Annotated in this window: 52 protein-coding genes and 2 pseudogenes (1 of these 54 only partly in view); 29 read left to right on the forward strand and 25 right to left on the reverse strand. The window is 58.9% G+C overall.

The window, feature by feature from the left end; all coding sequences use genetic code 11:
• Positions 1-10 precede the first annotated feature (10 nt).
• Positions 11-535, forward strand: coding sequence for a DUF6586 family protein (locus tag AACY42_RS04310; RefSeq protein ID WP_339476855.1), 525 nt, complete (start codon positions 11-13; stop codon positions 533-535).
• A gap of 106 nt (positions 536-641) precedes the next feature.
• Positions 642-875 carry a hypothetical protein gene (locus AACY42_RS04315; RefSeq protein ID WP_003183419.1) on the forward strand — a complete coding sequence of 78 codons (234 nt, stop codon included), beginning with the start codon at positions 642-644 and terminating at the stop codon, positions 873-875.
• Between the two features lie 70 nt (positions 876-945).
• Here AACY42_RS04315 and sulA read toward each other — a convergent pair whose 3' ends face one another.
• A complete protein-coding gene (gene sulA, locus AACY42_RS04320) occupies positions 946-1419 on the reverse strand; it encodes an SOS-induced cell division inhibitor SulA (protein WP_339476857.1) in 474 nt (157 codons plus the stop codon).
• A 10-nt stretch (positions 1420-1429) separates the two neighbouring features.
• Entirely contained in the window at positions 1430-2038 is a 609-nt protein-coding gene (lexA, locus tag AACY42_RS04325; RefSeq protein WP_003199651.1) for a transcriptional repressor LexA, read from the reverse strand.
• A gap of 241 nt (positions 2039-2279) precedes the next feature.
• Here lexA and AACY42_RS04330 point away from each other — a divergent pair, with 241 nt between their 5' ends.
• From AACY42_RS04330 to AACY42_RS04340, 3 genes are all read left to right on the forward strand, one after another.
• The gene (locus AACY42_RS04330; protein WP_013692622.1) at positions 2280-2987 is read left to right on the forward strand and encodes a TetR/AcrR family transcriptional regulator; all 708 of its coding nucleotides are present in this window, start codon (positions 2280-2282) and stop codon (positions 2985-2987) included.
• Positions 2988-3158: 171 nt separating this feature from the next.
• The gene (nagZ, locus tag AACY42_RS04335; RefSeq protein ID WP_339476861.1) at positions 3159-4169 is read left to right on the forward strand and encodes a beta-N-acetylhexosaminidase; all 1011 of its coding nucleotides are present in this window, start codon (positions 3159-3161) and stop codon (positions 4167-4169) included.
• Positions 4170-4210: 41 nt separating this feature from the next.
• Positions 4211-7501, forward strand: coding sequence for a DEAD/DEAH box helicase (locus tag AACY42_RS04340; RefSeq protein WP_339476863.1), 3291 nt, complete (start codon positions 4211-4213; stop codon positions 7499-7501).
• A gap of 154 nt (positions 7502-7655) precedes the next feature.
• Here AACY42_RS04340 and AACY42_RS04345 read toward each other — a convergent pair whose 3' ends face one another.
• The 3 genes from AACY42_RS04345 to mfd are packed head-to-tail and all read right to left on the reverse strand — an operon-like array spanning position 7656 to position 14387.
• On the reverse strand, positions 7656-10349 hold the full coding sequence (locus AACY42_RS04345) for a DEAD/DEAH box helicase (protein ID WP_339476865.1): 2694 nt from the start codon (positions 10347-10349) through the stop codon (positions 7656-7658).
• An 11-nt stretch (positions 10350-10360) separates the two neighbouring features.
• Complete coding sequence (locus AACY42_RS04350) at positions 10361-10927, reverse strand: CsiV family protein (RefSeq protein WP_339476867.1); 567 nt, start codon at positions 10925-10927, stop codon at positions 10361-10363.
• A 10-nt stretch (positions 10928-10937) separates the two neighbouring features.
• Entirely contained in the window at positions 10938-14387 is a 3450-nt protein-coding gene (mfd, locus tag AACY42_RS04355) for a transcription-repair coupling factor (protein WP_339476870.1), read from the reverse strand.
• Between the two features lie 168 nt (positions 14388-14555).
• Here mfd and AACY42_RS04360 point away from each other — a divergent pair, with 168 nt between their 5' ends.
• On the forward strand, positions 14556-16019 hold the full coding sequence (locus AACY42_RS04360; RefSeq protein ID WP_339476872.1) for a glyceraldehyde-3-phosphate dehydrogenase: 1464 nt from the start codon (positions 14556-14558) through the stop codon (positions 16017-16019).
• A gap of 170 nt (positions 16020-16189) precedes the next feature.
• Here AACY42_RS04360 and AACY42_RS04365 read toward each other — a convergent pair whose 3' ends face one another.
• On the reverse strand, positions 16190-17488 hold the full coding sequence (locus AACY42_RS04365; protein WP_339476874.1) for an MFS transporter: 1299 nt from the start codon (positions 17486-17488) through the stop codon (positions 16190-16192).
• Between the two features lie 186 nt (positions 17489-17674).
• Between AACY42_RS04365 and AACY42_RS04370 the strand changes: the two genes are divergently transcribed.
• Together AACY42_RS04370 and sthA are read left to right on the forward strand one after the other, a co-directional pair.
• Positions 17675-18664: an FAD:protein FMN transferase gene (locus AACY42_RS04370; protein ID WP_339476877.1), complete on the forward strand. Its 990-nt coding sequence runs from the start codon at positions 17675-17677 to the stop codon at positions 18662-18664.
• Positions 18665-19136: 472 nt separating this feature from the next.
• Positions 19137-20531, forward strand: coding sequence for a Si-specific NAD(P)(+) transhydrogenase (sthA, locus tag AACY42_RS04375; RefSeq protein ID WP_339476880.1), 1395 nt, complete (start codon positions 19137-19139; stop codon positions 20529-20531).
• A 42-nt stretch (positions 20532-20573) separates the two neighbouring features.
• Here sthA and AACY42_RS04380 read toward each other — a convergent pair whose 3' ends face one another.
• Positions 20574-21296, reverse strand: coding sequence for a glycerophosphodiester phosphodiesterase (locus AACY42_RS04380; RefSeq protein WP_339476881.1), 723 nt, complete (start codon positions 21294-21296; stop codon positions 20574-20576).
• On the reverse strand, positions 21293-21889 hold the full coding sequence (locus AACY42_RS04385; RefSeq protein ID WP_339476883.1) for a PilZ domain-containing protein: 597 nt from the start codon (positions 21887-21889) through the stop codon (positions 21293-21295). Before AACY42_RS04385 ends, AACY42_RS04380 begins: the two co-directional genes overlap by 4 nt.
• Positions 21890-21983: 94 nt before the next feature.
• On the opposite strand from AACY42_RS04385, the gene AACY42_RS04390 reads away from it, so the two are divergent.
• From AACY42_RS04390 to AACY42_RS04400, 3 genes are all read left to right on the forward strand, one after another.
• On the forward strand, positions 21984-23234 hold the full coding sequence (locus tag AACY42_RS04390; RefSeq protein ID WP_003199675.1) for a lipoprotein-releasing ABC transporter permease subunit: 1251 nt from the start codon (positions 21984-21986) through the stop codon (positions 23232-23234).
• Positions 23235-23241: 7 nt separating this feature from the next.
• Entirely contained in the window at positions 23242-23925 is a 684-nt protein-coding gene (gene lolD, locus AACY42_RS04395; protein ID WP_339476886.1) for a lipoprotein-releasing ABC transporter ATP-binding protein LolD, read from the forward strand.
• A 63-nt stretch (positions 23926-23988) separates the two neighbouring features.
• A complete protein-coding gene (locus tag AACY42_RS04400; protein ID WP_339476889.1) occupies positions 23989-25233 on the forward strand; it encodes a lipoprotein-releasing ABC transporter permease subunit in 1245 nt (414 codons plus the stop codon).
• Positions 25234-25416: 183 nt separating this feature from the next.
• On the opposite strand, the gene AACY42_RS04405 is transcribed toward AACY42_RS04400, so the two are convergent.
• Together AACY42_RS04405 and AACY42_RS04410 are read right to left on the reverse strand one after the other, a co-directional pair.
• Positions 25417-26769 (reverse strand): heavy metal sensor histidine kinase, encoded by a 1353-nt coding sequence (locus AACY42_RS04405; protein ID WP_339476892.1) that lies wholly within the window; start codon positions 26767-26769, stop codon positions 25417-25419.
• A complete protein-coding gene (locus AACY42_RS04410; protein WP_339476895.1) occupies positions 26766-27446 on the reverse strand; it encodes a heavy metal response regulator transcription factor in 681 nt (226 codons plus the stop codon). Before AACY42_RS04410 ends, AACY42_RS04405 begins: the two co-directional genes overlap by 4 nt.
• 152 nt (positions 27447-27598) lie before the next feature.
• On the opposite strand from AACY42_RS04410, the gene copI reads away from it, so the two are divergent.
• Together copI and queF are read left to right on the forward strand one after the other, a co-directional pair.
• Entirely contained in the window at positions 27599-28120 is a 522-nt protein-coding gene (gene copI, locus AACY42_RS04415; protein ID WP_339476898.1) for a copper-resistant cuproprotein CopI, read from the forward strand.
• Between the two features lie 61 nt (positions 28121-28181).
• Positions 28182-29012: an NADPH-dependent 7-cyano-7-deazaguanine reductase QueF gene (gene queF, locus AACY42_RS04420; protein ID WP_339476900.1), complete on the forward strand. Its 831-nt coding sequence runs from the start codon at positions 28182-28184 to the stop codon at positions 29010-29012.
• 185 nt (positions 29013-29197) lie between these two features.
• Here queF and AACY42_RS04425 read toward each other — a convergent pair whose 3' ends face one another.
• Entirely contained in the window at positions 29198-29461 is a 264-nt protein-coding gene (locus AACY42_RS04425) for a DUF4404 family protein (protein WP_339476902.1), read from the reverse strand.
• Positions 29462-29570: 109 nt separating this feature from the next.
• Complete coding sequence (locus tag AACY42_RS04430; RefSeq protein ID WP_339476905.1) at positions 29571-30191, reverse strand: HAD family phosphatase; 621 nt, start codon at positions 30189-30191, stop codon at positions 29571-29573.
• A gap of 201 nt (positions 30192-30392) precedes the next feature.
• Here AACY42_RS04430 and AACY42_RS04435 point away from each other — a divergent pair, with 201 nt between their 5' ends.
• From AACY42_RS04435 to rssC, 3 genes are all read left to right on the forward strand, one after another.
• A complete protein-coding gene (locus AACY42_RS04435; RefSeq protein WP_339476908.1) occupies positions 30393-31082 on the forward strand; it encodes an MlaA family lipoprotein in 690 nt (229 codons plus the stop codon).
• Positions 31083-31427: 345 nt separating this feature from the next.
• Entirely contained in the window at positions 31428-32612 is a 1185-nt protein-coding gene (gene rssB, locus AACY42_RS04440) for a two-component system response regulator RssB (RefSeq protein WP_339476909.1), read from the forward strand.
• The gene (gene rssC / locus AACY42_RS04445) at positions 32612-33094 is read left to right on the forward strand and encodes an anti-sigma factor antagonist RssC (RefSeq protein ID WP_028237685.1); all 483 of its coding nucleotides are present in this window, start codon (positions 32612-32614) and stop codon (positions 33092-33094) included. Before rssB ends, rssC begins: the two co-directional genes overlap by 1 nt.
• Before the next feature lie 222 nt (positions 33095-33316).
• Here the strand turns inward: rssC and tal are convergent, their stop codons facing one another.
• The 4 genes from tal to dusA all read right to left on the reverse strand — a co-directional run bounded on the left by tal (position 33317) and on the right by dusA (position 39302).
• Positions 33317-34243, reverse strand: coding sequence for a transaldolase (tal, locus tag AACY42_RS04450; RefSeq protein WP_003199698.1), 927 nt, complete (start codon positions 34241-34243; stop codon positions 33317-33319).
• 179 nt (positions 34244-34422) lie between these two features.
• A complete protein-coding gene (locus AACY42_RS04455) occupies positions 34423-36411 on the reverse strand; it encodes a UvrD-helicase domain-containing protein (RefSeq protein ID WP_339476917.1) in 1989 nt (662 codons plus the stop codon).
• The gene (locus AACY42_RS04460; RefSeq protein WP_339476919.1) at positions 36408-38144 is read right to left on the reverse strand and encodes a DEAD/DEAH box helicase; all 1737 of its coding nucleotides are present in this window, start codon (positions 38142-38144) and stop codon (positions 36408-36410) included. Before AACY42_RS04460 ends, AACY42_RS04455 begins: the two co-directional genes overlap by 4 nt.
• A gap of 171 nt (positions 38145-38315) precedes the next feature.
• The gene (gene dusA, locus AACY42_RS04465) at positions 38316-39302 is read right to left on the reverse strand and encodes a tRNA dihydrouridine(20/20a) synthase DusA (RefSeq protein ID WP_339476920.1); all 987 of its coding nucleotides are present in this window, start codon (positions 39300-39302) and stop codon (positions 38316-38318) included.
• A 183-nt stretch (positions 39303-39485) separates the two neighbouring features.
• Here dusA and AACY42_RS28535 point away from each other — a divergent pair.
• From AACY42_RS28535 to AACY42_RS04475, 3 genes and pseudogenes are all read left to right on the forward strand, one after another.
• Positions 39486-39710, forward strand: a pseudogene (locus tag AACY42_RS28535) (BrnT family toxin); the annotation flags it as partial.
• Between the two features lie 22 nt (positions 39711-39732).
• Complete coding sequence (locus AACY42_RS04470; protein ID WP_339477081.1) at positions 39733-39897, forward strand: hypothetical protein; 165 nt, start codon at positions 39733-39735, stop codon at positions 39895-39897.
• Positions 39898-39929: 32 nt separating this feature from the next.
• A pseudogene (locus AACY42_RS04475) lies at positions 39930-40040 on the forward strand (BrnA antitoxin family protein); the annotation flags it as partial.
• 538 nt (positions 40041-40578) lie between these two features.
• On the opposite strand, the gene AACY42_RS04480 reads toward AACY42_RS04475, so the two are convergent.
• From AACY42_RS04480 to AACY42_RS04490, 3 genes are all read right to left on the reverse strand, one after another.
• Positions 40579-41178 carry a putative adenosine monophosphate-protein transferase Fic gene (locus tag AACY42_RS04480; protein WP_339476922.1) on the reverse strand — a complete coding sequence of 200 codons (600 nt, stop codon included), beginning with the start codon at positions 41176-41178 and terminating at the stop codon, positions 40579-40581.
• Entirely contained in the window at positions 41178-41348 is a 171-nt protein-coding gene (locus AACY42_RS04485; RefSeq protein ID WP_339476925.1) for a YhfG family protein, read from the reverse strand. Before AACY42_RS04485 ends, AACY42_RS04480 begins: the two co-directional genes overlap by 1 nt.
• A 114-nt stretch (positions 41349-41462) precedes the next feature.
• Positions 41463-41669 carry a BrnA antitoxin family protein gene (locus tag AACY42_RS04490; protein WP_339476928.1) on the reverse strand — a complete coding sequence of 69 codons (207 nt, stop codon included), beginning with the start codon at positions 41667-41669 and terminating at the stop codon, positions 41463-41465.
• A 215-nt stretch (positions 41670-41884) separates the two neighbouring features.
• On the opposite strand from AACY42_RS04490, the gene AACY42_RS04495 reads away from it, so the two are divergent.
• Both AACY42_RS04495 and AACY42_RS04500 read left to right on the forward strand, forming a co-directional pair.
• Entirely contained in the window at positions 41885-42253 is a 369-nt protein-coding gene (locus AACY42_RS04495; protein ID WP_339476931.1) for a hypothetical protein, read from the forward strand.
• Between the two features lie 158 nt (positions 42254-42411).
• Positions 42412-42810: a hypothetical protein gene (locus tag AACY42_RS04500; RefSeq protein ID WP_339476934.1), complete on the forward strand. Its 399-nt coding sequence runs from the start codon at positions 42412-42414 to the stop codon at positions 42808-42810.
• 193 nt (positions 42811-43003) lie between these two features.
• Here AACY42_RS04500 and AACY42_RS04505 read toward each other — a convergent pair whose 3' ends face one another.
• Positions 43004-43411, reverse strand: coding sequence for a DUF3224 domain-containing protein (locus AACY42_RS04505; RefSeq protein ID WP_339476936.1), 408 nt, complete (start codon positions 43409-43411; stop codon positions 43004-43006).
• 929 nt (positions 43412-44340) lie between these two features.
• On the opposite strand from AACY42_RS04505, the gene AACY42_RS04510 reads away from it, so the two are divergent.
• From AACY42_RS04510 to AACY42_RS04520, 3 genes are read left to right on the forward strand one after another with little or no spacing between them, the layout of a single operon-like run.
• A complete protein-coding gene (locus tag AACY42_RS04510; protein WP_339476939.1) occupies positions 44341-44595 on the forward strand; it encodes a helix-hairpin-helix domain-containing protein in 255 nt (84 codons plus the stop codon).
• Positions 44588-45301: a helix-turn-helix transcriptional regulator gene (locus tag AACY42_RS04515; RefSeq protein ID WP_339476941.1), complete on the forward strand. Its 714-nt coding sequence runs from the start codon at positions 44588-44590 to the stop codon at positions 45299-45301. Before AACY42_RS04510 ends, AACY42_RS04515 begins: the two co-directional genes overlap by 8 nt.
• A gap of 44 nt (positions 45302-45345) precedes the next feature.
• Positions 45346-45654: a hypothetical protein gene (locus AACY42_RS04520; protein WP_339476943.1), complete on the forward strand. Its 309-nt coding sequence runs from the start codon at positions 45346-45348 to the stop codon at positions 45652-45654.
• A gap of 118 nt (positions 45655-45772) precedes the next feature.
• Here the strand turns inward: AACY42_RS04520 and AACY42_RS04525 are convergent, their stop codons facing one another.
• Together AACY42_RS04525 and AACY42_RS04530 are read right to left on the reverse strand one after the other, a co-directional pair.
• The gene (locus AACY42_RS04525; RefSeq protein WP_339476945.1) at positions 45773-46201 is read right to left on the reverse strand and encodes a DUF2628 domain-containing protein; all 429 of its coding nucleotides are present in this window, start codon (positions 46199-46201) and stop codon (positions 45773-45775) included.
• A 225-nt stretch (positions 46202-46426) separates the two neighbouring features.
• Positions 46427-46855, reverse strand: a complete 429-nt coding sequence (locus AACY42_RS04530; protein WP_339476948.1) for a GTP pyrophosphokinase — start codon at positions 46853-46855, stop codon at positions 46427-46429.
• 159 nt (positions 46856-47014) lie between these two features.
• Between AACY42_RS04530 and AACY42_RS04535 the strand changes: the two genes are divergently transcribed.
• From AACY42_RS04535 to AACY42_RS04545, 3 genes are all read left to right on the forward strand, one after another.
• The gene (locus AACY42_RS04535) at positions 47015-47854 is read left to right on the forward strand and encodes an FRG domain-containing protein (RefSeq protein ID WP_339476950.1); all 840 of its coding nucleotides are present in this window, start codon (positions 47015-47017) and stop codon (positions 47852-47854) included.
• A gap of 106 nt (positions 47855-47960) precedes the next feature.
• The gene (locus AACY42_RS04540; RefSeq protein WP_339477071.1) at positions 47961-48671 is read left to right on the forward strand and encodes an AzlC family ABC transporter permease; all 711 of its coding nucleotides are present in this window, start codon (positions 47961-47963) and stop codon (positions 48669-48671) included.
• Positions 48668-48976 carry an AzlD family protein gene (locus AACY42_RS04545; RefSeq protein ID WP_024619494.1) on the forward strand — a complete coding sequence of 103 codons (309 nt, stop codon included), beginning with the start codon at positions 48668-48670 and terminating at the stop codon, positions 48974-48976. Before AACY42_RS04540 ends, AACY42_RS04545 begins: the two co-directional genes overlap by 4 nt.
• A 42-nt stretch (positions 48977-49018) precedes the next feature.
• Here the strand turns inward: AACY42_RS04545 and AACY42_RS04550 are convergent, their stop codons facing one another.
• Complete coding sequence (locus tag AACY42_RS04550) at positions 49019-49237, reverse strand: hypothetical protein (RefSeq protein ID WP_339476955.1); 219 nt, start codon at positions 49235-49237, stop codon at positions 49019-49021.
• A 239-nt stretch (positions 49238-49476) separates the two neighbouring features.
• Positions 49477-50679: an MFS transporter gene (locus tag AACY42_RS04555; protein WP_339476957.1), complete on the reverse strand. Its 1203-nt coding sequence runs from the start codon at positions 50677-50679 to the stop codon at positions 49477-49479.
• Between the two features lie 129 nt (positions 50680-50808).
• On the opposite strand from AACY42_RS04555, the gene AACY42_RS04560 reads away from it, so the two are divergent.
• Entirely contained in the window at positions 50809-51318 is a 510-nt protein-coding gene (locus AACY42_RS04560) for an anti-virulence regulator CigR family protein (RefSeq protein ID WP_214510605.1), read from the forward strand.
• A 600-nt stretch (positions 51319-51918) separates the two neighbouring features.
• Here the strand turns inward: AACY42_RS04560 and AACY42_RS04565 are convergent.
• Positions 51919-53763 (reverse strand): sigma-54-dependent Fis family transcriptional regulator, encoded by a 1845-nt coding sequence (locus tag AACY42_RS04565; protein ID WP_339476962.1) that lies wholly within the window; start codon positions 53761-53763, stop codon positions 51919-51921.
• A gap of 340 nt (positions 53764-54103) precedes the next feature.
• Here AACY42_RS04565 and AACY42_RS04570 point away from each other — a divergent pair, with 340 nt between their 5' ends.
• Positions 54104-55116, forward strand: the 5' portion of a protein-coding gene (locus tag AACY42_RS04570) for an ABC transporter ATP-binding protein (protein ID WP_339476965.1). The gene runs 82 nt beyond the window's last position; the window shows 1013 of its 1095 coding nt (coding positions 1-1013); its start codon is at positions 54104-54106; its stop codon lies off the right edge, out of view.

Here is a 55116-nt window from a genome sequence, read left to right on the forward strand (position 1 = left end):
AGATGCCGCCATGGCCCACGAACTCTATACCCGCACCAATCAGAAAATCTATTTCGCCGGTCTGTCGCTCGAGGCGCTCACCAGGGCCGAGGATGGGCGTGCGATGAATTCCCCGGCATTGCTCCAGGCAGGACGCGAATCCGCGTTGTTTCACCTGTACGGTGCGTTATTGGGGTTGTGCCATGAAATTGCCGGTTTCTATCGCCTGCCACAAGCGAATGCGCCACGGGCCGAGCTGTTGTTGACCCGCGAAGTGCTGGAAACCATTGCTATCCCGGAATTGGCCGAAATGGTCGAGCTGGCGCATAACCCGGAAACCTGGCTGGCGAAGCTATTGACGGCCCATGCGGCGCTGTTCGAGCCGCCGCGGGCCCCACGCAAGCCCAAGGGGGACGTGACCCAGCCGTTGATCGTGGCGGTCAATCTGGACGAGCAAGAACCTGAGCAGGAGTTGAGCCGGGAGGAGCTGGAGAGCTGGCGCCAGAACCTCAAGAGCTTGGCGATACGCTTTCGTGAAGGGTTGAACGAGTGCTGAGTTTCCCCTCGGCCCGTTACCTTCGATGATAACGCTTGGTCAAGATCCCGAGCGGAGCCTGGCCGATGACTATATAATCCTCGACTTTCGTGGAGAACAGACTTTTATGCCAACGTCCTTTCTAGAAATTGTCGAACTTCCTGATGGCCGCATCGAGCTGCGCAGGGCTGAGGACGAGGGGTCTCTGGTTACCCTGAACTTCTCCGAAGACGCCAAGGTATTCCTCCAGGGCCAACACGTTGAAGTCGCCAAGGCGATGCTGAGCGTGGGCGTCCAGATGGCAGGTCGCCTGGTTGAAGGCGAATTCAATAAGGAAGAGGGGCCGCGGGTTCTTCATTGATCCCGTCCGTCGGCTTTTTTGACGGTGTGGCTGGTCGGCTTCTCTTCCTTGGAGAAGCCCCGCGTTTGTCTTAGCCCAATCGAATATTGAGACTTTGTGCGTCCCCGATACGGGCGGCGCTGATCAACTGTTGCCGTGCGGTCGCGGTTAACAGGTTGAGCCAACTGACCACGGTGTGGCTACGGCCCAGGCGCAAGGCTTCGCAGGTCAACTGTTGGGCGCTTTGGGTACCCCGCGGTTGCAGCAACAGGATGCGTTCGCGGTTCAGGCCGGCATCTCGCAGCCAGGCCTGGGTGACGCTGGCCGGTGGTGCGATCAGCGTCAGCCAGCGAGCATCCTGGTCCTGGCTGAGTTCCCGCAGAATCGGCGCCAGCAGGTTCAGGCAGTTTCCGGCCGCACCACGTAACGACAGTTCGCTGAAAGCCTCAGGCTCGACGCCCCAGGGCGACTCGATGACCTCTTTCAGGACTGGAGCCAGCGGTTGGGCCATGAATGCCTCGAACAGCGGAAGTTGTGTGTGTTGTGGTGTGTGAGGGAACTGCATAAAGCCTCCTTTAGCGGCGAATGACGCCGACGCTCAAGCCTTCGATGACCAGGTCCTGATCTTTCAGATTCACTTCGATGGGCGCGAACTCCGGGTTCTCAGCGATGAGCCAGACTTTGCTGCCGTCGCGCTTGAAGCGCTTGACGGTTACCTCGTCGCCGATTCGCGCCACCACGATCTGACCATTGCGGGCTTCGCGGGTGGTGTGAACTGCCAGGAGGTCACCGTCGAAGATGCCGATGTCCTTCATGCTCATGCCGTGTACACGAAGCAGGTAATCGGCCCGAGGATGGAAGAACGAAGGATTGATGTTGCAGGACTCCTCGACATGCTGCTGGGCGAGGATCGGTGCGCCTGCCGCGACCCGGCCGATGATCGGCAGGGTGGTTTCGTCGGCCTTGGCTTCGAAGCCGGGGATGCGAATGCCACGGGATGCGCCCGGGGTCATTTCGATCGCACCCTTGCGCGCCAGCGCCTTGAGGTGTTCTTCAGCCGCGTTGGGCGACTTGAACCCTAGTTCCTGGGCGATTTCCGCACGGGTTGGCGGGTAGCCGTTGTCTTCGAGGCAGCGTTTGATGAAGGCCAGAATCTCTGCTTGGCGTGGCGTCAGCTTTAGCATATTGATCGCTCTGTCTTTTTATACAGTGACTGGGATTATATACAGTGAACACCGCTTGGCAATCCTCCTTTTTCCACAGGCCGCTGGACGGTCGGTCGGGTTGTTGGATGCGACATGGCTACCACCCGTGAAAAGGTGTGGTTAAATACGTGACCGGGCATTCGCAAAACGCCCCGGCAGGCTTGACAACCCCTAGGCTGAAACGTATGTTTCAAACAAGTGTTTGTCAGGCGGAGTAACCATGGCCCAGTCGGAAACCGTTGAACGCATTCTCGATGCTGCCGAGCAGTTGTTCGCGGAAAAAGGTTTCGCTGAAACCTCGTTGCGTCTGATCACCAGCAAGGCCGGGGTGAACCTGGCGGCGGTGAACTATCATTTCGGCTCGAAAAAGGCCCTGATCCAGGCGGTATTCTCGCGGTTCCTCGGGCCTTTCTGCCTCAGCCTCGATCGCGAGCTGGAGCGTCGGCAGGCCAAGCCTGACGTCAAGCCGACCCTGGAAGAGCTCCTGGAAATCCTGGTCGAGCAAGCCCTTGTCGTGCAACCGCGCAGCGGTAACGACCTTTCCATTTTCATGCGCCTGCTGGGCCTTGCCTTCAGTCAGAGCCAGGGCCACCTGCGACGTTACCTGGAAGACATGTACGGCAAGGTTTTCCGGCGCTACATGCTGCTGGTCAACGAGGCCGCACCGCGCATTCCGCCCATCGAGTTGTTCTGGCGGGTGCACTTCATGCTCGGCGCCGCGGCGTTCAGCATGTCCGGTATCAAGGCGTTGCGCGCCATCGCTGAAACCGATTTTGGCGTGAACACCTCGATCGAGCAGGTGATGCGCCTGATGGTGCCGTTCCTGGCAGCCGGCATGCGTGCCGAAAGTGGTGTCACCGATGAAGCCATGGCAGCCGCGCAATTGCGTCCGCGCAGTAAATCGACACCGGCGCTGGCCAAGGCGTAAGCGCACGGGTGGGCGCGGCTGCCGACATCCGCTAAGCTAGCCGCCCATGCCGACTCTCGTTTCGAACCCGTTCCATTTTTCATTGCATGACCGCGACCTGCCGGGCCTTGGTCCCAGCGGTGTGGTCGTGCCTGTGTTACCGCGCGGGTTCATCGTTATTAAGGAAATGCTATGACTGCTGGCCTGCAAGGCTCGTTGATGGTGGACGTCGCCGGTACCTGGCTGACGGCCGAAGATCGCCACCTGTTGCGCCAGCCCGAGGTAGGCGGTCTGATCATTTTTGCGCGCAATATCGAGCATCCACGTCAGGTGCGCGAGCTGAGCGCGTCGATCCGCGCTATCCGCCCCGATCTTTTATTGGCGGTGGATCAGGAAGGTGGCCGCGTCCAGCGGCTGCGCCAGGGTTTTGTGCGGTTGCCGGCGATGCGGGCGATAGCCGACAACCCGAACGCGCAATACCTGGCCGAGCAGTGCGGCTGGATCATGGCCACCGAGGTGTTGGCGGTCGGCCTCGACTTGAGCTTTGCCCCGGTGCTGGACCTCGATTACCAGCGCAGCGCCGTCGTCGGCAGCCGTTCCTTCGAAGGCGACCCCGAGCGCGCTGCGTTGTTGGCCGGTGCCTTCATCCGCGGCATGAACGCCGCCGGGATGGCCGCCACCGGCAAGCATTTCCCGGGGCATGGCTGGGCCGAGGCCGATTCCCACGTGGCGATTCCGAACGATGAGCGTAGCCTGGAGCAGATTCGCGCCAACGACCTGGTACCGTTTGCCAGGCTGAGCAAGCAACTGGCCGCCGTCATGCCGGCCCATGTCATCTACCCGCAGGTCGACGCCAACCCAGCCGGGTTTTCCCGCCGCTGGCTGCAGGACATCCTGCGCGGCGAGTTGCAATTCGATGGGGTGATCTTCAGTGATGATCTGTCGATGGCCGGTGCTCATGTGGTTGGTGATGCTGCCAGCCGTATCGAGGCGGCTTTGACGGCGGGTTGTGACATGGGCCTGGTGTGCAACGACCGTGCTGCCGCGGAGTTGGCCTTGAGCGCGGCCCAGCGCCTGAAGGTCAAGCCTTCGGCGCGGATCGCCCGCATGCGCGGCCAGGCCTACGCCTCCACTGAATACCGTCAGGACCCTCGCTGGCTGGCGGCGCACGGCGCGCTGAGGGCTGCCCAGTTGGTTGATTAAGGAGTTGTCATGACTGGCATGAGTAATGATCGGCGGTGCCCATGACCCAGCCAATTGAGGCGCTTCTTGAGACTGATTGGGGAGAAAGCTTCCATCAGCGTTACCTTGAGCGAGGGTTCGACTACGCCGAGAGAGCGCGAGTACGGATACTGCGGATAGATGAGCAATCGATTCACGCCGAATGCGAGGGTGGCGGCGATAATGTTTATCAGCAGGTGATCGCGCTCACTCGTTATCGGGGCTACGACGGCGTTCGTTACGAATGTTCGTGCCCGGTCGGTGACAGCTGCAAGCACTGCGCTGCCGTCATGTTCCATTTGATGTGGAATCCGCAAGCGCTGGAGGCCGGCTCCGCCAGCGAGCGCCTGAGTTCTGAACTTGAAACCTGGATCAAGTGTATTCCCGAGTGGGACGCCGATTCGCTACCGAGCAAAAAAGACGCCGATGTCCGGATCTTCTACAAACTCAAGAAGACGCACTTAGGGCAGTGGCTTTTGGAACTCTTCAAGGGGCGCCAGCTCGATGATGGTTCCCTGAAGGATCTGAAAGCGTTTGGCCAACTGACGGACATGCTGAATCGTTTTCCGAATTATATGTCCGACGTCGACAAGCAAATTGGCCAGTCGCTTATCAGCAGTCAGCATTATCACAGCCAGAACAGCTTTCCGTTGCAAGGTCGCAGCGGCGCCGAAGTGCTGGCGCTGGCATTGCATTCCTCACGCTTGTTCCTGGATTTCGACCCGCCGCAGCCATTGGGCGCAGGTCCGCTAAAAAATGCGCAGTTTTTCTGGGCTGAGCAGGCCAATGGCAACTATCGGTCTCGGTGGCGCAGTGGCGATCAGGTACTGGATAACCTCCTGGTGCTTGAGCCGCTTCATTATCTGGATTTATCGCGCAGGGAACTTGGCCGGCTGTCCTATGAAATGGACGACAAATTGGCGTGCCATTTATGCCATGCGCCGGAGGTACCCGCTCGGGATGTCGTGCTTTTCAGCCATAGGATCAACGCTGTCGACCGACCTATCCCGCCGCCGAAAGAACTGACTGAGCGCATCATCGAAGGTGTTGAACCGCGAGCGGTGTTGACGTTGGGAAGTGCAATCAACTTCCGGCACTGGAAATCTGTTCCAGAACATCGCGCGGCACTGACCTTTATTTATGATGGTCATGTGGCGGACGACAAAGCATCCACCGAACTGTCGATCCTGTCCGGAACCGAAATTTTGCGCATTGAGCGTAAGCCGGATGTCGAGCAGGCCTTTCGCACTGTTCTGCGTAAGGTAGGTTTCAAGAAAACAAGTCGCAAGAGCCTTGCGCTGGCGGACATCGGGGGTGAGCTATTTCAAATGGCGGATGACGACGCCTGGTTGGCCTTCATGGACAAAGGCCTGCCGCGATTGCGTGCCGCCAATTGGCAGATCGATATCGAAGCGGGTTTTCATTTCGATCTGCAACCGGTGGAGCAGTTGTACGCCGACATCGAGGAGTCTCCCGGTCGAGAGTGGTTCGATTTACAACTGGGCATTGTCGTGGATGGGAAACGGCACAGCCTGCTGCCGATCTTGCTTCATCTGCTTCGCTCAAGCCCCGAGATGATGGATCCGGACAACCTTGATCGGCGTGGTGATGAAGAGTTGATGTTGCTCGATCTCAACGGCGGAAAATTCGGTGCGGGTCCTGGTGTGAAGGTCGCGTTGCCATATGGGCGGGTCAAGCCGCTGATGGCAACGCTTGGTGAGTTGTACATGAAGGAGCACCGGGGTGACTCGATACGGTTGAATGCCTTTGATGCGGCCAGGTTGAATGTGCTTGAAAGCGTGCCATTGACCTGGCAAGGCGGGGAGCGGTTGCGTACGTTCGCCAAGCGATTACACGAGTCGACTCATGCTCATGTCCCGGCGCCGGCGGGGCTCAAAGCCACCCTGCGACCTTATCAACTGGAAGGGCTCAATTGGATGCAGACCCTGCGCGAGCTGGAAGTCGGCGGCATCCTGGGCGATGACATGGGCTTGGGTAAAACCTTGCAGACCCTGGCTCACCTGCTTTGTGAGAAGCAGGCCGGGCGCCTGGATGTCCCGGCGCTTGCAGTCATGCCCACCAGTCTGATTCCCAACTGGCTCGACGAAGCGGCACGCTTCACGCCGCAGCTCAACGTCGTGGCGCTTCATGGTGCAGCCCGGCAAAAAGATTTCGCCAGCCTTGCACAGTACGACCTGGTTCTGACGACTTATGCCTTGTTGCCGCGGGATTTGGAGGTGCTGAAACCCCAGGCCTGGAGTGTGCTGATTCTCGATGAAGCGCAGAACATCAAGAGCCCCACCAGCAAGGCCGCCCAGGCTGCTCGCGAACTCAATGCCCGGCAGCGCTTGTGCCTGTCCGGTACGCCCCTGGAAAATCACTTGGGCGAACTCTGGTCGCTGTTTCATTTCCTCCTGCCCGGCTGGTTGGGGGATAACAAAAGCTTCAACCGAGACTACCGGACGCCGATCGAAAAACATGGCAACAGCGAGCGAATGCACCATCTGACGGCGCGAATAAAACCGTTTCTACTGCGGCGTAAAAAGGAACAAGTCGCTACTGAGCTGCCACCCAAGACTGAAATCGTCCATTGGGTCGACCTCAGTGACGGGCAGCGGGATGTCTATGAAACTGTGCGTGTGGCCATGGACAAGAAAGTGCGCGACGAAATCGCTCGAAGCGGAGTGGCCCGTAGCCAGATTATCATTCTCGATGCGTTGCTCAAGTTACGCCAGGTCTGCTGCGACCTGCGGCTGCTCAATACCGTACAGACCGCCAAAGCGCTACGTTCCGGCAGCGGCAAGTTGGTCAGTTTAATGGAGATGCTCGAAGAGTTGCTCAGCGAAGGGCGCAAGATTCTGCTGTTTTCCCAGTTCACCTCGATGCTGGCCCTGATCGAGGAGGAACTGCAAAAGCACAGCCTGACCTATTCCTTACTGACCGGATCCACCACGGATCGCCGCACCCCGGTGAGGGAATTTCAGAGTGGCAAGGTGTCGCTGTTTCTAATCAGCCTCAAGGCCGGCGGTACGGGGCTCAATCTGACGGCTGCCGACACGGTGATTCACTTCGATCCGTGGTGGAACCCAGCGGTGGAAAATCAGGCGACCGACCGGGCTTATCGGATCGGTCAAAACAAGCCAGTGTTCGTCTACAAGCTGATTGCCCGAGGCACGGTGGAAGAGAAGATACAGGCGCTTCAGGAGGACAAGGCTGCGTTGGCGGGCAGCCTGCTGGATGGCGGCGCGACGGGTGGGTGGAAGCTTGAGCAGAGCGATATCGAAGCGTTGTTTGCACCGTTGCCCAAGACCTGATTCACCGGCACATTCACTGGCTATGTCGCCTGATAGTCAGCCATCGGGAGCAGGCTCGCTCCCACATTAGAACGGGCCGGGCTCCGGCTTTGTGGGCGCGGCAAATCCCCTGTGGGAGCCGAGCAAGCTCAGCTCCCACAGGAAACGGTGTGAATCAGCGCTTCTCGAGTTTGTCCGGCAGCGGCGCGAACAGTGCTTCGATATCGTCGCTCTGCAGTTTCCAGTCTCCGGCCACGCGTCCGTCCAGTACGCCGGCCGCGAGGTCGGATTTTTCCTTTTGCAGTAGCTGGATCTTCTCTTCCACTGTGCCTCGAGCAATCAACTTGTAGACGAACACCGGCTTTTCCTGGCCGATGCGGTAGGCGCGGTCGGTCGCCTGGTTTTCGGTCGCCGGGTTCCACCACGGGTCGTAGTGAATCACTGTGTCGGCCTCGGTCAGGTTCAGGCCTACACCACCGGCCTTGAGGCTGATCAGGAAGATCTGACGCTTGCCACTCTGGAATTCCTTGACGGGCGTGCGTCGGTCCCGGGTCTGGCCGGTCAGGAGGGCGTAATCGACGCCGCGTTTCTTCAGTTCATCTTCAATCAGCGCCAACATGGACGTGAACTGGGAAAACAGCAGCACCCGGCGACCTTCTTCAAACAGCTCTTCGAGCATTTCCATCAGGCTGTCGAGCTTGCCCGAGGTGCTGCCTCGGACGGGCAGGGTGGCGTCGTTGATCAGGCGCAGGTCGCAACACACCTGGCGCAGCTTGAGCAGCGCCTCGAGAATGATGATCTGGCTGCGGGCCACGCCCTTGCGAGTGATTTCGTCGCGGACTTTTTTGTCCATCGCCAGGCGCATGGTTTCGTAGACGTCTCGCTGGGCGTCGCTGAGCTCGACCCAATGGATGATCTCGGTCTTGGGCGGTAATTCCGTCGCCACTTGCTCCTTGGTCCTGCGCAGCAGGAAAGGTTTTATCCGGCCGTTGAGGTGCTGCAGTCGTACATCGCTGCCACGCTTTTCGATCGGTACACGGTAGTCGCGGTTGAAACTCTTGATGTCCCCGAGCCAGCCCGGCAGCAGGAAGTGAAACAGCGACCACAATTCGCCCAGGTGATTTTCCAGGGGCGTGCCGGACAGGCACAGCCGTTGGCGGGCGTTGAGCTCCCGGGCGGCCTGGGCGGCTTTGCTGGTGGGGTTCTTGATGTACTGGGCTTCATCGAGGATCAGCACGTGCAATGGCTGCGCAGCCAGACGCTCGACATCCTTGGGCAGCAGGGCATAGGTGGTGAGGACCAGGTCGTAATCGGCCAGCCGGTCGAAATGCTGCTTGCGCCCGGCGCCGTAAAGCGCCAATACCTTGAGCTGCGGCGTGAAGTGAGCTGCCTCGTCGAGCCAGTTGGGGATCAGGCTGGTCGGCATGACCACCATGCACGGCCGGTCGAGGCGTCCGGCGTGTTTTTCGCTGAGAATGTGCGCCAGAGTCTGTAGGGTTTTGCCCAGGCCCATGTCGTCCGCGAGAATGCCGCCGACTTCCAGCTGCCGCAGCGATTGCATCCAGCTCAAGCCTTCGAGTTGATACGGCCGCAGCCTCGCATTCAGGCCCTCTGGCGCGGTCGCGGTGTAATCCTTGATGTCCCGCAGGCGTTGGGCCAGGCCGCGAATGTGTTCGCCACCCTCCCAGGTCAACGGTATGTCCTGCAGCGGATTCAGGCGCAGGGCGTCCGCGCTGTTGAGGCGCAGTTTGGTGGTGCCGGGCTCTTGCAGGTAAAACTCGCCCAGGGTCGCCAGCACCGGTTTCAGCCGGCCATAGGGCAGGGCCACTTGCTGCGGGCCGAACTCCGAGTTCGGACGGTTGGGCAGGTTGACCAGAATGAGCTCGTCGTCTCGGCGCCTGGCCAGGCGTTCCGGGTTGAACAGTTCGATGTGCGAGCGCATCAGGTTCAGCAGGATCGGCAGCAGGCTCAGGCGCTCACCGTTGACGATGATCCCCAGTTCCAGGTCGAACCAGTCCCGCTCCGGCGTTTGCTCGACGGTGGCGTACCACTCGTCCACGGCCGTCAGGTCGAAGCCGAAGTCTTCGTCGATCTGCAGTTCCCAGCCCTGGGTACGCAGTTTCGGCAGGTCATTGAGGGTGAACGTCAGCCAGGCGCTGTCGTTGACCATCTCGTACAGTTCGCCGGCGCTTTCCGGCAGGGCCTTGCTTTGTCGGGTCGCGACCTTGAAACCGAGGATTCGCAGCTGTTCGCGGTAGGACTGTTCCACATCGGTGTGGCGTTTTATCCGCAGTGTCTGGGTTTCCTGGCGAATCAGCACGTCGGTGTTGCGCTGGCCGCTGACGTATTCGTCCAGGTAACTGAACGACAGCGCGGCGCGGTGTTGAATGTAGCGCTGCATCTTGCCGTTGCGCGGCTCGAAGGCGCTGAACTCGACACTGGCCAGCCACAGGCGCGGCACCGGTTGCACGTTGTCCACCAGCACTTGTGGCGGGGCCTTGGGGCTGCGGTTGTCCAGCACCGCCTGAAGTTTCTCCAGCAATTGCGCGTCTTTTTCGGCGGCCGGGTAGGCCAGGGTTTCCTGGACTTGCAGCAGCACCGCCGCGCAGTGCTTGCAGTTGATGCGCACCGGGCAGGAGCACGCGGCTTCGAGCAGAATCAGGGTGCCCTTGGCTGACTCTTTAAGGCGAATGGTCTGACGGTAGACGTTTCCGCCAGAGCCTTCGCAACTGGCGGTGATGGTGCTGTCGCCGGCCTCGACGATCCTGACACGGTTTTCCAGCGCATAACGGCGCCCGCGTTCCAGGCTCTGTTCCTTGAATCGATTGACCCAGGAAGGTGCCAGGGGTTTGCTCAGGGGCGAAGGCATAGGCGCGCCAATCAGTCCGGAATGACTTCAGGTGCCTGCCGTGGCGCGGGCGCGGTCAACGAGGTGATCTTGATCAGCAGACCAAGATGACCGTTGTCGAGGAAGTTCAGTTGGCCATTTTTGGTATGGCTCTGCTGCTTGAGGCGCTCGCTGGAGGTGACCAGGCCATTGGCGTTGATCTGGTTGATCCAGAAATCGGCATCCACGTCGGTGAAACGACCCAGCTTCAGTTCCAGGGTGCCTTCGATGGGGAATTGCCCGAACTGTTCGGCGCCGTCGCTGATGGCAACTTTGTGCTCCTGTTCGCCGAGGGTCTGCTGCCAGGCCTTGTGCATCAATACCGTGTATTGGCCGCTGGCGGTGAGTTTCTCGACGATGTGGCCCATGGCCGGCGTGCGCTGGCTGTCCGCGCCGAGGCGTTGCGCGCCGGCGTCCCAGTCTTCCGGTGCGGCGCGGCTGACAATCGCCGGCTCGGCATTCTGGCGCACCAGGATCATTTCAACCTGATACAGGTCGTCGGCAAACGCCAGGGGGGCGACCAGGGTCAACAACAAGGTCAGTGAGCGAAACAGGCGCATGTGGCGTCCTTCAAGCAGTGGTCGGGGTGAGGTGCTCGAACAGCGCCTCTACGGTATTGAAGCGCTCTTGCGCGGGCTCCATGGGCACCATGAATTTGAACATCGTGGCCCCTTCGAATTTGTAGCGTTTGGGCTGGCCCTGGATCAACTTGATCAGCACCAGTGGATCGACCGGCGTCTGGGCCTCGAACTCGATACGGCCGCCGTTGGGGCCGCCGTCGACTTTCTTGATGCCCAGTTGTTCGGCCATGAGCTTGAGCTGCGTCGTGCGCACCAGGTTCTTGGTCGGTTCCGGCAGCAGGCCGAAGCGGTCGATCATCTCCACTTGCAGGTCCTTGAGGCCTTCCTCGTCGCTGGCCGAGGCGATGCGCTTGTAGAGGATCAGCCGTGCGTGAACGTCCGGCAGGTAGTCTTCCGGGATCAGTGCTGGCACGCGCAGGTTGATTTCCGGCCCACCGCCCAGGGGTTGCTCGAGGTTCGGCTGTTCGCCCTTGCGGATCGACTTGACCGCGCGCTCGAGCATTTCCATGTACAGCGTGAAGCCGACGGCCTGGATCTGGCCGCTCTGGCCGTCGCCAAGCAATTCGCCAGCACCGCGGATTTCCAGGTCGTTGGTGGCCAGCACGAAGCCGGCGCCCAGATCCTGGGTATTGGCGATGGCTTCCAGGCGTTTTTCCGCATCCGGGGTGATCTGCTGGCGCGGTGGTGTCAACAGGTAGGCATAGGCTTGGTGGTGGCTACGACCGACTCGGCCGCGCAACTGGTGCAGCTGGGCCAGGCCGAATTTGTCGGCGCGCTCGATGATGATGGTGTTGGCGCTCGGTACGTCGATGCCGGTCTCGATGATGGTCGAGGCGATCAGCACGTTGAAGCGCTTGTGGTAGAAGTCGCTCATCACCTGTTCGAGTTCACGCTCGCGCATTTGCCCGTGGCCGATGCCGATCCGCGCTTCCGGCACCAGCTCGGCCAGGTCGGCGGCGCATTTCTCGATGGTCTTCACGTCGTTGTGCAGGTAATAGACCTGGCCGCCACGCAGTAACTCACGCAGCAAGGCTTCCTTGACCGTGCTTTTGTTCTGCTCCATGACAAAGGTGCGTACCGACAGGCGACGGGCCGGCGGCGTGGCGATGATCGACAGATCGCGCATGCCCGATACCGCCATGTTCAGCGTGCGCGGAATCGGCGTGGCGGTCAGGGTCAGGATGTCGACTTCGCTGCGCAGGGCCTTGAGCTGTTCTTTCTGGCGTACGCCAAAGCGGTGCTCTTCGTCGATGATCACCAGCCCCAGGTTCTTGATCTTCACGTCGTCCTGCAGCAGCTTGTGCGTGCCGATGACGATGTCGATCTTGCCCTCGGCCAGGTCGGCCACCGCGGCGTTCACTTCCTTGGTGGATTTGAAGCGGCTCATCACTTCCACGGTCACCGGCCAGTCGGCAAAGCGGTCGCGGAAACTGTTGTAGTGCTGTTGGGCGAGCAGGGTAGTCGGTACCAGGATCGCCACCTGCTTGCCACCGTGAACGGCAATGAACGCGGCACGCATCGCCACTTCGGTCTTGCCGAAGCCCACATCGCCACACACCAACCGGTCCATGGGTTTGGGCGCGAGCATGTCGGCGCGCACGGCTTCGATGGTGGTCTGCTGGTCGACGGTTTCTTCGAATGGGAAACCGGCGCTGAAGGTTTCGTAGTCGGCTTTCGGATCGGCGAAGGCATAGCCCTCGCGGGCCGCACGACGGGCGTAGATGTCCAGCAGTTCGGCGGCCACGTCGCGCACCTGTTCGGCGGCCTTGCGCTTGGCTTTCTGCCAGGTTTCCGAGCCCAGGCGATGCAGTGGGGCCAGGGCGTCGTCGCTGCCGGTGTAGCGGGCGATCAGGTGCAGATTCGCCACCGGCACGTAGAGCTTGGCGCCTTCGGCGTATTCCAGGGTCAGGAACTCGGCGGCCTGGCTGTCGATTTCCAGTGTCGCCAAGCCCAGATAGCGGCCCACGCCGTGGTCGATGTGCACCACGGGGGCGCCTTCGCGCAGCTCGGTGAGGTTCTTGATGACGGCGTCGTTGGCGGCGTCGGCGCGCTTCTCGCGACGGCGGCGCTGCATGACGCGCTGGCCGAACAAAGGGCTTTCGGCGACCAGTGCCAGGGCCGGGTCATCCAGGACCAGGCCGTCGTTCAGCGGCGCGATGGTAATCGCCAGGCGATCCTTGCCGGCGACGAAGTCCGGCCAGCTGTCCACCGTCTTCGGTCGCAGTTTCAGGCGCTCAAGCAGCTCCAGCAGCACTTCGCGACGACCCGCGGATTCGGCGGTGAACAACACGCGACCGGGGAATGCATCGAGGAAGCCAGCCAGCGCCGCCAGAGGCTGGGTGGCCTTGGCTTCGATGGCCAGGTCCGGCAACGCCTTGGCCGGGAAACGTTCGCGGCCGACGCCGGTTTCCACGTCCTGCTGGCTCGCCACCACCCGCGGCCAGCTCTTTAGGCGGGCAAAGCAGTCTTCCACCGGCAGGAATAGCTCGGCCGGCGGCAATAAAGGTCGGGAAGGATCGACGCGACGCTCTTCATAGCGGTTGCGCACGTCGTTCCAGAAATTTTCCGCGGCTTGCTCGATGCCGGGCAGGGAAAACACCTGGGTGTCCTGGGGCAGGTAATCGAACAGGGTGGAGGTTTCTTCGAAAAACAGCGGCAGGTAGTACTCGATACCGGCGGGCGTAATCCCGCTGCTCAGGTCCTGGAAGATCGGGCTGCGCCGGAAATCCACATCGAAGCGCTCGCGAAAGCGTGCCTTGAAGCGAGTCACGGCGTCTTTTTGCAGCGGGAACTCCTTGGCCGGCAACAGGCGGATCGACTGCACTTTGTCGATGGACCGCTGGTTTTCCGGGTCGAAGGTGCGCAAAGTCTCGATTTCGTCATCGAACAGGTCAATGCGATAAGGCAGTTTACTGCCCATCGGGAACAGGTCGATCAAGGCGCCGCGTACCGCGAACTCGCCATGCTCGTACACCGTGTCGACACAGCGATAACCGCTGGCCTCAAGGCGGGTGCGCATTTGCTCGACATCCAGCTTCTGGCCGATATCCAGCACCAGGCTGCTGCCAAGCAGGAATTGGGTCGGCGCCAGGCGATGTAGGGCCGTGGTGATGGGCACTACCAAAACGCCATGACTGAGTTCCGGCAGCCGATAAAGGCTGGCGATTCGCTGGGAAATGATGTCCTGGTGCGGTGAAAACAGATCGTAGGGCAGGGTTTCCCAGTCCGGGAAATGCAAGACCGGCAAATCCGGAGCGAAGAAACTCAGCTCCTGTTCCAGCCGCTCGGCGCTTTGGCTGTCGGCGGTCAGCAGTAGGGTGAAACGCTTTGCAGCGCTGGCAGCCTCGGCGATGGCCAGGCTCAGGGCGGCACCGGGCAGGTTGCCCCAGTGCTGTTTACCTGCCGCGGCAGGGAGAAGCGGAAGACGCAGAACGGGCACGGAAGGTTGAGCTCCAGCGTTGCGACAAAGTCGACAAGTGTAGCGGGGGAAGGGGGCTGCTGTCAGTCGCAGACTACCCAGGCAGACAGGAAAACCACGGTGCGACAGGCGCGCATTGCTCCGCCGAGGACTCGGCGGCATAATGTAGCCCCTTTTTTCAGCCCCTACATGTGGAAGGTTACCGTGACTCAGAAGTCCGACCAGTGTCTTGGTGAATGGATTGATCGTGAAGCTCTCGCAGAAGCGATGATCCCTCTCATCGGTCAGCTCTACCGCAATAACAACGTGGTGAGCTCGATCTATGGCCGCAGCCTGATCAACCAGTCTGTCATCGCGATCCTCAAAGCCCACCGCTTTGCTCGCCACCGTTCTTCCGACGACAGCGAACTCTCCGTCCACGAAACATTCCCTCTGCTCAAAGCCATGAGCGAGCTCAAGCTCGGCGCGGCGTCGGTGGACCTGGGCAAGTTGGCGTTCAAGTTCCGCAACGAAGGCAACGGCCGTAGCGCCGAGCAGTTCGTTCGTGAAGAGATGCCTGATGTGGTTGGCCAGCAGAACGCTTCGCCTCGCAAAGGCACTGACGTGGTCCTGTACGGCTTCGGTCGTATTGGCCGCCTGCTGGCGCGCATCCTGATTGAAAAGACCGGTGGCGGCGACGGCCTGCGCCTGCGGGCCATCGTGGTGCGCAAGGGCGCCGAGAACGACCTGACCAAGCGCGCCAGTCTGCTGCGTCGTGATTCGGTCCATGGTTCGTTCAACGGCACCATCATCATCGATGAAGAAAACAACACCATTCTCGCCAACGGCAACCTGATCCAGGTGATCTACGCGAAGAGCCCGACGGAGGTGGACTACACCCAGTACGGCATCAAGGACGCACTGCTGGTGGACAACACCGGCGTATGGCGTGACGCCGAGGGCCTGGGCCAGCACCTGGCCTGCCCGGGCATCGACCGCGTCGTGCTGACTGCGCCTGGCAAGGGCAAGCTGAAGAACATCGTTCACGGCATCAACCACGGGGAAATCACCGCTGACGACAAAATCGTCTCCGCTGCTTCGTGCACCACCAACGCCATCGTGCCGGTGCTCAAGGCGGTGAACGACAAGTTCGGCATCGTCAACGGTCACGTCGAAACGGTTCACTCGTACACCAACGACCAGAACCTGATCGATAACTTCCACAAGGGCGATCGTCGTGGCCGCAGTGCCGCGCTGAACATGGTCCTCACCGAGACCGGTGCTGCCACCGCCGCTGCCAAGGCCCTGCCTGAGCTGGCTGGCAAGCTGACCGGCAACGCGATCCGTGTGCCGACGCCAAACGTGTCGATGGCCATCCTCAACCTGAACCTTGAGAAAGCCGCCACTCGCGAAGAGATGAACGAGTACCTGCGCTACATGGCGCTGCACTCCGATCTGCATAAGCAGATCGACTTCGTCAATTCCCAGGAAGTGGTGTCCACCGACTTCGTTGGCTCGCGTCACGCCGGTGTCGTGGATGCTGAAGCCACCATCAGCCAAGACAATCGCGTTGTTCTGTACGTCTGGTACGACAACGAATTCGGTTACAGCTGCCAGGTGGTTCGCGTGATGGAAGACATGGCCGGTGTAAACCCGCCAGCGTTCCCGCGCTAAGCTTTAGCCGCTTGTGAAAACGCCCCGACTTGTCGGGGCGTTTTTGTATCTGGAGGTTTGTGTTGGCTGGGCCGGCCTCTTCGCGAGCAGGCTCGCTCCCACAGTTGACCGAGTTGTTGCTGATGTATGCGGTCCAATGTGGGAGCGAGCCTGCTCGCGATAGCGATGTGTCAGGCGCCGCCGACGACTGAAGCTTGTGCAGTCCGCAGTGCATGCCGATTGCCCTTGAACAGCACCAAGGTCGCAATCAACCCCAGCACCGCCGCACCACTGAGCCATATCCCGGGTGCAGCCTTGTTGTCGAGCACATGAATCAGGTAGGTACAAGCCGCCGGGGTAAACCCGCCGAACGTCGCTGTTGCCAGGCTGTAGGCCAGGGAGAAACCGGTGGTGCGCACTTCGACCGGCATGATTTCCGTCAAGGCCACGACCATTGCACCGTTGTACGATCCGTACAGAAATGACAACCACAGCTCGACCATCAGCAAATGGCTGAAGCTGGGGTTAACCACCAACCAGGACAGCGCCGGATAGGCCGTCAGGATCGCTAGGACAGTCGCACCGAGCAGTAGGGGTTTACGTCCGATCTTGTCGGAAAACGCCCCCATCACGGGCAGCCAGAAGAAGTTCGACAAGCCGATGCACACCGTGACCAGCAGCGCATCCAGGTCCGACAGATTCAACTCGGCCTTACCGAAGGTCGGTGTGTAGGCGGTGATCAGGTAGAACGACACGGTGGTCATCACCACCAACGCCATGCCGGCCAGGACAATGCTGAAGTTCTGACCGATGGAGCGGACAATTTCCGACAGGCTGGGACGATGTTTTCTCGCTTGGAACTCAGGTGTTTCCTCCAGCGAGCGACGGATCACGAATATGGCCGGCACAATCATGCACCCCACCAGGAACGGTACGCGCCAGCCCCAGTCGCCCATCTCCTGAGGGCTGAGCCAGTGATTGAGGCCAACCCCCAGCAGGCCGGCAAACACCACGGCAGCCTGTTGGCTGGCGGATTGCCAGCTGACAAAGAAGCCCTTTCGCCCCGGCGTGGATATTTCCGCCAGGTAAACCGACACGCCGCCCAGCTCCACACCAGCGGAGAAGCCTTGCAGCAATCGGCCCAGCAGCACCAGCAAGGGGGCCGCCACGCCGAGGAAGGCGTAGCCCGGCACGCAGGCGATCAGTATGGTGCCCATGGCCATCATCGCCAGCGTGATGATCAAGCCTTTGCGGCGACCGTGGCGGTCGATGTAGGCGCCGAGAAAAATCGCCCCGAGGGGACGCATCAGGAACCCGGCACCAAATGTGGCCAAGGACAGCATCAGCGAGGCGAACGCACTGTCGGTGGGGAAGAACGTCTTGGCGATGGCCGTGGCGTAGAAGCCATAGACCATGAAGTCGAACATCTCCAGGAAGTTGCCACTGACAACGCGAAAAATCGCCTTGCCGTTGCTCGTGTGGGAAGACATGTGTAGGTACTCACTGTGGCAAATCTTGTATGAAGGCGCTGCACCCCTGTGGGAGCCTTGCAGGAACCTTTGCTCCCACAGGGCTCCATTGGCTCCCACAGGTTTTTGTGTGCGCTGAAGTTCATAATGGCGGGCGCGGTTTTGAGGGGGGGTGAAGATTTGTTAACTGGACGATGGATTGGGCTTGTGGTGCTGGCCGGCGGGTTGTCGGGGTGCGGCAACGGCGACACCCTGGAGCGCTTCGACGGCCCGACCATGGGCAGCCACTATTCGATTCAATACGTCAGACATTCCGCCGGGCCCGCTGCGAAAACAGTGCAGGTCGAGGTGGAAAACATCCTCGCCGAAGTGGATCGGCAACTCTCGACCTATCGCAGCGACTCGGACATCGAGCGTTTTAACGCGCTGCCGGCCAATAGCTGTCAGCTCATGCCTGGCCCGGTCCTGGCGTTGGTCCAAGTGGGCGAGCAGTTGTCGGTTCAAAGTGACGGCTCCTTCGACCTGACCGTGGAGCCGCTGCTCAACCTGTGGGGTTTCGGCCCCCAGTCCCGGGAAGAGAAAGTGCCGACTGCAGACGCTTTGGCCCTGATGCGCCAGCACGTCGGTCATGCTCATTTGCGCATCGACGGCGACCGGCTGTGCAAGGACGCCGCAGTGGAGGTCGACTTCAACAGTATCGCCGCAGGCTATGCCGTCGATCGTATCGCCGCCAGGCTCCAGGCTCTGGGTATTGACAGTTACCTGGCCGAAGCTACCGGTGAGCTCAAGGCCGCGGGACGCAAGCCCGATGGTTCGGCTTGGCGTATCGCCCTGGAAGAGCCCCGGGACGACCGGCAAGTGGCCGAGCGTGTCATCGAGGTCAACGGCTACGGGGTTTCTACTTCGGGCGACTACCGTAAATATTTCGAACAGGGCGGCAGACGTTATTCCCACACGTTTGATGCCCGCACCGGTACGCCGGTCCTACACAACCTGGCGTCAGTCACGGTGATTCATCCTTCGGCGTTGATGGCCGATGGACTATCGACGCTGTTGCTGATTCTCGGTCCTGAACGGGGTTGGGACTATGCCGAGAAACATGGCATCGGGGTATTTTTCGTGCTGCGCGATGGCGATCGTTTTTTGACTCGTACCAATGATGAGTTTGAACGGATCAGTCGCGGAAAAAACCAATGATGACAGCGCTGTGAAAGCCTACCTGTGGCGAAATAGCACAGACAGAGGGGGCGCTCTCAATTAGTTTCCCCACCGCGCCGGGTCTGCTGTTGTGCAGGGCAAGGCGCGAGAAGCGCGGTTTGCTCATTCCAAATAAGCTTCGAGCAACACAGCCCTGCACAACAGCAGGCCCGGCCCTGCGGGTTGCGCCTTAACACGGGCGATGCTGCGTTGCAGGCCTTGGAAAGGGAGCCCATTCCCAGCGGCCTGCGCCTTGCCTGGCCCGCTTTAAGGCACAACGCGGTGGGGAAACTAATTGAGAACGCCCCCTAGCCTACGACGCGACCAAGGGGTAATGTGCGCGGCGTTGACGCTTGTATAGACTGTGGCCGGGCTCGTGAACCGGCCCCAAATTGTTCCTTCATGCCGCAGGCCGGCATGATTTAGCCGTCGGTGCCAAGTGTGGTGCCGCGGCCTGTTCTGAGGAGTACGCATGGCTGTCTACAACTACGACGTGGTGGTACTGGGTTCCGGCCCGGCGGGGGAGGGCGCGGCAATGAACGCGGCCAAGGCAGGGCGCAAGGTGGCGATGGTCGACAGCCGTCGGCAGGTCGGCGGCAACTGCACCCACTTGGGTACCATCCCGTCCAAGGCCTTGCGTCACTCGGTCCGGCAGATCATGCAGTTCAACACCAACCCGATGTTCCGGGCCATCGGCGAGCCGCGCTGGTTCTCCTTTCCGGACGTGCTCAAGAGCGCCGAGAAGGTGATTTCCAAGCAGGTGGCCTCGCGCACCGGCTACTACGCCCGCAATCGCGTTGATGTGTTCTTCGGCACCGGCAGCTTTGCCGACGAACAGACGATCGAAGTGGTTTGCGGCAATGGCGTGGTCGAGAAGTTGGTGGCCAAGCACATCATCATCGCCACCGGGTCACGCCCGTATCGCCCGGCCGACATCGATTTCCACCACGCACGTATCTACGATAGCGACACCATCCTGAGCCTGGGTCACACCCCGCGTAAGCTCATCGTCTACGGCGCTGGCGTGATCGGTTGCGAATACGCCTCGATCTTCAGCGGCCTGGGTGTACTGGTGGAGCTGGTGGACAACCGCGGCCAGTTGCTGAGCTTCCTGGACTCGGAAATCTCCCAGGCCCTGAGCTATCACTTCAGCAACAACAACATCACCGTGCGCCACAACGAAGATTACGACCGCGTCGAAGGCGTCGACAATGGGGTGATCCTGCATCTTAAGTCCGGCAAGAAGATCAAGGCCGACGCCTTGCTCTGGTGCAACGGCCGTACCGGCAACACCGACGCCCTGGGCCTGGAAAACATCGGCGTGAAGGTCAACGGCCGTGGCCAGATCGAAGTCGACGAGAACTACCGGACCTGCGTGCCGAACATCTACGGTGCCGGTGACGTGATCGGCTGGCCGAGCCTGGCCAGTGCCGCCCACGACCAGGGCCGCTCGGCCGCTGGCAGCATTGTCGATAACGGCAGTTGGCGCTTCGTCAACGACGTGCCGACCGGCATCTACACCATTCCGGAGATCAGCTCGATCGGCAAGAACGAGCAGGAGCTGACCCAGGCCAAGGTGCCGTATGAAGTGGGCAAGGCCTTCTTCAAGGGCATGGCGCGGGCGCAGATCGCCGGCGAGCCGCAAGGCATGCTGAAGATCTTGTTCCATCGCGAGACCCTGGAAGTACTGGGCGTGCACTGCTTCGGCTACCAGGCGTCAGAGATTGTGCACATCGGCCAGGCGATCATGAACCAGCCGGGCGAACTGAACACGTTGAAGTACTTCGTCAACACTACGTTCAACTACCCGACCATGGCCGAAGCCTATCGGGTAGCGGCCTATGACGGGCTCAACCGGCTTTTTTGAGCGGCTCCGGCCGGTGGCCTGAGCCGGCCGGGGAGACCGATTTCAGCCATTCTCGAGCGTGGCAGTGGCCAAACCGGGAAAGTCTGTAATCAGGCTGTCAGCGCCAAAGTCGGCGAGTCTGCGCATCAGCGCGGGCTCGTTGACGGTCCACACCGATACATGCAGCCCCTGGCGCTGCGCCTTGATCAGGCGTTCCGGCGTGCACAGGGTCCAGTTCAGCGCCAGAATCTCGCAGCCGTAACTCTGGGCGACCTTCAACGGGTCGAGCCAAGCGTATTCGGCCACCAGTCCACGGGAGATGTCCGGGGTCAGGTCCAGGGCTGCCTTGAGCACTTCCCGGGAACTGGACGTAATGGTGATTTTGTCCAGCAGCCCGAAACGCTGGGCCATTTCGCGGATGCCCAGCACCGTGGCGGCGGCGCGGGTGCGCGAGGCGCTCTTGACCTCCAGTTGCCAGTGCTCGAAATCACACTTCTCGAACAGCTCCTCCAGGCGTGGGATCGGGCACGGCTTGATCCAGCCCGGGCCACCCTTGCGCGCATCGTAGGTCACCAGCTCGGCGGCGGCATGTTCCACCACCTTGCCACGGCGATCGGTGGTGCGCTTGAGGGTCGGGTCGTGGATCACCATCAACTCGCCGTCCATCGAAAGATGCAGGTCCAGCTCGCAACGGCGTACGCCGTGCTTGAGGCACTCCTGAAAACCGCTCAGGGTGTTTTCCGGCGCTTCACCCTTGGCGCCGCGGTGGCCATAAATGAGGGTCACGGTTCTTCCTTATTGATACCAGATTCGTTCAGTTCCCGGGCCAGGCGCCGTTCTTGTGCCTGCTTCTGCAGGATGTAGCGGGCCAGCAGTTGGCGCTGGGCGTCGGTCGGGCGTTCGAACTCGGTGCCCACGTCGTAGCCGTCGCCCTTGGGGTCGCAGTGGGTGACCCGCGCCCGCAGCAACAGGCCGAGGGCTTGTGGCATCAGCACCAGCTTGATCGACAGGTGGGTGCTGATCGCGATCGGCGTGGTGTGTTGGAAGTCGATGCCGCCTTCGGAAATGATCACCGGCTGCGGCTCGCCGATTTCGCTGAGCACCGTCAGGGCAATGACCTGGCTGAGCAGGTCGATGCGCTTGTTCATTGCCTTGAGGTACGCCGCGATGCTGCGTTCGCGCTCACTGATCTGGCGCAGCAGGTGCTGTGACTCGAATTCGCTCAGGTGCAATTCACTGAGCAGATTGAACAGTGGAGAAGCATCCTGCAACACTTCCTGGTCAGCAGCTTCAGGAATGGACAGGGGCCGAATTTCCAGTGCGATCGTGTCCTCGATACGGTAGTATTCGCGGCGATCTTCTTCATCTAATGTCGACATGGCGAACCCATGGTAGCGGCGGTGGTCTGAGTGTAAAGCTGGTTTGTGACCCCCGCCACAAGGACGTTCCTTTTCCCTCCGAACAAGCCCCGACATGTTCAGACCTCTCTTCGTATTTATCGGCACGCGTTATACCCGTGCAAAGCGTCGCAATCATTTCGTATCGTTCATTTCCCTGACGTCCATCATCGGGCTGGCCCTTGGCGTGGTCGTGATGATCGTCGTGCTCTCGGTGATGAACGGCTTCGACCATGAGATGCGCACCCGAGTGCTGGGTATGGTGCCCCACGCGACCCTCGAATCCGGTGAAGCCATCAGCGATTGGCCGAGCCTGGCCGCCAAGGTCAAGCAGAACCCGCAGGTGTTGGCCGTTGCGCCGTTCACCCAGATGCAGGGGCTGCTGACCAACGACGGCAAGGTGTCCAAGGTGTTGCTCAATGGCATCGACCCCGGGCTCGAGCGGCAGGTATCGATCATCGATAACTTCATGCAGCAGGGCAAACTCGACGATTTGGCGCCAGGCAGCTTCGGCATCGTCATCGGCGACAAGGCTGCGGCCAAGCTTGGCGTTGCCATTGGCGACAAGCTGACGTTCGTCGCCCCGGAGGTCACCGTGACCCCGGGCGGCATGTTCCCGCGCATGAAACGCTTTACCGTGGTCGGCATTTTCCATGTCGGCGCCGGCGAGCTGGACGGTTACCTGGGCGTCACCAACCTCCAGGACCTGGCGCGCCTGCATCGCTGGAAGCCGGATCAGGTCCAGGGCCTGCGGTTGAAGTTCGACGATCTGTTCCAGGCCCCGCGTGTGGCCTGGACCATCGCCCAGCAACTCGGCGAAGACCGTTACTACGCCCGGGATTGGACCCGCACCCACGGCAACCTGTACCAGGCGATCCGTATGGAAAAAGCCATGATCGGCCTACTGTTGTTGCTGATCGTTGCCGTGGCGGCGTTCAACATCATCTCTACGCTGGTGATGGTGGTGAACGACAAGAAGGGCGACATCGCGATCCTGCGTACTCTCGGCGCCACGCCGGGGCAGATCATGCGGATCTTCATGGTCCAGGGCACGGTGATCGGCGTGATCGGTACGTTCGTCGGCGCCCTGGTCGGGATGTTCGCCGCGCTGAATGTCAGCGCCGCGATTGCCGCCCTCGAAGGCCTGATCGGGCACAAATTTCTCAACGCCGACGTGTACTTCATCGACTACCTGCCATCGCAATTGCAGGCCGATGACGTGTTGATGGTCTGCGGCGCCGCGTTGGTCCTGAGTTTCCTCGCCACCCTGTATCCTGCCTGGCGTGCCGCGCGCACCCAGCCTGCGGAGGCGTTACGTTATGAGTGAGTCGGGCATGAGTGAAAAAGCAATCTTGAGCTGTCGCAACCTGGGCAAATCCTACGAGGAAGGCCCTGAGTCGGTGGTGGTGTTGTCGGGGCTGCAACTGGAGTTGCATCCTGGCGAGCGCGTGGCGATTGTCGGCACCTCTGGGTCGGGTAAAAGTACCTTGCTCAACCTGCTGGGCGGCCTGGATACACCGACCTGCGGCGGTGTCTGGTTGGCGGGCGAAGAACTTTCGGCGCTGAATGAGAAGGCCCGTGGCCTGCTGCGCAACCGTTCCCTGGGTTTCGTCTACCAGTTCCACCATTTGCTGCCCGAGTTCACCGCGCTGGAAAACGTCTGCATGCCGCTGTTGATCGGGCGCACCGCGATTCCTGAAGCCCGCCAGCGCGCCACGGCGTTGCTCGAGCGGGTAGGGCTGGGACATCGCCTGGAGCACAAACCGGCCGAATTGTCCGGTGGTGAGCGCCAGCGCGTGGCGATTGCCCGGGCCCTGGTCAACAAGCCAGGCCTGGTGATGCTCGACGAGCCGACCGGCAACCTCGACTCCCACACCGCCCAAGGCATCCAGGATTTGATGTTGGAACTCAGCACCTCGATGCGCACTGCGTTCCTGGTGGTGACCCACGACATGAACCTGGCCCGGCAGATGGACCGCGTCCTGCACTTGCAGGAAGGTTGCCTGACGCCCATCTGACCGACCAAAACCCGGGGCTTGCTGCAAGCGTCGGGTCTTTTATTTTCATACGGTGCCCCGCGAATGTTCAGACCGTTATCGATCTTTATCGGCACGCGCTATACCCGCGCCAAGCGCCGCAATCGCTTTGTTTCGTTCATTTCCATGACCTCGATGATTGGCCTTGCCCTGGGCGTGTTGGCAATGATCGTGGTGTTGTCGGTGATGAACGGCTTCCAGCGCGAAATGAGCTCGCGCATCCTCGGCATGGTGCCCCACGCCACTATCGTCGGCGTCAATCCGATCGACGATTGGCAGCCGGTGGCCGCCGCGGCGTTGAAAAACCCTGAAGTGACCGCCGCCGTGCCGTTTACCGAAATGGAAGGGATGCTGAGCCATAGGGGCTCGATGCAGCCGATCCAGATCAGTGGCGTGGATCCGGCCCAGGAAGGCAAGGTGTCCATCGTCGCCCAGCATATCGTCCAAGGGCGTCTGGATGCCTTGAAGCCGGGCGAGTTTGGCGTGGTGATCGGTGAAATCACCGCCCGGCGTTTTCGTCTGAACGTCGGCGACAAAATCACCCTGATCGTGCCGGAAGTCAGCAGTGCCCCCGGCGGCATCACCCCGCGGATGCAGCGGCTGAATGTGGTAGGTGTGTTCAAGGTGGGCGCCGAACTGGATGGCTCCATGGCGTTGATCCACCTGGCCGACGCCGCCCAGATGCAGCAGTGGCAGCCGAATCAGGTGCAAAGCGTGCGCCTGGCGGTGAAAGATTTGTACGCGGCGCCGAAGGTCTCCGGTGACATCGCCACCCGCCTTGGCGCGGCCTACAAGGCCGATGACTGGACCCACACCCAGGGCAGCCTGTTCAGTGCCATGAAAATGGAGAAAACCATGATCGGCTTGCTGTTGCTGATGATCGTCGCGGTGGCGGCGTTCAACATCATCGCCACCCTGATCATGGTGGTGAACGACAAAGGCGCGGATATCGCGATTCTGCGCACCATCGGCGCCACGCCGCGGCAGATCATGGCGATCTTCATGGTCCAGGGCACCGTGATCGGCGTTGTCGGCACGCTGATTGGCGGCGTGCTGGGGGTGATCGCGGCGCTGAACGTCAGTGCGCTGGTGGGCTGGCTGGAACGGGTCAGCGGCCAGCATATTTTCAGTTCCGACGTGTACTTCGTCAGCAACCTGCCGTCGGAGCTGCAGCGCGGTGATGTACTGCTGATCTGCTCGGCCGGGTTCATCCTGAGCTTCCTCGCCACCGTGTACCCGGCGTGGCGTGCGGCGAAGATCGAGCCGGCGCAGGCGTTGCGGTATTCCTGAGGTTGTCGCAGATTCTGAATCCCTGTGACGGGGGAGCTTGCTCCCGCTGGGCTCTGTAGGAGCTGGCGAAGCCTGCGATCTTTTGATCTTTCGCTTGAGACTCAAATGTCTGGGGAAAGATCGCAGCCTCGTTGCACTCGTCAGCTCCTACAGGCCTCCCCCCACCGGGGGGGCGTGTCGGGCTTAATCTCCCTTCGGCAATTCGATCAGGAACCGCGTCCAGCCATCGGCCGATTCACAACGGATCTGCCCGCCATGAGCGCGGATGATCGAGCGGGTGATGGCCAGTCCGAGCCCGGCATGTTCGCTGCTGCCCTCCTGGCGCGCCGGGTCGGCGCGATAAAAGCGGTCGAACAGGCGCGGCAGCAAGTCCGCGGCAATCCCCTCGCCACTGTTTTCCACACTTACGTTCACCCCTCGAGCCTCATCGACAATGCGCACCCGCACTTCGCCGTCAACGGGGGTGAAGCGCAGGGCGTTGTCCAGCAGGTTGGAGAGCGCCCGGCGCAACATGTTGCGGTCACCCTCGATGCGGCCATCGCCCTCGCGGCTCAAGCGGACATCGGTGTCTTCGGCCAGGGGCGCGAAGAAGTCCAGCAGCACGTCCACTTCCTCGGCCAATTGCAGCGGTTCGCGATTGAGCGCTAGCAGGCCGTGGTCGGCCTTGGCCAGGTACAGCATGTCGTTGACCAGTTGCGCCATCCATTGCAGTTCTTCGAGATTGCTGTGCAACGCCTCGCGGTAATCCTCCAGGGGGCGTTCGCGGGTGAGGGTGACCTGGGTGTGGGTCAGCAGGTTCGACAGCGGTGTGCGCAATTCATGGGCGATGTCGGCAGAAAACCCTGAGAGCCGCTGAAACGCGTCGTCGAGGCGTCCGAGCATGGCGTTTATGCTGTGGGCCAGTTCCGCTAATTCGGCGGGCATTTGCTCTTCGGGCAGTCGGGCGTTGAGGGAGCGGGCCGAGACGCTGCCGGCAATGGCGCCCATGCGCCGCAACGGGCGCAAGGCACGTTGGGCGGCCCAGGCACCCAGCAGGGCGGTGGCCAGGGCCGAGAGGCCGACGGTCAGCCAGATCAGGCGCTGCATGCGTTGCAGGAAGTGCTGGTGATGGGTGATGTCCAGCAACAGGGTCAGTTGCGGCGAATTGGCACGGTCGGGATACAGCGGGGCATTCAACACCCGGTAATCGGTGTCGACATCGTTGAGAGTCGACAGGCCGGGACGCTCTGGCAATTGAGCTGGAATCCGGATCGAGCTGTCGTACCAGCGTGCACCATCGCTGCCCTTGATGCGCAGCGCCAGGTCGGCCTGACGGCTCAGTTCATCTTCCAGGCGCGCCTGGGTCTGCTCAGCGTCGAGGTCTTGCAGGGCCCGGCGCAGGCCGATCAGCTTGCCTTCGAGCAGTTGTTGGTCCAGCTCGATGAAGTGCGCCTCGCTGCCACGGCTGAACAAGACCCCAGCGAACAATGACACCACTGCAGTGCAGGCGGCGAACAGCAGCGCCAGACGACTGCTCAGCGACCACTGGCCCCTCATAGGCTGCGCTCTTCCAGCACATAGCCCATGCCACGCACGGTATGGATCAGTTTGCCGGGGAAGTCGTCGTCAATCTTGATGCGCAGGCGTCGTATCGCGACTTCGATGACGTTGGTGTCGCTGTCGAAATTCATGTCCCATACCTGGGACGCGATCAGCGATTTGGGCAGTACTTCGCCCTGGCGGCGCAGGAGCATTTCCAGCAAGGCGAATTCCTTGGCGGTGAGGTCGATGCGCCGACCGCTGCGTTCGACGCGACGGCGGATCAGGTCCAGGCGCAAGTCGGCCAGTTGCAGACTGGTTTCCTGTTGCGTCGAGCTTCCTCGCCGCAACAGGCTGCGCACCCGAGCCAGCAACTCGGAAAAGGCAAAGGGCTTGACCAGATAATCATCGGCGCCCAGTTCCAGGCCATGCACCCGATCCTGTATCGCATCCCGCGCGGTGAGGAACAGCACCGGTGTATCCAGCCCCGCCCCGCGGACCGCTTGCAAGATCTGCCAGCCATCGCGGCCGGGCAACATCACGTCGAGGATCAGCAAGGCGTATTCACCGCTCAAGGCCAGTTGCTGGCCAGTGATGCCATCGGCCACCAGGTCGGCGTTGAACCCGGCTTCACCCAGGCCTTGGCGCAGGTATTGGCCGGTTTTGGTTTGGTCTTCGACGATCAGCAGTTTCATGGGCAGCTCAAAGCAGGGTTGGGACGAGGGCGTTATACCGTGGCAGGCGGGTTCGTGGCGAAACCTGACAAAGTTGTAATCGAGCTGTCAGCCGACTGGCAGGCCTGCAACGATAGAGTTTCCCACACGCTGAATCTGATTGGAGTATGGACATGTTGATGGGAAGCCGCTTGATCCTGGCCGCTTGCGCACTGGCTTTCAGTGCGCCGTTGTGGGCATCGCCGGGCCATTTTGATTTTGGCCAGCCCGCGCCAGCGGTCAAGGCCAGTCGCAGCATCGAGGTGCTGATGGGCGACATGACATTCGATCCCGGTGCCCTTGACATCAAGGCGGGCGAGACGGTTCGGTTCGTTCTGGTCAATAAAGGCCAATTGCTCCACGAATTCAACCTGGGCAACGCGGCGATGCACGCCGAGCACCAGCAGGAAATGCTCAAGATGCAGCAGAGCGGCCAGTTGATGCCAACCGCGATGAAACCGGGGATGGATCATGCCGCCATGGGTCACGACCAGGCGAGCATGCGCCATGATGACCCCAACAGCGTGTTGGTGGCGCCAGGCAAGACCGCCGAGCTGACCTGGACCTTCAGCACGGCCACGCGCCTGGAGTTTGCCTGCAATATTCCCGGCCACTACCAGGCCGGGATGAAGGGCGACCTGACAGTCAGTCAGTAAGCACTCAAAGGCTGTGGCAAAGGCTGATAGAATCGGCTGATTCTTCAGTCAGGTTTCCGTCATGCATCCCGCAGCCGAACATTCGCCGCTGGGCAAATCCAGCGAATACATCGCCACGTACACGCCGTCACTGCTGTTCCCGATCCCGCGCACCGCGAAATGGGCGGAACTGGGCCTGACGGCCGAGACCCTGCCGTACAAGGGCGTGGATTTCTGGAACTGCTTCGAGCTGTCGTGGCTGCTGCCGTCCGGCAAGCCGGTGGTGGCCATCGGTGAATTCGCGATCCCGGCGGACTCACCGAACATCATCGAGTCCAAATCCTTCAAGCTGTACCTCAACTCCTTGAATCAGACTCCGTTTGCCGATACCGCGAGCCTGGAAGCGACCCTGTGCCAGGACCTGTCGGCGGCTGCCGGCAAAGCAGTGGGCGTGCGGATCCGCAGCCTCAAGGACGTGGAGCGCGAGGGCGTTGTGGCGCTGCCCGGTACGTGCATCGACGATTTGGACATCAGCGTCGACTCCTACGCGCACCCGCGCCCGGAACTGCTGCGTTGTGATGCTTCGCGCATCGTCGAGCAAAGCCTGCACAGCCATCTGCTCAAATCCAACTGCCCGGTGACCAGCCAGCCAGATTGGGGCAGTGTGGCGGTGGAATATCGCGGCGCGGCCCTGGACCCGGCCAGCCTGCTGGCCTACATCGTCAGCTTCCGCCAGCATTCGGATTTCCATGAGCAGTGTGTGGAGCGAATCTTTCTCGACCTGCAGCGGTTGCTCAAGCCGGAAAAACTGACGGTGTACGCGCGGTATGTGCGTCGGGGCGGGCTGGATATCAACCCGTATCGCAGTACTGAAGATGTTCAACTGCCGAACCAGCGCCTGGTCCGTCAATAAACTTTCCTTGTGGCAGTGAGCTCTTGTGGGCGCGAGCTGGCTCGCGATGAGGGCGGCACATTCGACATTGATGTCAGCTGACACGCCGCCATCGCGAGCCAGCTCGCACAGGGGATTGCATTTCATATCGTGAAAACTGAAAAAGCCCCGCTAGCGATAGCAGGGCTTTTTTGCATTTGAGGGGGTCAGATCCCCATGTTGCCCAAGGCTTGCACGATGTTGCGCAAGGTCCCGGCAATGGTAGGGTGATCCAGTTCGAAGCGCTCGACGGCCAGGTTCACGCCATCGACCAGGTCAGCATTCTGAAGCTTATTATCCAGTTCTATCTCGCCTTCGAGCTGCATCATCAGTTGATGCAGATTCTTGCGCTCTGGCCCGGAAAGCGGCGGGTTCTGTTCCAATTGCTCGCGCAGTTTGTTGAGCTGTTCTTGCAATTCGCGGGCAGGCATTGGCGTACTCCCTTTATTGATAGGCACAGCCATGGACCGCGACGCTGGGTCAAAAGTCCGTGGCTTGCCTTAAGAGTAATCTACCCTCGCGCTCCCTGCATGATCCCGGTCATGGCTTCTCGCCTTTGAGTCGGCGCAGGCTGATGTCCGCCAGGCAAGTGTCGAGTTCGCCCAAGTGATCGATCACCGAATGCACCCCCAGGCCGAACAATTGCACGGTGGCCTTGGCGCGCTTGGTTTCCCGTTCCTGTTGGCTCAGCGCCTGCCATTCGCCAGGCGCCAGGCCACACAGCGAGCCGCAGGACGCCAGGCCGATGGTCCACAAGCCGGCGTTGAGCCCCGACTGCAACAGCCTGGGTTCGCCACTGACCAACACGCAACCTTCCAGTTGCTGGACATTGAGCGCCATCAGCGCCTGCCAACAGGCATGCGGCGCCGGCCAAGGATTATTTGTTGCTGGAAGTTGCGGCGGTTTGATCCACGTGGGCAAGGAAGCCGCCAAGGCATGGCAGGCGGCAGGCGGCAATTCATCGAGCCAGGCGCAGGGGATTTCCTGGTGCTGCAAGTGGTGCAAGCTCTCAAGGGCGCCCGGTGTTGGCTGTCCATGCTCATCCGGTGCTGCCCCTGGCTGGCGGATGCGCGCGCCGAAATCCACCAGGCATCCGCTCAGGCCAAACAGTACGGCGGTCAGGCTCGGGGCGAGGAGGGGCAGGGCTTCGGCGCGAGGCATGGGAACGTCCTTGAAATAACCAGCAGCCTAAAGAACCTCGATGACAGTCCGGTGACAGTGGAATGGAGGGGGCCAGTCGTGGAAACGTCCTACGGCCCACTTGTTTTTTCGGTGCTGCCTATCCACGCGTTCCGTCTTATACTAGCCCGCTCACCGCCTGGGCTCGGCGCCCTTGCTTGAACAATCCAAGGAGTTTTCCCTATGCGCTGGAGCCATCGTTTAGCTCAGCTATGTTTGTCTGCCAGTGTGCTGCTGGTTCCGTTCGCCACCCAGGCCGCTACGGAAGAAGATCCTTGGGAAAGCATCAATCGTCCGATCTTTACCTTTAACGACACCCTCGATACCTATGCGCTCAAACCACTGGCCCAGGGTTATCAATACGTGACGCCGCAGTTCCTCGAAGACGGCATCCACAACATGTTCCGCAACATCGGCGACGTGGGCAATCTGGCCAACAACGTGCTGCAGGCCAAGCCGGCCGCCGCCGGGGTCGACACCACCCGGTTGATCTTCAACACCACCTTCGGCCTGCTGGGCTTCTTTGATGTGGGCACCCGGATGGGCCTGCAGCGCAACGATGAGGATTTTGGCCAGACCCTGGGCTACTGGGGGATGGGCAGCGGGCCGTATGTCATGCTGCCGTTGCTGGGGCCAAGCACCCTGCGTGACGCGCCGGCCAAGCTGGTCGATGACTACACGGCCCCGTATCGTTATATCGATAACGTCTCGGTGCGTAACTCTATTCGGGGCCTGAACGTCGTCGACACCCGCGCCAGCCTGTTGTCGGCCGAGAAGATGGTGAGCGGCGACAAGTACGTCTTCATCCGCAACGCCTACCTGCAAAACCGCGAATTCAAGGTCAAGGATGGCCAGGTCGAAGACGATTTTTAATTTCGACCTGTAAAACCACGAAGGCGGCCCAAAAGGCCGCCTTCTGTGCTTTGGCGTGGTGTTTGAGCAGGTTTGATCCTTCCATTGAGTTACGCTTCGCTCGGTTCTTATAACTCTCTGTACTTTGACAAATAAAGACGGCAAGCGGCTGTCTGCATGAGCTTGAAACGCCCCGCGGATGGGAGTACCGTCTGCGCCTTAGAAGGGCACCTCTGATGTAACGGCGTGTAGGGCAAAGGCCTGAAGCCGGTATGACAGAGAGGCTAGAAAGCGAATCCAGTAGTGCGTGCAAGGCCAGATGGCCCAGCCCGCTACGCCAACCTAATTCTGGCGCCGTTTGCCCACATGCCAAAAACCAGTGCCACGCTGCTGATAATCGATGATGACGAAGTGGTGCGAGCCAGTCTCGCCGCCTACTTGGAAGACAGTGGTTTCAGCGTCCTGCAGGCCAGCAATGGCCAACAGGGTCTTCAGGTATTCGAGCAAGACAAGCCCGACCTGGTCATCTGCGACCTGCGCATGCCGCAGATGGGCGGACTCGAACTCATTCGCCAGGTCACCGAGATTTCCTCGCAGACCCCGGTGATTGTGGTTTCGGGCGCGGGCGTGATGAACGACGCGGTCGAGGCATTGCGCCTGGGCGCGGCGGATTACCTGATCAAGCCCCTTGAAGACCTCGCAGTGCTCGAGCACTCGGTACGCCGGGCCTTGGATCGTTCGCGGCTGTTGGTGGAAAACCAGCGCTATCGCGAGAAGCTGGAAACCGCCAACCGCGAGCTGGAAGCCAGCCTGAACCTGTTGCAGGAAGACCAGAACGCCGGGCGTCAGGTGCAGATGAACATGCTGCCGGTCAGCCCTTGGACCGTCGACGATTTCCGTTTTGCCCACCAGATCATCCCGTCGTTGTACCTGTCGGGCGATTTCGTGGACTATTTCCGGGTCGACGAGCGGCGAGTGGCGTTCTACCTGGCGGACGTTTCCGGCCATGGTGCTTCTTCGGCATTCGTCACCGTGCTGTTGAAATTCATGACCACGCGCCTGTTGTTCGAGTCCAAGCGCAACGGCACGCTGCCAGAGTTCAAACCTTCGGAAGTCCTTGGGCATATCAACCGAGGCCTGATCAGTTGTAAGCTGGGCAAACACGTCACAATGGTCGGTGGAGTCATCGACGAGGAGACTGGTTTGTTGACCTATAGCATCGGCGGTCACCTGCCGTTGCCTGTGTTGTATACGCCAGACAGCGTTCGTTACCTGGAAGGGCGTGGTTTGCCGGTGGGCCTGTTCAAGGAGGCCACTTACGAAGACCACGTACTGGAATTGCCGCCGACATTCAGCCTGACGCTCATGTCTGATGGCATTTTGGACCTTTTGACAGAAGAACCTACACTCAAAGAGAAGGAAGCGGCCTTGCCTGAACGGGTGAGTGCAGCGGGCGGCAGCCTGGAAGGCTTGCGTCAAGTGTTTGGATTAGGCACGCTAGGGGAGATGCCGGATGATATCGCCCTGTTAGTGTTGAGCAGGAACCTTTGATGAGTACCGGTAGAATCCAGTTCGCCGAGCAGGACGGCACCTTTGTCCTGAAGTTTGTCGGTGAAGTGCGCCTGACCCTGTGTTCGGCGCTGGATGCGACTATTGAGCGGATCTTCACCTCGTTGAATTTCAACGCCATCGTGATCGACCTGACCGAAACCCGCAGCATCGACAGCACCACATTGGGCCTGCTGGCCAAACTGTCGATCCTGTCGCGGCAGAAGGTCGGTCTGCTGCCGACTGTCGTCACCACCCACAACGACATCACCCGTCTGCTGCAATCGATGGGCTTCGACCAGGTGTTCAACATCGTGGGCGACCCTGTGCCGTGCCCGGAATGCCTGGACGACCTACCTGACCAGGACCAGTCCGAAGAAGAAGTGCGGATCAAGGTGCTCGAAGCCCACAAGATCCTGATGGGGCTCAACGATTCCAATCGTGAAGCATTCCATGACCTGGTGAATGCGCTGGAAGGGCCTTGACCTCGGGACATGTATTGGCCTGACGGACGCCTTCACGAGCAAGCCCGGTCCCACAGGTCTTGCGCCGGTCACAAAAACTGAATCCTATCCAAATTCCCCTGTGGGAGCGGGGCTGCTCGCGAAAGCGCCGGTTCAGCCAGCTGATCCCTCAGCGCGAAGCCACACCCATAAAAAAGGGCGAACCACCAAGGTTCGCCCTTTTTGCATGCGCTGTGAATCAGCTCAAAGCTTGGCTTGCAGCAACGCCTCCAGCTTCTCCTGGTCCCGGGCAAACTGACGAATACCTTCTGCCAGTTTCTCAGTCGCCATGGCGTCCTCGTTGGACAACCAACGGAACTGCGCTTCATTGAGGATCAAGCGTGCTTCCCCGGCTTGCCCTGGCGCCAGCTTGCGCTCCAGCTTGCCTTCGTCGGCGGCCAGTTTTTCCAGCAGGTCCGGGCTGACGGTCAAGCGGTCGCAGCCGGCCAGTTGCTCGATCTGGTTGAGGTTGCGGAAGCTCGCGCCCATGACCACGGTCTTGTAGTCATTGGCCTTGTAGTAGTTGTAGATGCGCGTCACCGACTGCACGCCTGGGTCATCAGCGCCGGTGTAGTCGTTGCCATTGGCTTTCTTGTACCAGTCGTAGATACGGCCCACGAACGGCGAAATCAGGAACACCCCGGCATCGGCACAGGCTGCGGCCTGGGCGAAGGAGAACAGCAGGGTCAGGTTGCACTGGATGCCTTCACGTTCCAGCTGCTCGGCGGCGCGAATACCTTCCCAGGTGGAAGCGATCTTGATCAGCACGCGCTCGCGGCCAATGCCGGCCTTTTCGTACAGATCGATCAGGCGATGGGCACGCTTCAACATGGCTTCGGTGTCGAACGACAGGCGCGCGTCCACTTCAGTGGAAATACGCCCTGGGATCACTTTCAGAATTTCTTGCCCGACCGCCACGGCAAAACGGTCGCTGGCCAGGCCCACATCGCCCTTGCAGTCCGCCACGCAGGCATTCAGTTGCTCGGCATAACCTTGAATGGCCGAGGCCTTGAGCAGCAGGGAAGGGTTGGTGGTAGCGTCCACGGGTTTGACGCGGGCGATGGCCTCGAAGTCGCCGGTATCGGCCACGACGGTGGTGAATTGTTTGAGTTGTTCCAGCTTGGAAGTCATGAGCGTGCTCTGTCCTATGGGTCCGTTGACATTACCCGAGGGCCGGCTGCCACTCAAGGGGAAGGGGTATCGACGGGCCCCAGCGGCAACAACCTGAAAACGGCTGTTTGAAAGGCCGGGGCAGTATCGGTAGATACGATGCCAAAACAGCGCGCAGGTTCAACACCACTGCCTGACGGTCATGGTTGCTGTGCATTCAGGAACAAGCCTGCGATACCCTCTGGCAGACGTGCCGTCGAAATCAGGACCAATCGCTGGCCTGCCCGAGTCATTGCCATATAGAGTTTTCGCGAGTTTTGTTCGCACTCCTGGGCGGAAAGTACTCCCGCCTGGGCCGTTTCCTTCATGAGCTTTTCCAGGCCCAACAGAAACACGACACTGGCTTCAAGCCCGGTTGCGGTGTCCAGGCTGGAAACGCGTAGGTTATCAGTGTCTACGTGTACAGACTCCATACTGTTCAGATCCCAGACTTTGCGCGAACCGAATCGCTTGCTCAACGCCTTGAACAGAAGCTTCTTGTTGGTATCTCGTCCATACAGAACCAGCATATTCGATAGATTGATCTGCTGGGTTTCCAGGTAGCCCACTATTTCGTTGCAGGTCTGTATGACCGCATCCTGGGGCGTCTCTGATAGGATCAACAGCGGGGCAACGCCTTCATCCATGCCGTCGAAATCAGGTTGCAGATAATCGTCCGGGTCGGTTTGGGTGAATTCGGCCAGGACAAGGCCGGCAGCCCGCAATATGGCTTGAGTGGTTCGATAGGAGTGGTGAAGTTTCTTTGTTTTACCCGCCACATCCAAGCCGACACGCTTCCAACTGAGTCGGCTTTTCAAAAAGCCCTGGTTGGGGTCGGCACATAAAAACAGGCTGCCCTCGGAGTCGGTCAAGGTGCTCTTGATCAGTTGAAACCAGGTCGGCGCAAAGAATTGAGCTTCGTCTACCAGGATATGCTGGTATTTATCGAGCTTGTCGAGCTTCGTGAGACATAGATCCCGAGACAATGAACTCCATAAGCGAGCGCCTTGTTTGCTCAGCGCGTCATTGACTTGCCCGTAGAGCGACCACACTTGCACCCGTTCTTCCTTGCGCAAGGCAAACCCTTGGCCAGCGCGCTCAGCAGCCAAATAGTTCTGCTCGTCGCAGATCAGTGATTCATTGATGAAGTCGAACTCATCCAGAAGTTGTTGATCGCCGGGTTTCAGGTCCGGAAAGGCTTTTCGGTAATGGGCGATCTGGCTTGTAACCTTGATAGGGGATGCCATCTCTGGTTGCGGCTCAAAATGATTCACCCATTGCTGCCGTATCCAGGCCAGCGCGGTCATGATAGTCAGGTTGCGCGGTAGATCTCCCGGGCTGGCCTTCTTCAAGCGATGCTTGAGGTCTTTAACCACCGGGACATTGTGGATCAGCATCAATATCTTCTGATCGGGAAATTTCTTTGCCAGGATCAACGCCCGGTTAGCGGCGATCAATGTTTTGCCGCTACCCGCCACGCCGTTGACCAGACGCACCGAAAAATCATTCAAGGTTTGCGTTTGTTCTTCAGGCAGTTCCAGATCCAGCTTACTGGCCCACTCTTGTTGTGAGTCCAGAAAGTATCGAGTGGTCTTTGCAGAGTTATCCCGTGAGAAATGCCGGCGCGTCGTACATATCGCGGGTATTTCCGCTTCTGGAAAGTAGTGCCCCATGAGCGTGTCGCTGGCCTCATAGCTCAGTGAGTTAAGCAACTTGGGCAGTTGTTCGTGGCCATGTTCGATAAAGGTGTTTTTTGACATCAGCCGTGGGCCATCAGGTGTTGAGTAGTGCTGCCACAGCCGCTTGGTCTGGTCGGGTGTGCAGTTCCACATGACGATCAGCCTGCCGAGCCGCTGCCCGGTCGGCATCCCGTCGGGCTCGGTTGCTTCCAGGCGCGAGAGCAACTCCTTGAGAGCCTGCTGTCCGGTAGCCGCGAACAGTTGATCAGGGTCCAGTGTTTCAAAAGAGAGTTCACACAGCACAATGGCCAGCCATTGATGTTGTGCGTGCTGAAGGAAAAAGTCCGGCGCCCAGGCCTCTCGAGGGAGGCACTGGCGAACGACATGGTGGTCGTCCAGCTTGCGCAACACCCGTTTGACGTGGACATGCGCGCCAGTGCTGCGTTGCCATTCAGGGATAAATAGCGTCATGGGGTGAGCACCACTTTGCGGCATCGACTGACCAGGCTCAAATAGTCATTGGCCCATTGCTGCGTGATGCTGTTGCTGCATTCAATTCCTTGGCTCAGTTCAGGCCCGATGATGATCAATTTAGTCATCGCCCGGGTGATGGATACGTTCAATCGTTCGGGTTGGAAGAAAAACTCCGCCACAGCCCCAATGAACTCCTCATCGCCACTGGCCAAAGAGACGATGATCAGTTCACGTTCCTGTCCCTGCATGCGCTCAACAGTGTCCGCCACAACGGTGCTGGCGATTTCGCGCCCGAAACTACGCGCCAACAGCGTTCGAATCGCCCGCCCCTGGGCTCGGTAAGGTGTGACGATGCCGATATCAGACAGGGCAAGGCCCATTGACTGGGCGGTCTTACAGAGTTCCAGTACATGCTGGGCATCGCGATAATTGCGGGTCTTGGCGGTTCTGTCTGTGGTGGGGATAAAGACGGCGCTTGCGTCTGGATCAAATACGCGGTCCATAGGGGCCTCTGCATCAACGTATTTGAAACGCCGCGCCTTGTTAGGGCCCGCTGCCCGTAATTTGCCTTTGTAATAGTTTTTGCTCGGCCATTCGGTCAGCCATTGGTTCATCCGATAGGTTTCTTCGAGCATCACCGTATGGTCGGCAGTTTGGGAGGTGAGGCGACCAAATATCGACATCGATTCGCCAGAAAGAACCGACTGGGACAACAGCACCGGCGGCAGCTGTTGCTGGTCTCCGATGAAGATAAACCGCTTACCTTTGCGCATGGCCATTAGCGCGAGGGGGAGGGTGATCTGACTGGCTTCGTCAAAGATCACCGTGTCGAATTTGAAATGCTCCAGCTGGCTGCAGGTGGCGAAGGGTGTCGCGCCAATGACATAGCCACTTCCGTCCGCCGGTAGATTTTCCCAGTCGGCGGGTGTTTTTGCCCAGTCAACGGTTTTGCTGAGATCATCCCGGCGGCCACCAATCTTCACGGTTGGGATTTTTCGCTCGGCAATCTTTGTCAGGGCATTATTGATAGCCATGTGCGTGTGGGAGGTGACGAATACCCGCTCGTGACGCTCTACCAGCAATTGGACGATAAGTGCCAGAGCACGGGTCTTGCCTGTCCCTGGCGGGCCTTGAATGCAAGCAATCTGCTCGGCGGCAAAAGCCATGGCAACGGCCCGGGCCTGATGCTCGTTACACTTGTTCTTGATGGCGAAACTTTCAGCGTAATCCAGATCTGCGTCGTTGAATGTGATGACCGGCGCATCGCCGAGCAACGGGACAATGATGTTATCGGCATTGATCGAATCGGCGATATCTTCCAAGGCCTTTTCATAGCGAGGCGTCAGGTCCAACGCGTCCATGTCGGCGTAGCAAGGTCCGTCCTGATAGTTGTCCCAGACTGTATTGGCCAGCTTCTCGCTCAGTAACCAACGGCCGTCTTCTTCACGCTCAAACGTCATTCGGGCGCACAACAACCCTGTGGACGGATCGCCCAAGTGCAAGCGCAGCATGTCCCCTTCACGAAAGCGCGATTCGCTGTCATCGAGGTACGCCCAAAGACAAGTAGCCTTGTCGGCTTTTTCAAGATGCGTGAAGCCTTGGGTCAGGCCCTTTTCAAGCTTTTGATGTAACGGGCGTTGCCAGGTTTGCAGGAGTTGATGAAGGTTCGCATCGCGCTCGGCATGGACAAATTCAAAAAGCTTTTCAATAAGCGGATGTTGCCCTTGCATGGGGATACTCGTCCTTGTGATCCGTGATGGCACAACAGTTTTACATACTGTTGGAGCAAGGCGCGAGTGTTATGGATCCAATATTAGCCCTCTCTGGGGCGAGTTCCTGAATCGGATCATTGAATGCAAGTAGCGGGTGGCCAACAAACAACATTGCGTCAACTGCGTGCGTCAGCGCCCTTCCAGCAACTGCCCCGCCTGATCCAGCAACGCCAGCGGATCCTTGGTTTTGTGAATATCCACCGACAACAACTGCCGAAACCGCCGCGCACCCGGGAACCCGGTGCCCAGGCCCAACACGTGGCGAGTGATGTGATGCATTGCCCCGCCCGCGGCCAGGTGATCGGCGATATAAGGTCGCAACTGCGCCAGCGCCTCGGCACGGGTGATGATCGGTGTGGTGCTGCCGAACAGTTGCTGATCCACTTCGGCCAGCAGATACGGGTTGTGATAAGCCTCGCGCCCCAGCATCACGCCGTCGAAGGTCTGCAGATGCTCATGGCACGCCTCCAACGTCTTGATCCCGCCGTTGAGCACAATCTCCAACTCCGGAAAATCCGCCTTCAACCGCGCCGCCACGTCATAACGCAGCGGCGGGATGTCGCGATTCTCCTTCGGCGACAACCCCTCCAGAATCGCAATCCGCGCATGCACGGTAAAACTCGTGCAACCGGCCTCACGCACCGTCCCGACAAACTCACACAACTGCTCGTAACTGTCCCGCCCATTGATCCCGATGCGATGCTTGACCGTCACCGGAGTTGACACTGTATCGCGCATGGCTTTCACGCAGTCAGCCACCAAATCCGGATGCCCCATCAGGCAGGCGCCGATCATATTGTTCTGCACCCGGTCGCTGGGGCAGCCGACGTTAAGGTTGACCTCGTCGTAGCCGTGCTCCTGGGCCATGCGGGCGCAGGCGGCGAGGTCGGCCGGGACACTGCCGCCCAGTTGCAGGGCCAGTGGGTGTTCGGCTTCGTGGTGGCGCAGGAAGCGTTCGTGGTCGCCGTTGAGTAGCGCGCCGGTGGTGACCATTTCGGTGTAGAGCAGGGCGTGTTTGGAGAGGATGCGTAGGAAGAAACGACAGTGGGCGTCGGTCCAATCCATCATCGGTGCGACGGAGAAGCGGCGGGAGAGTGGGGCAGTTTGTAAGGGCATTGGGAATCTGATTCATCGGGGCGAATGTACGCAGTTTATCAGGGATGCTTGTCGGGTACTTGGCGGGCTCTCAAGCATAGCCGCTCAATCTTTGATGACAACCAGGCAGAGCGCATGCTCGGTCAGCGTTTCAACTCACACCTTGTGTTGACGATTTAATGTGGCTGCGATAATTGCAAGCAGATTACTTATGACCCAGCCAAAGACGCTCGCAACGTCGAAGGACGTGGACTTCCGTTTGCCCCCGTGCGGGACTTTGAATGGTCTACAGCATTGATCCTGGAAGATGATCGACTCGACGACGGCGAGTGTCGTTATCGGGCGATGGGGTACATAGGGGATCGGCTGCATGTCGTAGTGTTTACTCCACGGGGTGACGCGGTCCACGTCATCAGCTTTCGTAAAGCCAACAAACGGGAGGTCAGAAATTATGACCAAGAAACCCAGTCCCAAGAGGGTCGATACGGCAACCCCCGAATGGTCGACCGAAGACTTTGCCAAGGCCAAACCTGCCAGCGAGGTGCTTGTTGGGTTGTTTGGCAAAACTCAGGCAAAGGAAATGCTCAAGCCAAGCGTGGTCGACCCAAGTCGGTAGCCACTAAAGAGCACGTCAATGTTCGTTTCGATGCTGACGTGCTGGAGCGATTCAGAACTTCTGGCCCGGGCTGGCAAACACGGATGAGCGCCGCCTTGGCCGATTGGCTCAAGACGCATACACCAGAAGAGCTGAAGGCTTAGTCGCCAAATATTATTCGCCAAATAATTAGCCGCCGATGAAGCGGCTTTTTGTTGTCTGCTGATTAGCTTTGTCTCGGTAACGGTATAGTAAATCCGTGCCCTTTTTCTCCATCGCGTCGTGCAGAACCACCTCGAAGAGTTCGTACGCCAGTTCAAATGGGACATGTTTCGCTCAATCCACTGAGCAATGATTTTTTACTTGTCCAATTAGCCGACTGCATACTACGAGCACAAGCATCGCAGCGACAGCGCTCATGGTTGGAGCGGAGAACGGGTGATTCAGCTTTGCTAGAGCGGATGAGAAATGAGGTCGTATTGGGTGGCTGGCGAATGTTGATGGTACGAGATTGGTGCGAAGGAGGTGGAATAGGCCTATTGGACCTTTATTTACAGAGGCTGGACGGTTAGCGCGCCCAATCCATTATCGGTGCAACACTAAAGCGCCGAGAGAGGGTATTACAGTGAGTGAGGGTATCGAACTGTCTGGATCGGGCGAGGGGAATGGACGAGCGTCTATCAGGGAATAGAGGTCACGTTTTCATGGCTGAATAGCCTTGCCAATGCATTTTTCAAAAACTTGCTCCATAGGCTCCATGACGCAGTTGTACGCCGCGATATTGGCGTAGATCCACTCGTCCTTCTCAATTCCCCACCAACTGATTTCAAACCCGGCATTCATGATGAGGTGTTCAAACAGAATGCGTTGCGCACGACCGTTGCCTTCGCGGAAGGGGTGTACGACGTTGATGTCGGAATAGACCTCTGCTACAGCGACTATCAGCTCAGCTCGTTCCATGTCCTCGAACCAGTTTGCCGCGGCCATGGCCGTGAATAGCTTGCTGGCTTCCTTCTCCATGTACTGAGGTTGGCAAAAGCGGGTGGCTTGTTTGGAGATGCCGACGGTGCGCAGTTCTCCGGCCCATTCGAACAGGTCCGAAAAGAGAATACGATGAATGTTTTGGAGGTAGGCCAGGCTGTAGGGGGGCGGGCTGAATTCGACGTTGTCCGCTGCGATGGCCGAGAGCTGTTGTTCAGCTTCGCTCAGGGTCGGTTCGTCATGGATATCGAGTTTGTTGCGAAGGACCGCGGAGCCGGGGTAGCAATAAGCGTCTTCACCGACCCCATATTTGTCAGGCATCAGGTTCTGGTCTGGGTGAAGGCTTTCAAGACCTCTTCACGCGTTGGCATTTTGCGTTCGCCGTCTACAAAGGTCACTTTGAAGCCTTCCAGACGGAGGCTGGCCGCGTAGTTGGATCTACGCGTCCTGGCGGCATAGGCTTTTTTGGTTTCAAGGCTGACATTGCCCATGGGGCTGGACCTCAAATCGCGCTGGTGGGCGGATTATAACCCATCCCGCAGGCATGGCCTATGTTGTGGCCTCGACGAATCAGGTTTGACGGTACGGGTCCGCTTTTGGGCTGACTATTCCAGATTGTGAGCAGTCTCAGATAGCAGGCCCTGGCGCAGTAGATGGTTGATGACGGTTTGATATCCAGCGCTGACATTTTCAGCTCGCTCGCGAGCGGCCTTGATCACTTCATCATCAAACATAAGGGTGATGCGGGTTTTTCCTTCGCTGCTCGTAACGGGACCACGCTTGGCCGTGCTGAACTCGCATTCTTCTTTCATAGGTCAGTTTCCAGAGGCTGCACAGTTCATTTTCGACACTATTGGTGCGCTGATGGGGACGCCTCAGCATACGATGGGATTTTTGACCATGCCAAAGCGTTGAGCGTCGAATTGCGGCCTTCTTCCGATCAGTCTGAGCCTGTTTGATCTTGCGTGAATAAATGATGCTGGTATGGTGGCGCCTCGTTTAAACCCGCATTCTAGAGGGATCTCTTATGCACTCATTTTTCGCCAAGACTTTTGGCGGCCTTACGACCAGCTACTACATCCGCCAGTTTCTTTTTGGGCTGGTGTTTACTGCGATGATCATCTCCCTGGCGGCCAACAGTCCTGCAGGAATCGGTGCGAAGCCTGGGCTGATTGTGTTGGCGATCATCAACACATTGCTTTATCCGTACTCTCGGTTCGTCTACGAAAGCGTTGTTGGCTACATCATGGGCAACAATGTTTTTTTCGTGAATGCACTGTTCATGCTGATGGTGAAGGTTTTCACCATGGCCATGTGCTGGTCGTTCGCGATTTTCGTAGCGCCGGTGGGGTTGGCGTACCTGTTCTGGCGCAACAGCCGCTCGGCCGTTGAATAGGTCAATAGCTCAACCCGTTTGCAGCTGAAAATTGGTGTGAGCAGGGCAAGCGTGAACAGACCATGATTATGGGTAAACTCATAATCATGGTCTGTTCACGGTTTTCCTAAGGGCCCGACACCTTTCACAGGGCTTGGATCGCGACTGTAGATAAAACTATGCAAAGGTTGTCATTCTTCGTCAGAGTGTTGTTTGCATGTTGCCTTCTTGTCGCCACGGCTAATCACATCTGTGCAGATGTTTTACATGGTTTGCTCTGGGACTACGGATACGGACCTAGCGCTTATTTGGCGAGCCGTATTTTCTGGGGGGCACTTACCTTTTTTGATCCGCTCGCAGCTCTGCTCCTGTTCCTCAAGCCAAGAGCCGGAATCGTGCTTACGGCTGCGATCATCTTGGTCGACGTAGCTCACAACACTTTATACGTCGCATTGAAGCAGCAGTGGCTGGAGCCGTTCTACCTGTCCCAGGTAGCGTTCCTTATCATTGTATTCCTGCTGTCTCCCATCGCTTGGCGCGGTTTTATTCCAGGCGCTGTCACCACCAGTCCAGCTTGAACCTAATTCACTCGTCCGCTGCGTCGTCGGGCGCGCGCGAACCTCCTTCAGGTACGCATAGGGGGCGTGACCATTCAGTCGTGCATGCAGACTGGATCAAACTCATGGCCGCTGCCCATTTCCCGCAGTAAGCACCCCGCGAAGGTCTCTTCCTGAAGTGCATCAGGGGCGGCGCCCTTTACAGCTTGTTAAATTATTCGAGGTGGTAATCCAGCCAAATATGGTGCGTTCCGTCGATGTCAATCGCGATCCCTCCTGACCCGGATATTCCTTCCAAACCATCTGTACCACTGCCTCCAACTATGCAGAAAAACTCGTCTGCACGATCAGTTCCGGTAGTGGAGGCGGAATGAATAAAGTTAAAGGAACCCTCTACGCCATTCACCGTACCCTTGAAACTCTCCAGTGCGATGTAGCTGCCCCTTCTTGACGCTTGGTCGAACGCCGCAGTAAAGGATGTTGAAGAAATACCAGCGATAGCTCCCGTATAGGACTTTTCCATGAAGCTGATTGACACGGGTAAGCCTGTTGCAATGTTGGGCGTGGGAGTCAGGTCAGTGGGTTTGAAATTCTTGGTGGAAAAAGTGGCTCGCGCTTCCATTCGGATCAGTCCTGTTCCATATGAGTTGAGCGGTCATTCTAATGCAAGGGCCCTTCATGTTGAGTGTGTCAGGCAGAGAGCCAGTGCACCGGCGCAGTTGCCCGATCCGCCGAAAGTATTGCGGCTCCCATGCCTGTTGCGACTGGGCCTCTCGGGCCCACATCGGCTCGGTCACGCCTGCTGCGGCGAAGAGCTTCGGGTTACGTCCGAGAAAGGGGGGATGGTGTTTGGGCGGGGGATATCATTTTGGAGATCGCTGGCGCAGCCGTGAACAGTCCTGCCGAGGTCACGGCCCTCATCGGGCGCATGACACCTGGAGACCGCGCCTTGATATACGGCGGCTCGGGCGTTCCATGATCATCTCTTCGTATAACGCGGTGGTGGTTGATTCGTCCTGGGAGTTCATTCACCACAGCTCCTTGGAGGGTCTGGATCGACCGTTATGAAACCACACATTGGTCCACCGGGGCGGGGTGTCATTGGTCGGCGACTCGTCTAGACCGGGGGTTTATACCGGGCTAAGGGTTGCCACGCAGGTTGTGGGTGACTACCCTGAAAATGGTTGGATTGTTACGAGAAATTTCAAGCGTGGCGTTTTTTGATCAAACGACTTAAGGATGAGGTGAATACGATGTTTTCTCATGAGGGTGCTGCAATAGAGGTGTTGCTCTTCATTTTTGGCTTCGCTGGGTTTGCCCTGGCACTGTGGTTCGTTCACGCCTATTTCGAGCGCAAGGCTAAAAGCGGTGTAAAAAAACAACATTAAGCTCGTTAAAGCAGTTGAGCTTCGGCTGATGTTTCTTCGTAGACGTCTGCCGAACTTACTTTCCTGATGACCCCGCTCAGAGCGATGGAGTCTATCTATTGAGATGGACTCTCCCGTGGGGCAAACTCCTGTTGCTTCATTGGCTGATAACAGGAGTTTACGGATGCCATTTCCACTGACGGAACGGAATGCCTTGTTGGCCCTAAAAGGCGTAGGGCCAGCCGTTATCGCTCGCCTGGAGCAGATGGGCATTGACTCGCTCGCTGTGCTTGGTAAAGCGAATGCTTGTGACATCCTGGCTCAGGCATCGGCAGCAGTGGGTTCGACGTGTTGGAAGAACAGCCCCCAAGCTCGGGCCGCCATTAACGCGGCCATTGAGTTTGCAAAGAACTCTCAGTTGAGCGCACCCGGTGCGTAAAGCTGATCGCTTATTTCAGTTGGTGAATCTGATTCGTGTCCATCAGCCAATCTCTGCTGAACGACTGGCGAGCCGAATTGGCGTTTCTGTTCGCTCGATCTATCGATACATCGATGACCTTTCCTTCAGTGGAATCCCAATCTATGGGACCGCCGGCGTGGGATATGCCTTGGATGCCGACTTTGAGATGCCGCCTTTAACGTTGAACAGGCTCGAACTGGATGCGTTGATGCTCGGGATGGAAATGCTTTCAGCTTCTGCCGATAACGATCTGAGTGCTGCTGCAAGGATGTTGCTGAGCAAAATTTCAGCGTCTCTGGTCCATCACCAGGTTGACCCCAGCACGGCAAAAATAAGGGCACTTGGAACAACACCTTCCTCCACGCGTGGTCATCTGGCAGCGCTTCGAAATGCCATCGAAAACACTCAGATGCTGGAAATAACGTATACCCGTTTGGACGGTGCGGTTTCGCAACGCCTCATTTGCCCCCTCGGCCTTTTCTACTGGGGGGGAAAGTGGACAGTTGGAAGCTGGTGTTGCGCCAGGGCGGCTTACCGCGATTTTCGGGTCGATCGCATCACCTCCATCGCTAGCGCCCAGCAACCATCACCCGACAATCCTGCCCTTGATCTCCAAGCGTATATGAAGCACCAGGCAAGCCAGTGGAAAGCGATCACCACGACTGACACTACGCTGTCAGTATGAGCCACTGATAATGGGGACTTCTTAACACACGGAAGGTCATTCCTATGCAGCACTCGTCTCATGTACTCGAACTTGCCATTTTCAAGGTCAAACAGGAATGCGTTGCGCAAATGCCTGTGCTTCGCGCAGGGCTTCGTGAAACGTTAAAGGCCTTTCCTGGTTTGATCGAGTACCGCGCCTACTGCCCGATGAGCGACGATCGAGTCTTCGTGGACTTAGCAATGTGGGACAGTCTTGAGAGCGCACAAAAGGTGGCAAAGGCGTTCAACGATGGAGATCCGAGATTCTCTGAGTATATGTACGCTATTGAAAACCTGACGTTCATGAGTCATCTCGTTTCAGAAATGAGTTGACCGGACAGACTGCCAAGACAGGCAAGAGACACCGATGCCTTGGCACCAGGCTCGGTGTTGCCACTTGCAGTGAAGGGTTCTCAGAGAGGTGCGGGTTCTTGATGACCCACGCCTGCAATCAGAGACGCATGCCTTTGAATGGGTTCCAGCCTTGCTCGCCTTTCACTTCTTTGAGGTAGTACGAGTAGTTGGCCATGAGTGCGTACATCATCGACAGGGCGATGCTCAGGCCTGTACTCAACGGCCGGGGAAATTCCATGCCGAGGATTGCGAAAATCACGCTCAATGCGATATTGATCGCTAGGAAAATACCCAGCAGGGCGAGGTTTTTCTTCCAGAGGCCGAGGACGAACAGGTAGATAGGGCCGAAGAAAAACGCAATCACGTTGGCGTTGATGAGGATTTTCTTCTTGACGCCAGGCAGCGTCTTGACGGCTTCCTTGTAGCGCGGGTCGTTTGGCGCGCCGAAAGTGTCAAAGAAGTCAAAGCGTTCTTGCCACTTGGCGCTGTATTTACCCGTACTTTGTACTTGTTCAGTTGTGCTCATTTTCAAGGCTCCTGCTTTCCGTAAGTAATTTTTTTTCTTCCAAGAAATCCTGTGCTCTGTTTCTAGCGCATTGATTGCTTTGATCTTTGACGACGGGCGCGAGTGAGTCGCCTGAGGTGTTCATTTTCCCGTGTTATGGCCGTTGGTGTGGGACATTGCGCACTGGCCGTTTGAGCGGTCGCCCGATCTGTGAGGTGTTTCACTCTATTTGTTTCAATGGGGTTCCTATTGCTCCAAGGCCGTCAGGTAGTCAGTCGCCTTGCGGTACTTTTCAATGCGGTCCAGGTCTTTTTGGCTTGGCTCGTTTAGGCGAGATAAATCGCTGTTTTCCGCAAGATCCGCCAGCTTCACTCGGCGCGCTATCGGGTCACGTGCAGCCCGCTCGATAAAGGCCTGGTAAGTCTCACCCTCGCGCTTGGTGAGAGCGTCGATTGCGCCAAGGACCGTCTCGCTGAAGCCTTCATTGCGCAGGTCGGCGAAGGTGATCGCGGTATCTTCGACCACGTCATGCAACACCGCCACGATGCGCTCCTCGTCATGGGCCAGGCGCAGCATGACTTTTAGTGGGTGCAAAACGTAAGGGGAGTCGCCCTTATCCACTTGTCCTTCATGGGCTCGCGCGCAAATCGATATCGCTCTTTCAAGGGTACTCATGGCATTCACCTGTAGCATGGTGGCAATTTGATGTTGTTTCGGGTTGAATGACACCGTTTTGAACCGAGAAATGGGCCAAGGTACCCGTTTGGCGCGGGCTTTACGACTATTTACCTCTGGCAGGTGAGTGGTTGACTTTTATTCAGGGAGCGAAGTGTTGTGTATAAAACCACGGTTGTTGTGTCGAGTCTGACTGAGTACATCGACGCAGTTAAGAAACTCAATAAAGAATCCGGTACGGTCCACGGCTCGGTTTATCGAGGCCAAGGCAACGCGAACTGGGGATTAATGACTTCTCTGGCCCGCAGCCCCAAAACCAAGTCAGGGGATTTGATCTCCAGGGCCACAAAGGCCTTCAGAAAATTCAACGCCGAACGTCACGCCTATCATCACCTGTCCTCCCACAATGATTGGGATGTGCTCGCGCTTGCGCAGCACTACGGCATGCCCACTCGCTTACTGGATTGGTCGTTGTCGCCTTTGGTCGCGCTTTTTTTCGCATTGGACGGCGTGAGGTACAAACGGATTCCTCTGATCGAAAGTGTTGGCTTGATGGCTGACTACAATGAAAACGATACGATTCCTGTCGATACGGATAACAGGGTTGGGGTCGTTGAAAATGACGCGGCGGTGTATGTGGTGACACCTTGCGGACAAGGAGGTGACCATACTTGGGTGGAAACCAACGCCTTGCCTGAAGACGTTTTTTCGAACGTCCCCGATGCTCGCGAAGACGGGTTCTGTTTCTACACACCGAACTATATGAATGACCGACTGAGGTCTCAAAGCGGGTTGTTCAGTATTGGCTACGAGGTAGAGGACAGCTTTCCAGCGTCAGAGGCGCACCAAATCATCATAAAGAAACAAAGTGTGGCAACGCTATTTTCCGAGCTGTTGCTGATGAATGTGGGTTCAAAGCTCGTTTATGGCGACCTGGAAGGGTTGTGCAAGGATCTGACGTTTTCCAGTTTTGGCGGATTTGCCACGCGCAATCTCTAGGCTCGGTGGGTGGAGTTGTCCATTGACCCGCCAAACAGTTTTCGACAGGGAGATTCAGCCTCATACTCTCGGTTTTGCACCGCAGATATCCAGAAGAGGTCATGTTTTGTCGAATGTTGAACCCCACCTGCACGCGCTGACGTTGAATCACATTTATGACGGTTTCAAACAGCTGATCCCAATCTCTCTTTTCGTCGTCGTGTTCGGCGTGGCTTTCGGCCTGGCGGCTGCGCAAACGGGCTTGAGTGATACGTCTGCCGTGCTCATGAGCACGCTGGTTTTTGCTGGCGCCTCTCAATTTGCCGCGCTGGATCTGTGGGGACAGCAAGTGCCGGTCGTTCCGCTGATGATCACCGTCTTCGCCATCAACGCCCGGCACTTGTTGATGGGCGCGACGCTTTACCCCTGGCTGCGGGAGCTGCCCGTTGCCAAGCGCTATGGTGTCATGCTGGTTGTTTCGGACGCCAACTGGGCCATGGCGATGCAGGCGTTCAGTAGGGACAAACCGGGGCTTGGGCTTTTATTCGGCGGCGGCATTGCACTCTGGGTCGCCTGGATCCTGGGCAGTTGGCTGGGGCTTCATTTTGGCAGCGCCATTGAGAACCCGGTCAGTTTCGGGCTGGATATGGTGATGGGCTGTTTCTTGTTGGCGATGGTCGTCGGCGGGAAGAAGAACCTGCGCATGTTCATCATCTGGACCGTGGCGGCCTGCTCATCGTTGTTGGCTTACTGGTACTTGCCGGCGAACAGTCATGTCGTGGTCGGCGCTTTGGCGGGGGGCATTCTGGGTGCGTTGTGGATGGAGAAAAAACCATGAGCATTGAAACGGCGGGTTATGGCACTTTGGTCGTCATATTGATAATGGCCGCAGTGACATTGGCGACTCGGTGGGGCGGTGTTTTCGTGATGTCGTTCGTGCCGATCAACTATCGGGTGCAGCAGTTCATCACGGCCATGTCTGGTTCGGTGTTGGTGGCGGTGTTGGCTCCGCTGGCGGTTAAAGGTGATAACGGCGCACGGCTGGCTTTGCTGGCTACGGCAATCGTCATGCTGACACTGAAAAAACCGCTGCCGGCAATTGCCGCCGGCATACTTGCAGCGGCTTTAGCCAGGCAGTTCTGAACGGTCGAGTCGCCCGCTGCATAAGCAGGCGACGGATCCCAATCAACACCCAGATCGAAAACTCAGCGTCGCCGCTTCCCCAAACGAGTGATCCTGCACCCCTGTCATAAAGTGTAGTGACATCTCCTGTGGCGCTTCGAGGGGTGGAATTTCAAAACTCCCCACCACCTGACCCTGAAGCGCACTCAGCCGCATCGACTCTTCTTCCTTTAACTTTGCCATTCTCGCGTGATTCGCTGCGATTTCGTTGAGAGTTGACACGGTACATCTCCGTTTGCTGACCAAGCATTGATTAATTTGCCGCCGCGTCAGAATTACGTCGTTCTTGGCTGCTGAGACAGGCCAGTGCAAACCCTGAGCCAGACGTGGCCGCCTGTTGGCCCCGATATTTAACAGGTGACGAATGGCGGGGCAGACGTGCATTGACGTCGGCAACGTTTCAACCATGCCTCAACAATAAGTCACTGATAATACAAACCGCCCCGATAGGGTCAGTCGGTCTAGGCGTTGTAGACACTTGACCGCAGTGTCGAATGCCTGTGCACCACAACCACTGCGGCTCCGATCAGGCTGGTGGCAACCGCCAGCAGCAGAATCACCTGCTGCGTTCCAAGCGGCGCGGTCAGCACCGCGACCAGTAAGCCCGCGAGCGGTTGCGACAGGTTGTTGAGCAGCGTGATGACGCCGACGGTCTTGCCGAAGTCCTGAGGCGCAATGACTTGCTGGCGGAGGGTACGGAAGTACACGTTGAACATTTTGTCGAAACCGACAATCAGCAAGAAACCGACGACGTAGCCCTCTGTGTTCGGGCTGAGCGCGGTGATGAAGGCGCCGACGGCAATCAGCGTGTAGGAGAGGGTGCCCAGCAGTTTCAAGGGCAAGGTCACTCGGGCCAGGAGGAACAGGATGAGGATGGTGGTCACGGCACCGGCTGCCTGTAAGCCTGCGTAGTCATCCTTGTCGGCACCGTAATGGCCGATGACCATGGCCGCTGAGGTGGCGAGGGTGACGCCGATGACCAGGTTGACGCCCACCGCCAGGCTGATGATCTTTTGCAGTTCCGCCAGCTTGCGAATGTGGCCGAAGGCAATGCGCAGCGGGTTCAGCCAGAGATCGTGATGTTGCTCGAAGGTTTCCAGGGTGACCGAGCTGGTGCGCTGCCAGTACAACATCGCCAGGTCCGCCAGGAGGAACAGCCCGGCAATCGCCAGCACCACCCAGTGCCACGCCCATACCTCAAGCAACAGCGCAGCGATCAGCGGGCCCAGCACCATGCCGCTCTGGTCGGCGATTTGCGAGTAGGAGAGGGTCTTGGTGTAGGTGTAGTGCTTGAAGATGTAAGGCATCACCACTTCGCGGACCATGATGCCCTGCGTGGTCAGCACGCCGCAGAGGGCCGAGAGCGCGACGATCCAATAGATGCCGCCGAAGACGCCATGGAGCACGACCGCCACCGCGCAGGCGACGGCGCGATAGACCTGGCTGATGTGCAGGATGCGAATCGGCGAGAACTTGTCGCACAGCGCGCCGCAGATCGGGAACGAGAGGTAGCGTGGCAAGGACTCGACGAAAAAGGCCAGGCCTGCCCAGGCGACGCTGTTGGTGGTCTGGAAAACAATCAGCGGGACGATGAACAGCAAAATCTGGTCGGCCAACCGGGAAAGGAACATCGAGACGAAAAAAGCCAGGTAATCCTTGCGCATAAAACTCCTTGATTGCTGTGTTCAGGTGTATCCGGTCCAGGCAAGCGGCGCGCAGCGTGATATGGAACTAATATCACCGTTAGTCTCTATATCTTTACAGGGGACATCCCTTTTTTGAGAGAACCTGCCATGTTCAAATCCCGCTCGTTGATTGCTGCAGTGACCTGTTTCGCCCTGGCGGCTGGCCCTGGCATTGTTGTCGCGGACCCGGGCAACGGCAAGGGAAATGCTCAATTCGATCAAGGTCCTGGCCACGGACAAGGAGGCAAAGGCGGGCAGGGCAACAAGGGCGGTCAAGGAAATCCCGGCAATAAGGGAGGCAAAGGCAACCAAGGCGGTGGCGGTGGTGGCGGCGATTGGCATAACGGCCCGAGCCTTGACCGCGGCGGCATCCTCGGTGTGATTGGCGGTTATCGCGATTACTGGAGCCCCGGCCCGGCGCTGCCGCCAGGCATCCAGAAAAATCTTGCACGGGGCAAGCCGTTGCCACCCGGAATCGCCAAGAAGCTCGATGGGCGACTCCTGGGGCGGTTGCCGCACTATGACGGTTATGAGTGGCAGCAGGTCGGCACGGACCTGATCCTGGTAGCGATCGCCACTGGCATCATCTATGAAGTGCTCAATGGCGCGTTCGACTAAGTCGGAGTAATGCCAATCAGTTAAGCAACACACCTGTGGGAGCGGGCTTGCTCGCGAAAGCGGTGGGTCAGCTAGCGATGATGTTGGCTGTGCCGCCGTCTTCGCGAGCAAGCTCGCTCCCACAACTGGATTGGAGTATGACTGGAAGAGCCAGGCCGGCTGTCAGGCCGCCTCGCGAGCAAGCTTTGCTCCCACAGGTCCTGCTCAAACAAGTCTGATGGCGGTACGACCGGGAGAGCCAGGTCGGCTACTAGGCCGCCTCGCGGTGGACGTTGATCTCGGCGCCCCGTTAACCACGATGGCTGAACGCAGGTATTGCGTAGTGGGCACCTCGGCATGGATGCCGAGGTAGCCGCGCTGGGCCATGGATGGCCCTTCGCGGCGGGCCCACGGAGCAATGCCTTCGTTCAGGCATGCCGAGCCTAAGCGAGGCACCGAGTGGTGGGGCAAAGCGTTTTTGGTTACTTTTGGCGCTTTTCCAAAAGTGACCCGCCGTCAGGGCGGAACCCTAAGCAGCCGTTACCGCAGCAACGGATATGTACTCAATCAACAAGAGCAAGTCCAGCCATCGCGAGCAAACCCACCCCCACTGGTTTCGTATCAGCTTTCAAGTTGCCGCAAGCGTTTGTACAAGGTATTGCGGCTGACCCCCAGCCGTCGCGCCAAGTGTGAAATATTCCCGCCCACGGCCTGCAACTGACGGTTCAGGTCCTCGGCATCGTTGAGGTCCACCGTCAGCGGCTCAGGTGTTTCCACCGGTTCCATTTCAAGGTCGACAAAGAAGTCGTCGGGCAGATGTTCCGGGCGGATCGGCTGTTCCTCGGCCATCGCCAGGGCCACTTGCAGCACGCTGCTGACCTGTCGCAGGTTGCCCGGCCATGGGTGGCGTTCGAGCAGATCCAGTACCTCACGGCTCAGGCCGGCCCATTGGGTCGGTTCGCGGTGGTGTTCCCAGAGGCGCTTGAACAGGGCCTGCTTGTCGCTGCGTTCGCGCAGGGGCGGCAGTTCCAGGGTCAGGCCACCGATGCGGTAGTACAAGTCTTCGCGAAACCGCCCCAGTTGCACCTGTTCACGCAGTGAGCGGTTGGTGGCGGAGATGATGCGGATGTCCACTGGGAACAACTCGGCGCTGCCCACCGGTTGTACGCAACGTTCCTGCAAGACCCGCAGCAGCCGGGCCTGGGTCGGCAGGGGCATGTCGCCGATCTCGTCAAGAAACAGCGTGCCGCGGTCGGCCTTGCGGATCAGGCCAATGCTGCCTTTCTGGTTGGCACCGGTGAAGGCGCCTTTTTCATAACCGAACAGTTCCGATTCCACCAGCTCGGCGGGGATCGCTGCGCAGTTGACGGCAATGAACGGTTGCTTGCAGCGCGAACTGGCCTGGTGCAGGGCTTTGACGAAGACTTCCTTGCCGACGCCGGTCTCGCCATGGATCAGCAGCGGAATGTCCTTCTCCAGCAACCGCTCGGCCTGGCGCACGGCTTTCTCCACGCGGCTGTCACCGAAGTGCAGGGTGTTGAGGCTGATAGCGTTGCTGGCGGGGGCCGGCACAGGTGCTGTTTCGGTGAATACGCGAGCCTTGATCGACACCTGGCTCGGACGCCTGAGCAGGCACTGGAAACGATTGCTACCGGATGCTTGCAGGGCGAACGGCAGGTCATCGGGCTGGTTCAGCAGCTCCAGCAGCGAGACCTTGAACAGGCTTTCGATGCTGACCCGCGACAGGCTCAGGCCCAGCAGGTTGTCGGCCCGGCGGTTGGCGGACAGGATCTGGCCGCTCTCATCGAAGATCAGCAGCCCGGCCCATTGGCTGTCGAGGTTGTTCAGACCGGTGTTAAAGGTCAGTTGGAAGTGTTCACCGCGAAACAGGTTGAGGATCAGCCGGTTCTCCACGGTCTGGCTCATCATCTTGACCATGCCCAGGGTGTGGGACGGTGGCAGGTAGCTGTCGCTGGAGACGTCCAGCACGGCGATGACCTTGCGCTCGGCATCGAAGATCGGCGCGGCGGAGCCGGTCATGAAGCGATTGGCCTTGAGGAAGTGTTCATCGTGCTCGATGTGCACCGCCTGTTCGCAGGCCAGCGCGGTGCCGATGGCGTTGGTGCCGGTGCAGCGCTCCATCCAGCTCGCCCCGGCGCTGAAGCCATGGGCCAGTTTCGGTTCGATGAAGCGCTGGGTGCCCCAGGAGGTCAGCACTTGGCCCTGGTTGTCGGCCAGCATGATCAGGCAGTTGGAGTTGCTCAGGATGTTTTCGTAGTACGGCAAGACTTCCTGGTGGGTGGTCTGCACCAGCGAATGCTGGTTCTCCAGCAACTGGGCGATGCCTTGGGCGGGCAACTGGTCGAAGGCCGGCACGCTTTGATGGTTCAGGCCAAAGGCGCGGCAACGGGACCAGGAGGCCTGGATGATGGCCTCGTGGGACAAGGCTGGAGCAGGTGCGGCCATGGGACACTCTCGCAGGAGCTGTTTTTATTGTTGTGGCAAGTCTCGCACAGACTCCTTGTGCTGGGGCAGGCCTGAATACCACTTCATGCACAGAACCTGTGGGAGCGGGCTTGCAGCCAGGCTAGCCGAGAACGTTCTTTCAGTGTTGTTCAAAATTGTTCATTGTCAACCCACAGATTGTTCAGTTGTTCATTCTTGATTGTTCACTTGCGTTCATCCGCGAACGTCTTTTTCCTGCAAATAAATAGAAATTTCAACTTTATCAATGGCTTGTGATTTCTGGCACGGCTTTCGCTTTCTGACTCGGGTCGCTTGACTCCAATAATAAAAAGGCCGAGCCATGTCATTAACGCTTGAGCACATCTGTCGCACCGTCGAAGGCCAAACCTGGATCGACGATGCCAATCTGAGTTTCGAACCCGGATCCTTCAACGTCCTGTTGGGCCGCACGCTGTCCGGCAAGACCAGCCTCATGCGTCTGATGGCCGGTCTGGACAAGCCCGACAGCGGCCGCATCCTGATGAACGGCGTCGACGTTACCAATCGCCCCGTGCGGCTGCGCAACGTGTCGATGGTCTATCAACAGTTCATCAACTACCCGACCATGACCGTTTTCGAAAACATCGCCTCGCCGCTGCGCCAGGCCGGCGTGTCCGAAGAGGTCATCCAGGGCAAAGTCCTGGAAACCGCAAAAATGTTGCGGATCGAGAAATTCCTCAAGCGTCATCCGCTGGAGTTGTCCGGCGGTCAGCAGCAGCGCACCGCCATGGCCCGCGCATTGGTCAAGGACGCTGAACTGATTCTGTTCGACGAGCCGCTGGTGAACCTGGACTACAAGCTGCGTGAAGAGCTGCGTCAGGAAATGCGCGAATTGTTCCAGGCCCGCCACACCATCGCCGTCTACGCCACCACCGAGCCCAACGAGGCGTTGGCCTTGGGCGGCACCACCACGATCCTGCATGAGGGCCGGGTGATCCAGAGCGGCAAATCGTCTTCGGTGTATCACCAGCCGCAAACCGTGCTGGCCGCCGAATTGTTCTCCGAACCACCCATCAACCTCATGCCGGGACGCATCGCCGGCAACGAGGTGAGTTTCGCCAATTTCGTGCACTTCCCGCTGAACGTCGACCTGCGCCCGGTGGGCGAGGGTGAATTTCGTTTCGGCGTGCGCCCCAGTCATATTTCCCTGGTGCCGAGCAACGACGACGACCTCGAACTGGCGGTATCCGTCGAGGTGGCCGAGATCAGTGGCTCGGAGACGTTCCTGCACGTGCGCAATGAACATTTCCTGCTGGTGCTGCATTTGCCAGGGGTGCATGAGTACGACGTGGATGCGCCGATCCGCATCTACAT

It is taken from the genome of Pseudomonas sp. RL_5y_Pfl2_73 (assembly GCF_963970515.1).
Classification (GTDB): Bacteria; Pseudomonadota; Gammaproteobacteria; order Pseudomonadales; family Pseudomonadaceae; genus Aquipseudomonas.

What these genes read in the sequence shown, in the direction of transcription:
- AACY42_RS04520 (WP_339476943.1), top strand. Translation starts at nt 45,346, where the DNA reads ATGCAGCACTCGTCTCATGTACTCGAACTTGCCATTTTCAAGGTCAAA.
- copI (WP_339476898.1), top strand. Translation starts at nt 27,599, where the DNA reads ATGTTGATGGGAAGCCGCTTGATCCTGGCCGCTTGCGCACTGGCTTTC.
- AACY42_RS04330 (WP_013692622.1), top strand. Translation starts at nt 2,280, where the DNA reads ATGGCCCAGTCGGAAACCGTTGAACGCATTCTCGATGCTGCCGAGCAG.
- sthA (WP_339476880.1), top strand. Translation starts at nt 19,137, where the DNA reads ATGGCTGTCTACAACTACGACGTGGTGGTACTGGGTTCCGGCCCGGCG.
- queF (WP_339476900.1), top strand. Translation starts at nt 28,182, where the DNA reads ATGCATCCCGCAGCCGAACATTCGCCGCTGGGCAAATCCAGCGAATAC.
- AACY42_RS04505 (WP_339476936.1), bottom strand. Translation starts at nt 43,411, where the DNA reads ATGGAAGCGCGAGCCACTTTTTCCACCAAGAATTTCAAACCCACTGAC.
- rssC (WP_028237685.1), top strand. Translation starts at nt 32,612, where the DNA reads ATGAGTACCGGTAGAATCCAGTTCGCCGAGCAGGACGGCACCTTTGTC.
- AACY42_RS04430 (WP_339476905.1), bottom strand. Translation starts at nt 30,191, where the DNA reads ATGCCTCGCGCCGAAGCCCTGCCCCTCCTCGCCCCGAGCCTGACCGCC.
- AACY42_RS04455 (WP_339476917.1), bottom strand. Translation starts at nt 36,411, where the DNA reads ATGACGCTATTTATCCCTGAATGGCAACGCAGCACTGGCGCGCATGTC.
- lexA (WP_003199651.1), bottom strand. Translation starts at nt 2,038, where the DNA reads ATGCTAAAGCTGACGCCACGCCAAGCAGAGATTCTGGCCTTCATCAAA.
- AACY42_RS04480 (WP_339476922.1), bottom strand. Translation starts at nt 41,178, where the DNA reads ATGCCTGACAAATATGGGGTCGGTGAAGACGCTTATTGCTACCCCGGC.
- AACY42_RS04365 (WP_339476874.1), bottom strand. Translation starts at nt 17,488, where the DNA reads ATGTCTTCCCACACGAGCAACGGCAAGGCGATTTTTCGCGTTGTCAGT.
- tal (WP_003199698.1), bottom strand. Translation starts at nt 34,243, where the DNA reads ATGACTTCCAAGCTGGAACAACTCAAACAATTCACCACCGTCGTGGCC.
- AACY42_RS04350 (WP_339476867.1), bottom strand. Translation starts at nt 10,927, where the DNA reads ATGCGCCTGTTTCGCTCACTGACCTTGTTGTTGACCCTGGTCGCCCCC.
- AACY42_RS04500 (WP_339476934.1), top strand. Translation starts at nt 42,412, where the DNA reads ATGCAAAGGTTGTCATTCTTCGTCAGAGTGTTGTTTGCATGTTGCCTT.
- AACY42_RS04400 (WP_339476889.1), top strand. Translation starts at nt 23,989, where the DNA reads ATGTTCAGACCGTTATCGATCTTTATCGGCACGCGCTATACCCGCGCC.
- AACY42_RS04460 (WP_339476919.1), bottom strand. Translation starts at nt 38,144, where the DNA reads ATGCAAGGGCAACATCCGCTTATTGAAAAGCTTTTTGAATTTGTCCAT.
- AACY42_RS04310 (WP_339476855.1), top strand. Translation starts at nt 11, where the DNA reads ATGGCCCACGAACTCTATACCCGCACCAATCAGAAAATCTATTTCGCC.
- AACY42_RS04545 (WP_024619494.1), top strand. Translation starts at nt 48,668, where the DNA reads ATGAGCATTGAAACGGCGGGTTATGGCACTTTGGTCGTCATATTGATA.
- lolD (WP_339476886.1), top strand. Translation starts at nt 23,242, where the DNA reads ATGAGTGAAAAAGCAATCTTGAGCTGTCGCAACCTGGGCAAATCCTAC.
- AACY42_RS04525 (WP_339476945.1), bottom strand. Translation starts at nt 46,201, where the DNA reads ATGAGCACAACTGAACAAGTACAAAGTACGGGTAAATACAGCGCCAAG.
- AACY42_RS04495 (WP_339476931.1), top strand. Translation starts at nt 41,885, where the DNA reads ATGCACTCATTTTTCGCCAAGACTTTTGGCGGCCTTACGACCAGCTAC.
- AACY42_RS04345 (WP_339476865.1), bottom strand. Translation starts at nt 10,349, where the DNA reads ATGCCTTCGCCCCTGAGCAAACCCCTGGCACCTTCCTGGGTCAATCGA.
- rssB (WP_339476909.1), top strand. Translation starts at nt 31,428, where the DNA reads ATGCCAAAAACCAGTGCCACGCTGCTGATAATCGATGATGACGAAGTG.
- AACY42_RS04315 (WP_003183419.1), top strand. Translation starts at nt 642, where the DNA reads ATGCCAACGTCCTTTCTAGAAATTGTCGAACTTCCTGATGGCCGCATC.
- AACY42_RS04510 (WP_339476939.1), top strand. Translation starts at nt 44,341, where the DNA reads ATGCCATTTCCACTGACGGAACGGAATGCCTTGTTGGCCCTAAAAGGC.
- AACY42_RS04360 (WP_339476872.1), top strand. Translation starts at nt 14,556, where the DNA reads ATGTGGAAGGTTACCGTGACTCAGAAGTCCGACCAGTGTCTTGGTGAA.
- sulA (WP_339476857.1), bottom strand. Translation starts at nt 1,419, where the DNA reads ATGCAGTTCCCTCACACACCACAACACACACAACTTCCGCTGTTCGAG.
- AACY42_RS04385 (WP_339476883.1), bottom strand. Translation starts at nt 21,889, where the DNA reads ATGTCGACATTAGATGAAGAAGATCGCCGCGAATACTACCGTATCGAG.
- dusA (WP_339476920.1), bottom strand. Translation starts at nt 39,302, where the DNA reads ATGCCCTTACAAACTGCCCCACTCTCCCGCCGCTTCTCCGTCGCACCG.
- AACY42_RS04470 (WP_339477081.1), top strand. Translation starts at nt 39,733, where the DNA reads ATGACCAAGAAACCCAGTCCCAAGAGGGTCGATACGGCAACCCCCGAA.
- AACY42_RS04560 (WP_214510605.1), top strand. Translation starts at nt 50,809, where the DNA reads ATGTTCAAATCCCGCTCGTTGATTGCTGCAGTGACCTGTTTCGCCCTG.
- AACY42_RS04435 (WP_339476908.1), top strand. Translation starts at nt 30,393, where the DNA reads ATGCGCTGGAGCCATCGTTTAGCTCAGCTATGTTTGTCTGCCAGTGTG.
- AACY42_RS04485 (WP_339476925.1), bottom strand. Translation starts at nt 41,348, where the DNA reads ATGGGCAATGTCAGCCTTGAAACCAAAAAAGCCTATGCCGCCAGGACG.
- AACY42_RS04405 (WP_339476892.1), bottom strand. Translation starts at nt 26,769, where the DNA reads ATGAGGGGCCAGTGGTCGCTGAGCAGTCGTCTGGCGCTGCTGTTCGCC.
- AACY42_RS04390 (WP_003199675.1), top strand. Translation starts at nt 21,984, where the DNA reads ATGTTCAGACCTCTCTTCGTATTTATCGGCACGCGTTATACCCGTGCA.
- AACY42_RS04410 (WP_339476895.1), bottom strand. Translation starts at nt 27,446, where the DNA reads ATGAAACTGCTGATCGTCGAAGACCAAACCAAAACCGGCCAATACCTG.
- AACY42_RS04490 (WP_339476928.1), bottom strand. Translation starts at nt 41,669, where the DNA reads ATGAAAGAAGAATGCGAGTTCAGCACGGCCAAGCGTGGTCCCGTTACG.
- nagZ (WP_339476861.1), top strand. Translation starts at nt 3,159, where the DNA reads ATGACTGCTGGCCTGCAAGGCTCGTTGATGGTGGACGTCGCCGGTACC.
- AACY42_RS04555 (WP_339476957.1), bottom strand. Translation starts at nt 50,679, where the DNA reads ATGCGCAAGGATTACCTGGCTTTTTTCGTCTCGATGTTCCTTTCCCGG.
- AACY42_RS04340 (WP_339476863.1), top strand. Translation starts at nt 4,211, where the DNA reads ATGACCCAGCCAATTGAGGCGCTTCTTGAGACTGATTGGGGAGAAAGC.
- AACY42_RS04565 (WP_339476962.1), bottom strand. Translation starts at nt 53,763, where the DNA reads ATGGCCGCACCTGCTCCAGCCTTGTCCCACGAGGCCATCATCCAGGCC.
- AACY42_RS04530 (WP_339476948.1), bottom strand. Translation starts at nt 46,855, where the DNA reads ATGAGTACCCTTGAAAGAGCGATATCGATTTGCGCGCGAGCCCATGAA.
- AACY42_RS04425 (WP_339476902.1), bottom strand. Translation starts at nt 29,461, where the DNA reads ATGCCTGCCCGCGAATTGCAAGAACAGCTCAACAAACTGCGCGAGCAA.